The sequence below is a fragment of the Sorangium sp. So ce295 genome (assembly GCF_051527405.1).
In the GTDB taxonomy this organism is placed as follows: Bacteria; Myxococcota_A; Polyangia; order Polyangiales; family Polyangiaceae; genus Sorangium; species Sorangium cellulosum_B.
The window spans coordinates 2,990,862-3,047,749 of sequence record NZ_CP150324.1 but is presented as its reverse complement, the minus strand read 5'-3'; the positions used below and the strand labels follow the sequence as shown (position 1 = coordinate 3,047,749).

General features: G+C 74.2%; 48 protein-coding genes and 2 tRNA genes (1 of these 50 only partly in view). 29 read left to right on the top strand and 21 right to left on the bottom strand.

The features are described from left to right. Window positions 1–632: 632 nt before the first annotated feature. The 3 genes from WMF11_RS11790 to WMF11_RS11780 form a co-directional block, all read right to left on the bottom strand. Window positions 633–705, bottom strand: a tRNA-Arg gene (locus tag WMF11_RS11790). A 125-nt stretch (window positions 706–830) separates the two neighbouring features. Continuing rightward, on the bottom strand, window positions 831–1,844 hold the full coding sequence (locus tag WMF11_RS11785; RefSeq protein WP_437977521.1) for a hypothetical protein: 1,014 nt from the start codon (window positions 1,842–1,844) through the stop codon (window positions 831–833). 157 nt (window positions 1,845–2,001) lie between these two features. Then, the gene (locus WMF11_RS11780; protein ID WP_437908501.1) at window positions 2,002–2,409 is read right to left on the bottom strand and encodes a VOC family protein; all 408 of its coding nucleotides are present in this window, start codon (window positions 2,407–2,409) and stop codon (window positions 2,002–2,004) included. A gap of 215 nt (window positions 2,410–2,624) precedes the next feature. Between WMF11_RS11780 and WMF11_RS11775 the strand changes: the two genes are divergently transcribed. Next, window positions 2,625–2,698: transfer RNA gene (locus WMF11_RS11775), tRNA-Pro, on the top strand. 166 nt (window positions 2,699–2,864) lie between these two features. Then, the gene (locus WMF11_RS11770) at window positions 2,865–3,455 is read left to right on the top strand and encodes a serine protease (protein WP_437908500.1); all 591 of its coding nucleotides are present in this window, start codon (window positions 2,865–2,867) and stop codon (window positions 3,453–3,455) included. Window positions 3,456–3,497: 42 nt separating this feature from the next. Here the strand turns inward: WMF11_RS11770 and WMF11_RS11765 are convergent, their stop codons facing one another. The 3 genes from WMF11_RS11765 to WMF11_RS11755 are packed head-to-tail and all read right to left on the bottom strand — an operon-like array spanning window position 3,498 to window position 5,788. Next, entirely contained in the window at window positions 3,498–4,292 is a 795-nt protein-coding gene (locus WMF11_RS11765) for an MXAN_2562 family outer membrane beta-barrel protein (protein WP_437977520.1), read from the bottom strand. Then, on the bottom strand, window positions 4,289–5,506 hold the full coding sequence (locus WMF11_RS11760; protein WP_437977519.1) for a hypothetical protein: 1,218 nt from the start codon (window positions 5,504–5,506) through the stop codon (window positions 4,289–4,291). The genes WMF11_RS11765 and WMF11_RS11760 overlap by 4 nt, the downstream gene beginning before the upstream one ends. 12 nt (window positions 5,507–5,518) lie before the next feature. After that, window positions 5,519–5,788 carry a hypothetical protein gene (locus WMF11_RS11755; RefSeq protein ID WP_437908497.1) on the bottom strand — a complete coding sequence of 90 codons (270 nt, stop codon included), beginning with the start codon at window positions 5,786–5,788 and terminating at the stop codon, window positions 5,519–5,521. Window positions 5,789–5,856: 68 nt separating this feature from the next. On the opposite strand from WMF11_RS11755, the gene WMF11_RS11750 reads away from it, so the two are divergent. The 5 genes from WMF11_RS11750 to WMF11_RS11730 all read left to right on the top strand — a co-directional run bounded on the left by WMF11_RS11750 (window position 5,857) and on the right by WMF11_RS11730 (window position 14,135). Next, entirely contained in the window at window positions 5,857–9,387 is a 3,531-nt protein-coding gene (locus tag WMF11_RS11750) for a HEAT repeat domain-containing protein (RefSeq protein WP_437977518.1), read from the top strand. 200 nt (window positions 9,388–9,587) lie between these two features. Beyond that, window positions 9,588–11,108: a DUF6600 domain-containing protein gene (locus WMF11_RS11745; protein WP_437977517.1), complete on the top strand. Its 1,521-nt coding sequence runs from the start codon at window positions 9,588–9,590 to the stop codon at window positions 11,106–11,108. Window positions 11,109–11,174: 66 nt separating this feature from the next. Continuing rightward, a complete protein-coding gene (locus WMF11_RS11740) occupies window positions 11,175–11,789 on the top strand; it encodes a hypothetical protein (protein ID WP_437977516.1) in 615 nt (204 codons plus the stop codon). A 257-nt stretch (window positions 11,790–12,046) separates the two neighbouring features. After that, entirely contained in the window at window positions 12,047–13,465 is a 1,419-nt protein-coding gene (locus tag WMF11_RS11735) for a DUF6600 domain-containing protein (RefSeq protein ID WP_437977515.1), read from the top strand. Window positions 13,466–13,532: 67 nt separating this feature from the next. After that, window positions 13,533–14,135, top strand: coding sequence for a hypothetical protein (locus WMF11_RS11730; protein ID WP_437977514.1), 603 nt, complete (start codon window positions 13,533–13,535; stop codon window positions 14,133–14,135). A 73-nt stretch (window positions 14,136–14,208) separates the two neighbouring features. On the opposite strand, the gene WMF11_RS11725 is transcribed toward WMF11_RS11730, so the two are convergent. Together WMF11_RS11725 and WMF11_RS11720 are read right to left on the bottom strand one after the other, a co-directional pair. Further along, window positions 14,209–15,771, bottom strand: coding sequence for a M16 family metallopeptidase (locus tag WMF11_RS11725; RefSeq protein WP_437977513.1), 1,563 nt, complete (start codon window positions 15,769–15,771; stop codon window positions 14,209–14,211). Then, complete coding sequence (locus WMF11_RS11720) at window positions 15,768–17,312, bottom strand: M16 family metallopeptidase (RefSeq protein ID WP_437977512.1); 1,545 nt, start codon at window positions 17,310–17,312, stop codon at window positions 15,768–15,770. The genes WMF11_RS11725 and WMF11_RS11720 overlap by 4 nt, the downstream gene beginning before the upstream one ends. Window positions 17,313–17,509: 197 nt before the next feature. Here WMF11_RS11720 and WMF11_RS11715 point away from each other — a divergent pair, with 197 nt between their 5' ends. The 3 genes from WMF11_RS11715 to WMF11_RS11705 all read left to right on the top strand — a co-directional run bounded on the left by WMF11_RS11715 (window position 17,510) and on the right by WMF11_RS11705 (window position 20,389). Further along, window positions 17,510–17,668 carry a hypothetical protein gene (locus WMF11_RS11715; RefSeq protein ID WP_437977511.1) on the top strand — a complete coding sequence of 53 codons (159 nt, stop codon included), beginning with the start codon at window positions 17,510–17,512 and terminating at the stop codon, window positions 17,666–17,668. Between the two features lie 475 nt (window positions 17,669–18,143). Beyond that, window positions 18,144–19,355 (top strand): hypothetical protein, encoded by a 1,212-nt coding sequence (locus tag WMF11_RS11710; protein WP_437977510.1) that lies wholly within the window; start codon window positions 18,144–18,146, stop codon window positions 19,353–19,355. Next, window positions 19,352–20,389, top strand: coding sequence for a hypothetical protein (locus tag WMF11_RS11705; protein ID WP_437977509.1), 1,038 nt, complete (start codon window positions 19,352–19,354; stop codon window positions 20,387–20,389). The genes WMF11_RS11710 and WMF11_RS11705 overlap by 4 nt, the downstream gene beginning before the upstream one ends. Before the next feature lie 65 nt (window positions 20,390–20,454). On the opposite strand, the gene WMF11_RS11700 is transcribed toward WMF11_RS11705, so the two are convergent. Next, window positions 20,455–21,006 carry a GNAT family N-acetyltransferase gene (locus WMF11_RS11700; protein WP_437977508.1) on the bottom strand — a complete coding sequence of 184 codons (552 nt, stop codon included), beginning with the start codon at window positions 21,004–21,006 and terminating at the stop codon, window positions 20,455–20,457. Between the two features lie 5 nt (window positions 21,007–21,011). After that, on the bottom strand, window positions 21,012–21,494 hold the full coding sequence (locus tag WMF11_RS11695) for a hypothetical protein (RefSeq protein WP_437977507.1): 483 nt from the start codon (window positions 21,492–21,494) through the stop codon (window positions 21,012–21,014). Between the two features lie 326 nt (window positions 21,495–21,820). On the opposite strand from WMF11_RS11695, the gene WMF11_RS11690 reads away from it, so the two are divergent. The 6 genes from WMF11_RS11690 to WMF11_RS11665 all read left to right on the top strand — a co-directional run bounded on the left by WMF11_RS11690 (window position 21,821) and on the right by WMF11_RS11665 (window position 29,210). Beyond that, window positions 21,821–22,441 carry a LysE family transporter gene (locus WMF11_RS11690; protein ID WP_437977506.1) on the top strand — a complete coding sequence of 207 codons (621 nt, stop codon included), beginning with the start codon at window positions 21,821–21,823 and terminating at the stop codon, window positions 22,439–22,441. A gap of 89 nt (window positions 22,442–22,530) precedes the next feature. Next, window positions 22,531–23,712 (top strand): hypothetical protein, encoded by a 1,182-nt coding sequence (locus tag WMF11_RS11685; protein WP_437977505.1) that lies wholly within the window; start codon window positions 22,531–22,533, stop codon window positions 23,710–23,712. A gap of 76 nt (window positions 23,713–23,788) precedes the next feature. Beyond that, complete coding sequence (locus tag WMF11_RS11680) at window positions 23,789–24,817, top strand: iron-containing redox enzyme family protein (protein ID WP_437977504.1); 1,029 nt, start codon at window positions 23,789–23,791, stop codon at window positions 24,815–24,817. Between the two features lie 9 nt (window positions 24,818–24,826). Then, window positions 24,827–26,833: an asparagine synthase (glutamine-hydrolyzing) gene (asnB, locus tag WMF11_RS11675; RefSeq protein WP_437977503.1), complete on the top strand. Its 2,007-nt coding sequence runs from the start codon at window positions 24,827–24,829 to the stop codon at window positions 26,831–26,833. After that, complete coding sequence (locus tag WMF11_RS11670) at window positions 26,830–27,795, top strand: diiron oxygenase (protein ID WP_437977502.1); 966 nt, start codon at window positions 26,830–26,832, stop codon at window positions 27,793–27,795. Before asnB ends, WMF11_RS11670 begins: the two co-directional genes overlap by 4 nt. Continuing rightward, entirely contained in the window at window positions 27,792–29,210 is a 1,419-nt protein-coding gene (locus WMF11_RS11665; RefSeq protein WP_437977501.1) for a phospholipase D-like domain-containing protein, read from the top strand. Before WMF11_RS11670 ends, WMF11_RS11665 begins: the two co-directional genes overlap by 4 nt. A 5-nt stretch (window positions 29,211–29,215) precedes the next feature. On the opposite strand, the gene WMF11_RS11660 is transcribed toward WMF11_RS11665, so the two are convergent. Then, the gene (locus tag WMF11_RS11660; RefSeq protein WP_437977500.1) at window positions 29,216–29,989 is read right to left on the bottom strand and encodes a CPBP family glutamic-type intramembrane protease; all 774 of its coding nucleotides are present in this window, start codon (window positions 29,987–29,989) and stop codon (window positions 29,216–29,218) included. A 453-nt stretch (window positions 29,990–30,442) separates the two neighbouring features. On the opposite strand from WMF11_RS11660, the gene WMF11_RS11655 reads away from it, so the two are divergent. After that, on the top strand, window positions 30,443–31,306 hold the full coding sequence (locus WMF11_RS11655; RefSeq protein ID WP_437977499.1) for a hypothetical protein: 864 nt from the start codon (window positions 30,443–30,445) through the stop codon (window positions 31,304–31,306). Between the two features lie 73 nt (window positions 31,307–31,379). Here WMF11_RS11655 and WMF11_RS11650 read toward each other — a convergent pair whose 3' ends face one another. Then, on the bottom strand, window positions 31,380–32,705 hold the full coding sequence (locus tag WMF11_RS11650) for an MFS transporter (RefSeq protein ID WP_437977498.1): 1,326 nt from the start codon (window positions 32,703–32,705) through the stop codon (window positions 31,380–31,382). 364 nt (window positions 32,706–33,069) lie between these two features. On the opposite strand from WMF11_RS11650, the gene WMF11_RS11645 reads away from it, so the two are divergent. The 6 genes from WMF11_RS11645 to WMF11_RS11620 all read left to right on the top strand — a co-directional run bounded on the left by WMF11_RS11645 (window position 33,070) and on the right by WMF11_RS11620 (window position 42,210). Further along, complete coding sequence (locus WMF11_RS11645) at window positions 33,070–34,353, top strand: hypothetical protein (protein ID WP_437977497.1); 1,284 nt, start codon at window positions 33,070–33,072, stop codon at window positions 34,351–34,353. A gap of 157 nt (window positions 34,354–34,510) precedes the next feature. After that, window positions 34,511–35,731 carry a hypothetical protein gene (locus WMF11_RS11640; protein WP_437977496.1) on the top strand — a complete coding sequence of 407 codons (1,221 nt, stop codon included), beginning with the start codon at window positions 34,511–34,513 and terminating at the stop codon, window positions 35,729–35,731. Next, window positions 35,732–36,763: a diacylglycerol/lipid kinase family protein gene (locus WMF11_RS11635; RefSeq protein ID WP_437908473.1), complete on the top strand. Its 1,032-nt coding sequence runs from the start codon at window positions 35,732–35,734 to the stop codon at window positions 36,761–36,763. It begins immediately after the preceding gene. A 140-nt stretch (window positions 36,764–36,903) separates the two neighbouring features. Further along, window positions 36,904–38,574, top strand: coding sequence for a protein kinase domain-containing protein (locus tag WMF11_RS11630; RefSeq protein WP_437908472.1), 1,671 nt, complete (start codon window positions 36,904–36,906; stop codon window positions 38,572–38,574). Window positions 38,575–38,581: 7 nt separating this feature from the next. Continuing rightward, a complete protein-coding gene (locus WMF11_RS11625) occupies window positions 38,582–41,200 on the top strand; it encodes a Kelch repeat-containing protein (protein WP_437977495.1) in 2,619 nt (872 codons plus the stop codon). Beyond that, window positions 41,197–42,210: a hypothetical protein gene (locus tag WMF11_RS11620; protein WP_437908470.1), complete on the top strand. Its 1,014-nt coding sequence runs from the start codon at window positions 41,197–41,199 to the stop codon at window positions 42,208–42,210. The genes WMF11_RS11625 and WMF11_RS11620 overlap by 4 nt, the downstream gene beginning before the upstream one ends. Before the next feature lie 15 nt (window positions 42,211–42,225). Here WMF11_RS11620 and WMF11_RS11615 read toward each other — a convergent pair whose 3' ends face one another. The 8 genes from WMF11_RS11615 to WMF11_RS11580 form a co-directional block, all read right to left on the bottom strand. After that, a complete protein-coding gene (locus WMF11_RS11615; RefSeq protein WP_437977494.1) occupies window positions 42,226–42,702 on the bottom strand; it encodes a hypothetical protein in 477 nt (158 codons plus the stop codon). 369 nt (window positions 42,703–43,071) lie between these two features. Next, on the bottom strand, window positions 43,072–44,214 hold the full coding sequence (locus tag WMF11_RS11610) for a hypothetical protein (RefSeq protein WP_437977493.1): 1,143 nt from the start codon (window positions 44,212–44,214) through the stop codon (window positions 43,072–43,074). 115 nt (window positions 44,215–44,329) lie between these two features. Continuing rightward, entirely contained in the window at window positions 44,330–44,704 is a 375-nt protein-coding gene (locus WMF11_RS11605; protein ID WP_437908468.1) for a response regulator, read from the bottom strand. 55 nt (window positions 44,705–44,759) lie between these two features. Then, entirely contained in the window at window positions 44,760–46,223 is a 1,464-nt protein-coding gene (locus WMF11_RS11600; protein ID WP_437977492.1) for a HAMP domain-containing sensor histidine kinase, read from the bottom strand. Further along, entirely contained in the window at window positions 46,220–46,906 is a 687-nt protein-coding gene (locus WMF11_RS11595) for a response regulator (protein ID WP_437977491.1), read from the bottom strand. Before WMF11_RS11595 ends, WMF11_RS11600 begins: the two co-directional genes overlap by 4 nt. A 58-nt stretch (window positions 46,907–46,964) precedes the next feature. After that, the gene (locus WMF11_RS11590) at window positions 46,965–47,201 is read right to left on the bottom strand and encodes a hypothetical protein (protein ID WP_437908466.1); all 237 of its coding nucleotides are present in this window, start codon (window positions 47,199–47,201) and stop codon (window positions 46,965–46,967) included. A 16-nt stretch (window positions 47,202–47,217) separates the two neighbouring features. Beyond that, window positions 47,218–47,715 carry a Spy/CpxP family protein refolding chaperone gene (locus WMF11_RS11585; RefSeq protein WP_437977490.1) on the bottom strand — a complete coding sequence of 166 codons (498 nt, stop codon included), beginning with the start codon at window positions 47,713–47,715 and terminating at the stop codon, window positions 47,218–47,220. Between the two features lie 320 nt (window positions 47,716–48,035). Then, window positions 48,036–49,616 (bottom strand): hypothetical protein, encoded by a 1,581-nt coding sequence (locus WMF11_RS11580; RefSeq protein WP_437977489.1) that lies wholly within the window; start codon window positions 49,614–49,616, stop codon window positions 48,036–48,038. A 279-nt stretch (window positions 49,617–49,895) separates the two neighbouring features. Here WMF11_RS11580 and WMF11_RS11575 point away from each other — a divergent pair, with 279 nt between their 5' ends. Genes WMF11_RS11575 through WMF11_RS11560 form a run of 4 tightly spaced genes read left to right on the top strand, consistent with a single transcriptional unit; the run spans window position 49,896 to window position 54,263 of the window. Next, a complete protein-coding gene (locus WMF11_RS11575) occupies window positions 49,896–50,417 on the top strand; it encodes a hypothetical protein (protein WP_437977488.1) in 522 nt (173 codons plus the stop codon). After that, on the top strand, window positions 50,414–51,988 hold the full coding sequence (locus WMF11_RS11570; RefSeq protein ID WP_437977487.1) for a GMC family oxidoreductase N-terminal domain-containing protein: 1,575 nt from the start codon (window positions 50,414–50,416) through the stop codon (window positions 51,986–51,988). Before WMF11_RS11575 ends, WMF11_RS11570 begins: the two co-directional genes overlap by 4 nt. Window positions 51,989–52,047: 59 nt before the next feature. Next, window positions 52,048–53,151, top strand: a complete 1,104-nt coding sequence (ltaE, locus tag WMF11_RS11565; RefSeq protein WP_437977486.1) for a low-specificity L-threonine aldolase — start codon at window positions 52,048–52,050, stop codon at window positions 53,149–53,151. Further along, window positions 53,148–54,263 (top strand): tetratricopeptide repeat protein, encoded by a 1,116-nt coding sequence (locus WMF11_RS11560; protein ID WP_437908460.1) that lies wholly within the window; start codon window positions 53,148–53,150, stop codon window positions 54,261–54,263. The genes ltaE and WMF11_RS11560 overlap by 4 nt, the downstream gene beginning before the upstream one ends. Before the next feature lie 48 nt (window positions 54,264–54,311). Here WMF11_RS11560 and WMF11_RS11555 read toward each other — a convergent pair whose 3' ends face one another. Beyond that, a complete protein-coding gene (locus WMF11_RS11555; RefSeq protein ID WP_437551866.1) occupies window positions 54,312–54,704 on the bottom strand; it encodes a hypothetical protein in 393 nt (130 codons plus the stop codon). 269 nt (window positions 54,705–54,973) lie between these two features. Here WMF11_RS11555 and WMF11_RS11550 point away from each other — a divergent pair, with 269 nt between their 5' ends. Next, window positions 54,974–55,816, top strand: coding sequence for a hypothetical protein (locus WMF11_RS11550; protein WP_437977485.1), 843 nt, complete (start codon window positions 54,974–54,976; stop codon window positions 55,814–55,816). 74 nt (window positions 55,817–55,890) lie between these two features. After that, window positions 55,891–56,888 carry the 5' portion of an FHA domain-containing protein gene (locus WMF11_RS11545; protein ID WP_437977484.1) on the top strand. It continues 964 nt past the right edge of the window, so the window shows 998 of its 1,962 coding nt (coding positions 1–998); it begins with the start codon at window positions 55,891–55,893; its stop codon lies beyond the right edge, outside the window.

Here is a 56,888-nt window from a genome sequence, read left to right as displayed (position 1 = left end):
CATCGGAAGGAGCCCGTCTCAGATCCCGACCGCGGCGTCCCGAGCTGGCCCCATGACCCTGCGAAAAACCTCGGAAGCTGGCCCCATGACCCTGCGAAAAACTGGGTCACGCCCCCGCGCGGGTGGCCCCATCCTCCTGCGATTGGGGTGGCCCCATGACCCTGCGAAAAACGCCGTCAGGTGGCCCCATGACCCTGCGAACTGGCATCCGCTCGGACGGCGCCATCTGGGCCATCAGCTCGCGACGACGGCGGAGCGCATCGCGCTCCGCGCGGCGCCTGGTCGCGGAGTCTGCCCGCTCGATCCGCCGCGCGGTCGCCATGGTGCTTCGAACGAATCCAGCGGGCGCCAGACCCGAGCGGGCGCTCGTGAGCTCGGCCAGCCATTGGAGACGCCGCCCACCCCGAGCTCAAGCGTCCTCCCCCCGTCGCAGGCTGGCACGGACGCGGCTGGACGACGTGAAGGAGCTCCTCGGCCACGCCGACATCAGCGCCACGTGCCCCTGACAGGCTAGGCCCTGAACGCCGCGACCAAGGAGACTCAGCAAGCGTCAGGTGCATGGGCAGCTCGATCTGCCCACAGCCTGCCCATGACACCTGGGCCCGTCCTCGTAAGTGCCCGAAATCCTTCGGCACCCCCGGCAAGAATTGAACTTGCGACCTTCGGTTTAGGAAACCGCTGCTCTATCCACTGAGCTACGGGGGCAGGGGCGACAGCCGCTACGGGGGCCGGACCCTGGCACACCTCGCCTCACGCATCAAGCCAGATCCCAGCCCGCTCTTCCGCCGCGCCTCACCGCCGCGCGTTCCTCCGGCCTCCGCGCGCCTCGATCACTTCCACACCTCGCCCCAGAGCGCCGCCCCGATCGCCAGCGCGCCCGCGCCCCGCATCAGCCCTGCCCGCAGCGCCGCCACGGCGCGCTCGCGGTTCCCCCTCACGACCCGGGCGATCTGCTGCGCCCCCCGGTAGGCGTGGGTCGGCCTCACCACCTCGACCTGCACCTCGTCCCCGAGGCCGAGATCGATCCTCTCCCCCGTCCCCTTCCCCCCGGCCCACGCATCGCTCCCCGCTGCGCCGTCGTCTCCCGCCGCCATCACCCCCATCGCCCCCGCCTCGATCTCCGCTGCGATCCGCTCCGCGACCTCGTCCCCCGCCCCGCTCCGCTCCCGCGGCAGCTTCAGCACCCTCGCGATGTCCATCGCGTCCATCGCGCACATTCCCCCCACCACGCCGAACCCCATCGCCGCCACGAGGCGCCCCAGGTCGGGCGCCGCCGCCCCCGCCAGCCCCGACCCCAGCTGCAGCGCCACCGCGATCACCGCCGCCGTGGCCGCCCACACCGCCCGCCGATCCGAGAGCGCCACGATCGAGCCGGCGCGCGCCCGCCCGACGCGGTTCGCGGCGCTCAGCACCACCGCGAGCGCCGGGACGAACGGCAGCGCGATCACCGCGCCGGCCGCCGCGCCGAAGATCATCGCTGCCGGCCCCGCGACGAGCCCGATGATCAGCCCGTTCACGGCGCCGGCCGCCACGATGGCCCACAGCGCCGGCACGCCCTCCACGAACGGCCCCCGCCGGGTCCATTTCCCCGGCGCGTCGACCCACGGCAGACCGTCCGCCGGCGCATCGCCCGCGCCGAACGCCATCGATCCATCACCCCGGACGCCTCCGCTCCGCGGCGTCAGGTAGTAACCCAGCAGCGCCGCGACGATCGGGGTCACACCCGCGAGCCAGAAGCGGAGCGCGTGCTCGTCCGTCGCGAGGACGTCGGCCGCGAGCCAGCCGCCCACGAGCCCGATCGCCCCGCAGGGGAGCACGAGCGACACGGGCGCATCAGGTGACATGGAATCGGGCGTTGAACGCGGCATCTCGAAGCCCTCCGGCTCGTTCGTTCCCCTTCGACGCGCAGGCCCTCGAGCAGCTTCCAGGTCCCTGGCGCGCCGCCCGACCTTCCATCATCTCACCACGGCGCTCCATGCGCACTGCACACGGTCCGCGCCATCAGCCCGGCCCTGCCCGCGGGTGCGGGTAGTGGCTGAGCGCCACCAGGTTCCCGTCGGGATCGCGCGCGTACATCGTGTAGGCGCTCTCCCGCTCGACGATCACGCCGCCCGCGGCCAGCCGGCGGCGCCACGCCTCCCGCTCGGACGGCGTGATCCCGAGGGCGACGCAGTGCCAGCCAGGCGCCTCGTCCGCGCGCATCGGCCCGGCGGCGCCCGCCCGCTCCACGGCCAGAAAGGCGCCGCCCCCGAGCTCCAGCCATACCGATCGAGGCGCTCCGGCCTCGTCCGTCCAGCGCCGCACCACCGGCAATCCGAGGACGCCCGCGTAGAACGCCTCGGCCCGCACCAGATCGCGCACGACCACGGCCAGGTGATGAACCGACAGCGGCGCGACTGTCCCGCTCATGCTGCGCCCTCATTTCAGCGCCTTTCTCGCGGCGACGCACCTGAAAAGCCACACGGGCGCCGCGCGGCCGACGCCTCGCCGACGCCGGGCGCTCGATCGGCCGGCGCCGGGCGCTCGACGCGCTCGACGCGTTCGACGCGTTCGACCATCGGCGCGACCTGTCTTGCCCCGGCAGGGCGCCTCGTCTATGGTCCCGCTCGCGGACGCGCTCTGCCCGGGGAGTCGCACAGTCCGGTAGTGCACGAGCTTTGGGTGCTCGTTGTCGCGGGTTCAAATCCCGCCTCCCCGACCCTCTCCGACGATCCTCGCCCCTCGCGGGCCCTGCGGCCTCGAAGCCCGGTGGCCCCGGCCTTGCGGCTCAGCTGGCTCGCCGCTCGCGTCCCCGTCGCATCCGTCATCGCCCCCGCCGCGCATCGAACTTGGCCTCCTCGGGTCCGCTGCGCATAGTCCCGCCGATGTCGACGCCCGTAAGACTCCTGCTCGGCGCATGTCTCTCCCTGTCCGTCGTCGCAGGGTGCGGCGGGCCGCAGACGGCCGCACCGGCAGCGGCTCCGGCGCCGCGCGCGCAGAGCGCAACGCCGCCCAAGCAGGCGGTGCCCGCCGGGCAGCTCGCCCGCGCCGACGTCGACCGGGTGCTGCTGCAGGGGCCGCCCTGGATCCTGCGGCGCGTGCCGGTCGAGGAGGTCGTCCGGGCGGGCGCGTTCATCGGCTGGAAGATCCTCGCGCTGCCCGCGGACTGGAGCAGCATCGAGCTCAAGACCGGCGACGTCGTCACCCAGGTCAACGGCACGACCCTGGAGCGCCCGGACGACCTGTTCGCGGCCTATCGCGCCCTGGCCAGCGCCAGCGAGCTCAAGATCACGTACGAGCGCGAGGGCGCCGCGCGCGAGCTCGTCGTGCCCATCGTCGGAGCCCCGTCCAAGGAGACCGTCGAGACCTTCGCGAGCGACAGCCCCCCGCGCCGCGCGACGACCGCCCGGCCGCGGGGAACGACGGTGATCGAGGAAGACGACGGCGGCGCGCCGCTCGAAGGCAGCGCGCCGTGAAGCGCGTACCGGCGCCGCGCACCCATTGCGCGGCGCCGCGCCTCACATGTCGAAGGCGAGCCCCAGGACCCACGTCGAGGTGCCGACGTGCATCTGCGGGCGCGAGCCCAGCCCGTCGAGGTTCGCGAACATCCACTCGCCGAACAGGTACGTGTGGTTGATGCCCGTCGTCTCATCGAGCTGGGAGGCCGAGCGGCGGTCCAGCCAGTTGAGCGCGAGCATCCCGCCGAACGCGAGGTGCGTGCCCCACGTGATGCCCTCGCCCCGGACGCCATCGGGCTTCGGCGTGACAGGGCCCGACGTCGAGGTCCATAATCCCATCCCCAGGCCCACCTTCGCGTAAGGCACGATCGGAACGCCCGTCTTGCGCATCAGCTCGTCGGCGCGGAGCACGGCGGACAGGTGCATCGGCATGATGGTGAGCGAGGTCTCCTCTGCCTCGGCCCTCTCGTCGCTGCCCGCCACGAAGGCGCTCGCCGACGCCGACGTGTACCCCCAGCCGAGCCCTGGGCCGATGGCGCCGACGTACGGGATCCGGAGCGGCAGCCAGTCGACCTCGACCCCGAAATAGAACTCCTGGCCGTCGCCGAAGGTCTTCCCGTAGGGGCCCGCGCCGGAGAACTCCTCGTCGACCTGGGGAGAGTACGGGGCGAAGCGGAGCTCGAACGCGAAGCTCTGAGGAGACGCATAGCGCTCCTCTCGCTGGATCCTCGAGCGATCGTGCTGCCGCCAGTCACCCATCCCGGGGCTCGTTTGGGCGCCGGCGACGGAGGCGGCGAGGAGCGCCGCGCTGCCGGCGAGGCAGGCGGCCGCCCGATGACGGAGATGACAGCTCATTCGCTCTCCTGCGTGAAGGAACGCGCGTGCGTGTGCGCGTGGCGTCGACGACGGCTCCTGCGCAGCAACCCGAGCGCCGCGCCGGCCGCGACGGCGGCGAGCGGCGCAGCGGCCCACCGGCCCGCCCCCACCGGCCCTTCGATGCTGCAGAAGCCCCCACCGGCTTGCCCGCCGGCGTCCCGGTACTGCTCGAAGAACCCGTCGACGTCGGTCGCGGTCGCACAGGAGATCGCCGACAGCGGCCCGGCATTGCCCACCTGGTCATAGGCCGCGACGCCGACGACATACGACCTGCCGTTGACGATGTTCTTCGTGGCCTCGCCACGGCTGCCCCTCCCCACGCTGCCGCACTGCTGCGCGGAGTCCGGGATCTCCCCCGGCACCAGGAGCGACGAATGGCAGCCGGAGCTGCCGCCGCTCGTCGTTCCCCCGCCGGTTCCCGCCGCGCCGTCGCCTCCGCCGGCTGCCCCGCCGCCGGCTCCCGCCGCGCCGTCGCCTCCGCCGGCTGCCCCTGCCCCGCTCGAGGCAGGCGAGGACTGCCCGCCGTCGTCGCAGTAGAGATAGTAGCCGAGCACTTCATCGGCCTCGTTCTGCGTGTAATCGACGAGGATACGCCCATCGCCGGAGTGCGCTTGCACGTCCGTCGGCGGCTTCGGGCCCTGGAGGTCCACCTTGGTCTGCTCCCATTTCGCGAACTCCGGCTCGCTGTCGTCCGCGCTGGAGAGCCGCAGGAAGTAAACGACCATCTTGACCGCCTCGGTGCTCCCCCGCGACGTGTCCTCGCAGTCGTCGGCGCCGAGCAGCTGCTTCGCGATCTCCTTGGCCGGCAGCGTGACGACCACCGTCTCATCCACGCCGGGCGTCACCGGGAGCCGCTTGCAGTAATCGCCGGGCTGGCGATTCTCGGCCTGGGTGCAATCCGTCGACTCGGTGACCCACACCTCGAGGCTATCGCTGCTCGTCGGGTTGGTCAGCGTGAGCGTGAGCTCCAGATCGTTGCCGGTGACGCAGTCCTCATGGCTGATCCAGAGGGGGTTCTGCGCGTCCGGGCGAGTGACCTTGGTGCGCACCACCTGGCTGCTGATGTTCACCGTCGCGCCGGCCTGTCGCGCGCCTCCGGCGAGCGCCGCCGCCGCGAGGGCCACCGCGCACAGCCGGGGGAGATGCCGCCGCCCTCGCGGCCGGAGCCGGACGGGATACCTTGTCGTGTCCATGGGCGCGTCCTTTCAGCACAGCTCGTACCACGCCGCAAATGCCCCGCACAGCCCTTCGAACGGCGCGGAAATCGTTCGTGCGCCCGCGCCGGATGCCGCGTCGAACGCGCCCTCGGAGGCCCCTGCGGTCCCGTCGGAGGCGTCCTTGGAGGCGTCCTCGACGCCCCACCTCGGAGGCTCGGAGGCGCGCCGCATGACGAGCTGGCCATGGTCACCGTCCATTCCTGACAAGTTGGCATCGGTGCCGCGGAGCAGGGTGAGCGGACCGCCGCGCAGCGCCATGGGCCGACGGACGGGCTGCGTGGCCCGAAACACGCGCTCTTCGAGAGAGCTCGGCTAGCTTGAGGCAGGTGGATTCGACCGACGCCGCTCCCCCGCAGCCGGGCTCGAAGGCAGGGCCGAGCGCGAAGGAGCGCGCCGCGGCGCCGGAGACGGTGCGCCCGACCTCGAGCCGGCCCAGCCGGCTGGCGCCGAGTGGCGCCGCCCCTGACGCCCACACGGCCGTCCTCGGCGTCCCCCTCGACCGCGTCGAGCTGCACCGGACCGCGCTGCTCTTCTGCCTGCTCTTCCTCGCCGCCCTCCTCTTCGTCGTCGGCCGCTCCGCGCGCGACGCGCTCTTCCTCACCAGGTTCCCCGTCACCTGGATCGCGCCGATGTGGATCGTCTACGGCGTCGCCTCCGCCGTCGCCGCGCTCGCGTACGACCGCGTCGCCCGCCGCCTGCCGCGCGCCCAGCTCTGCGTCGCCTTCGCCCTCTTCGGCGCAGCCACGTTCGCGCTGCTGCGCGTCCTCATCGGCCAGGAGGTGCGCGCCGCGTACCTGGTCTTCTACATCTGGTCCGAGATCATCGCGAACTTCACCGCCGTCCTCGTCTGGGCCGTCGCCCAGGACCTGCACGACCCGCGCAGCGCCAAGCGCCTCTTCGGCCTGATCGGCAGCGGGCGCGTCGTCGGCACCGTCGCCTGCGGCTTCGCGACGGGCGCCGTCGTCCGGTGGATCGGCACCGAGAACCTCCTGTTCGTGCTCATCGCGGCGCTCCTCGCCATGGCCGCGCTCACGAGCGCGCTCGCGCGGCGCTACCCGCTCGGGCGCCCCCCGTCCGGCGACGAAGAGCTCCTCCAGGCCCGCCTTCCGCGCATGGACGTGTGGCGATCGCGCTACGCCCTCACCGTCGCGCTGCTGACCTTCCTCCTCTTCACGGTCCTCACGATCGGCGACTACCAGTTCAAGGCGATCGCCCTCACGGCCTACCCCCACGTCGACGACCTCACCCGGTTCATGGGGTTCCTCTACGGCGCCGTCGGCGTGGTCGGCCTCCTCGTGCAGCTCGTCGCGACCCCCCGGGTCCTCCGGCGCCACGGCGTGCTCGGCGGGCTGCTCGCCATGCCGGCCGCGTTCACCGCGAGCACCGTCGCGCTGCTCGCGGCGCCGTCGCTCGCCTGGGGCGCGATCCTCAAGCTGAGCGACAACGCGCTGCAGCTCACGATCTACGACGCGACGATGCAGCTCTTGTTCTTCCCGTTCCCGCCGGCGCTGCGGGAGCGGGTGCGGACGCTCGTCTCCACGATCGCCAAGCCCCTCGGCTACGGGCTCGGCGCGCTGATCCTGCTCGTCGTGGCGCCCACCGCCGCGACGGGCCCCGCGCTCGTCGAGGAGGCCGCGTGGATCGGCGTCTACTCCCTCCCGCTCTGCGCCGCCGCCATCGCCCTCCTCCCGCTCGTGCGGCGCGGCTACTTCGACGCCATGCGCCGGACGTTGATGCGCCGCCAGATCGAGCCGGACAGCGTCGCGTACGGCCCCCAGACGCGCGCGATCCTCAAGGAGGCGCTCTACAGCCGCGCCATGGTGCAGGTGCTCTTCGCGGTCGAACAGCTCCAGCAGCTCGACCCGACCCTCGTGCGCGAGGCCGTGCCCGCGCTCGCGCGCCACGGCTCGGCCAGGGTGCGCGCGCTCGCGGTGCGCCTCGCGGCCGAGCTCGAGCACGAGGAGGGCGCGAGCATCGCGCGCGCGGCGATCCACGACCGGAACACCGACGTCCGCGTCGCCGCCGTCGCCGCGCTCGCCGCGCTGCTGCGGGAGGACGCCCACGACGAGCTGCTCGCGCTCGCGCGGGCGGGCGCCGCGCCCCGCGCCGCCGCGGACGCGCCCGGCGGCGAGGCGCTCCGGGCCGCCGCGATCGCCGCGCTCCTGCGCTACTGCGGCCTCGACGGCATGCTCGAGGGCGCGCCGCGGCTGCGCGCGCTGCTCGACAGCCCGTCGCCCCGCGATCGCGTCGCCGCCGCCAGGATCCTCGGCCTGGTCGGCCACGCGTCGCTCCAGCGCGCGCTCGCGCGGCTCATCGGCGATCCCGACCCCGCCGTGCGGCGCGCGGCCGTGCGCTCCTCGTCGAGCGTCGCCGACCCGCGCCTGCTCCCCCTGCTCGCGGACGCGCTCGCCGAGCGCGCCCTCGCGCCGGCCGCGGCCCGGGCCATCGAGGCGCTCGGCGACGACGCCATCCCGGAGCTCGCGGCGCGCCTCGACGACGACGACACCCCGCGGGCCGTGCGGCTCGCGATCCCGCGGGTGCTCGCGCGGCTCTGCAGCCACGACGCGCTCGACGTGCTGCTCGCCCGGATCGACGACCCGAACGAGGCCCTCCGCCAGAAGGTGCTCGCGTCGGCGTCGCGCCTGCGCCTCGCGCTGCGCGCGCCGCCGGCGCCTCTCCGCGTGATCCGCGCCTGCATCGACGACGAGACGCTGGAGCACGTCCGCACGCGCGAGGCGTACATCGCGGTGCGCCCCCGCGTCGTCGGCGCGCTGCTCGATCAGCACCTGCTCCGCCGGCTGCGGAAGGGGCTCATCCGCGTGCTCCGGCTGTGCGAGCTCGCCTACCCGCGCGAGGTCGTCGCCCTCGTGCGAACCCACGTCTTCGGCCCGGATCCCGCGCTGCGGGCCAACGCGTTCGAGGTGCTCGAGTCGCTGCTCGACCGCCCGCTGCGCGAGCGCCTCGTCTCCCTCGTCGAGCGGCTGCTCGAGCTGTCCGCGGCGTTCCCCCGGAGGCCCCTGCCGCCGGAGGCCGGGGTCATCTCCTGGATCCGCCACGAGATCGTGCGCGGCGACCCCTACAGCGCCGCGCTCGCGCTCGATGCCGTCGCCCGGAGCTCCATCTCCGGCGCCGCCGGGGACGCGCTCGCCGCGACCTACGATCCGGACCCGCTGGTCCGCGAGGCGGCCGCCATCGCGGTCGCCGTCACGTCGCCGCCGGGCGCCCGCGAGCGGCTGGACGCGCTGCGGGCCGATGAGGATCCCGCGGTCGCCCGTTACGCACGATACTGGGCGGTCACCGGCGGCACCGGCATCGACCCCGAGGACGAGATGTACACGACGATCGAGAAGGTCCTGTTCCTCCAGCGTGTTCCGCTCTTCTCCCGCGTGGCCGGCGACGATCTGGTGGCGCTGGCGCGCGGCTCGCTCGTCGTGTCGCTGGCCCGGGGCGACGTCATCTTCCGCCAGGGCGAGCCTGGCGGCGCGCTCTACTCGATCATCTCGGGCGAGGTGAGCCTCACGCTGGACGGCCGCGAGATCGCGCGCCTCGGCGCGAACGACGTGTTCGGCGAGATGTCGCTCTTCGACAGCGAGCCGAGGGCCTCGACCGCGGTGGTGACCGAGGACGCGGAGCTGCTCCGGGTCTCCGCCGAGGATTTCCACGAGGCGGTGCGGGAGACGGCCGAGATCGCGGACGCCGTGATCCGGGTGCTGAACCGGCGCCTGCGCGAGGCCGACCGCAAGCTGGCCGACGCGCACGCGCGGCTGTCGCTCCTTCCGAGGCCGCCGGCGCTGCCCGGCAGAGCGCCGCCTCCGGGGGACGAGACGCCGGCGCTCGACGACAGCGATCTGGACTGAGGAGCGCCGCGCGCTCGCTCGATCGAGCGAGCGCTGCCGGTCCACGCCGCCTGGTGCGCGGCGCGGGCGATGTGGACCGCTGCTTGCAGTGCAGCTGCAATATTCGAGCGCTCAGGGACGTCCAAGGGCGGCCGAAGAGGTCTCGGGACCCCCGAGGCCAGCCTGACCTCTCCCTCGCACGTCTCTCCGGAAGGACCCGCATGGTATCGATGTATTTCCCGCTGTTCGCTTCCCTTTCGCGCCCTTCGGCCGCGGCGCCGCGCCGCTTCGGGGCGCGGCTCCGCCGGCTCGGGGGCGCGCTGCCGCTGGCCGCCGCGCTCATGGCCGCGCCCGCATGCGCCGCCGCCGAGGGGTATCCGCAGGGCGCGAGCTACGCCCCGTACGGCGCTGATGAGACCTTTCCTTCACAGCCCGCGGCATCCCGGAGGGTCCAGGTCGAGGTCCGCGTGAGCGCGCAGACGCAGCTCGAGGCGGACGAGTACGAGGACACGGATCCGAGCGCCCTGATCGAGTTCTACCGGCCGCTCGCCCCTTACGGCACCTGGGTCGACGACCCGAGCTACGGCAGGGTCTGGGTGCCTTCCTGGTCCGAGGTTGGCCTCAATTTCGCGCCCTACCAGACCGACGGGCGCTGGGCGCTGACCGACGAAGGCGAGTGGCTCTGGGTCAGCGACTACGCGTGGGGTCACATCCCCTTCCACTATGGCCGCTGGATCCGGACGACCGGCCACGGCTGGGCGTGGATCCCGGGGCGCGCGTACGCGCCGGCGTGGGTCGTCTGGCGCGTCGGCGATGACGGCTATGTCGGCTGGAGCGCGATGCCGCCCACCTACTCCTGGCGCGACGGCGTCGCGGTCCCGCTGGGGACCGTTCCCCCTGAGGCGTATGTCTTCTGCCCGACGACGCACGTGTTCCACGATCACGTCGACATGCATGTCGTCCGCGATCGCGATGAGATCCGGCGCATCACCAGGCGCTCGCGCACCTACAGGCCGGCGCTGCCGACCGCGGGCAGGCCCCAGCGCAGCTGGGCCCGCCCGGATGGCGCGGAGCGATCGAGCCCGTCCGGCCGGAGCCGTGCTGGCGGCTATCGCCCGGCGTCGCCCTCGCTCGTGGAGGTCGGCATTCCGTCGTCGGACGCGCCGAGGTTCCGCGGCAGGCCGGACCCGCGCGCTCTTGCTTATTCGCGCAAAGCGGCGACGCCGAGCGCGCACGTCGCGCCGGCGCCGGTGCCGCGTCTCTCGGCGCCCCCTGCTCCCTCGGGCGGCGACCGGCCCCAGGCGCGCGTGCTGCACGCCCCGAGGACACCCGCTTACCCTGCCCCGACCCCGGAGCAGCGCGTCAGCGCCACGCCGCACGTCGTCGCCCCGCCGCCTGCTACCACCGCGCCGCGCGTCGGCGCCACGCCGCGGGTCGGTGCCACGCCGCCTGCTGCCGCCGCGCCGCGGGTCGGCGCCACGCCGCGCGTCGGTGCCACGCCGCGCGTCGGCGCCCCGCCGACCACGTCACACGCGGTCCCGCACCACGCGCCGTCGGTCTCGGCGCCTCGACCGATGCGACCGGCGACACCGGCACCGTACGCGGGCGCGACGGTCGCGAGGCCGCCTGCGAGCCCGAGCGCGCCGCCGTCCCCGGCGCGCCCGAGGATTCGCATCCCGTCAAGCCCGGCTGCGGAGGAGGCGGCGCCGGCGCCTGCATCCGGTCGCCCGCAGTCGAGGTGACGCATGGTCCACGTATTGCGACATCCGCGCGCAGGAGAAGAACCGATGACTGCTCCCGCCGACTTTATGAAGCGTCGTTCCGTGGGGATATGGTCGTTCCTGCTCGTCGCTGCGCCCCTCGGCTTGGGCGGCTGCGTTCTCGCCGACGACGAGGATGCCCGCCGCGATGAACCCCCGGTGCACAACGGCGACGAGGACGCGGGGGACAGCCGCGTCCCTCCGCCACGTGCCCCCGCGGGCGACCCCCGGCTCGTCGCCATCGATACGGGCGCGGTCCTGAGCAGCCCGCCGGGCGAGGGCATCGGCATCTTCATCGAGTACGCCCCCGGCGGGACGTGGAAGCTCTGGACGACCTGCGACAGCAACACCTCCAAGGTCATCTGCAGCTTCGATCTCTATGTCTCGGTGGACACGTCGTCCCAGCTGTTCGACGTCGTGGGGATCGAGCTCGAGACGAAGGACTCGACGCGCCTCGTGAGCGATGGCGTCGCGCATCTCCACGCAGAGACCGGCTCGGACATCGACGCGATGGAGTTCACCACGACCCAGGGCGCCATCATCCGGCTGGAGGCCTACGTCGACGGGGTCCTGCAGCCTCGCTTCGTCTACTGGTTCGGCGACGGCGTCCTGCACCAGGGCGCGCCCAGCAACCCCCTCGACTTCAAGCCGACCGCGCCCTGAGGGCGATCCCGCCGCTCCTCCCGCTGCCAGCGCTGCGGGAGGAGCCCCGGCGAGGGCGCGCGCCGCTGCCTCAACCTCGGTCGGGCGCCGACACCTCAACCTCGGTCGGGTGCCTCGGCGCATGGCACGTAAGCGCGGCGCTCCGGATGGTGGCCTGCAATGTGCAACGTCGGGCGCGCAGGGACGTCTGAAGAGATCTGAGGGCGCCCGAGGCCAGCCCGACCTCTCCCTGGCACCCCCCTCCAGAAGGACCCATCATGCTGCCGATGCCTTTCCCGCTGTCCGCTTCCCCCTTGCGCCCTGCACCCGCGGCGCCGGGCATCCCCGGGGCCCGGCTCCGCGGGCTCGGCGGCGCCCTGCCGCTGCTCGCCGCGCTGATCGCCGCGCCCGCGAGCGCCTCCGCCCAGCCCGCCGAGCCCCCGTCGGTTCAGGTCGACGTCCGCGTGAACGCCGAGATCGAGGCGGACGCGTACGAAGACACCGACCCGAGCGCCCTGGTCGAGTTCCAGCAGCCGCTCGCCGCGTACGGCACCTGGATCGACACCCCGGGCTACGGCACGGTCTGGGTGCCCTCCGCGGTCGTGGTCGGCCCGGATTTCGCGCCCTACCAGACAGCGGGCCACTGGGCGCTGACCGACGACGGCGACTGGCTCTGGGTCAGCGACTACGCGTGGGGCCACATCCCCTTCCACTATGGCCGCTGGGTCTGGATCTCCTCCCACGGCTGGGCCTGGATCCCGGGGCGCACGTACGCCCCGGCGTGGGTCGTCTGGCGCGTCGGTGACGCCGGCTACGTCGGCTGGGCCCCGATGCCGCCCACCTACTACTGGAGCAGCGGCGTCGCGGTCTCGCTGTGGACCGTTCCCCCGGCGGCGTACGTCTTCTGCCCGACGACGCACGTGTTCCATCGCCACGTCCACACGCACGTCGTCCGCGATCGCGCGGTCGTCCGGCGCATCGCCGCGCACTCGCACACCTACAGGCCGGCGCGGCCGACCGCTGGCAGGCCCGGGCACGCCGACGTCCGCCCGCGCGGCGATGGTGGCGCGGGCCGCCCGAGCCCGCCCCACGGCATCCGCCCTGGCGGCTACCGCCCGGCGTCGCCGTCGCTCGCGGAGGCCGGCGTTCCCTCCTCGGCCGCCCCGAGGCACCGCGACAGGCCGGATCCTCGCGCCCTCGCTTACGCGCGCAGGAGCACGACGCCGAGCGCACGCCTCGCGCCCCCTCCGGCGCGCCGTCCGGCGTCGCCTGCAGGCGACGACCGTCGCGCGGCGCCCGCGCTGCGCACGCCGCTGCACCCGCGGGGGACGCCCGGCGGCGACGCTCCGGCCCCGATCGCCAGGCCCGGCCTCCCCGCGCGGGGCGTCTCCGACGCGGGCGCGCTGCCCCGCACCGGCGCGAGCCCATCGCACCGGCCGTCGCGGCCCACGGTCACGCCGCCGTCGCCCGTACCCGCCCCGGAGCCGCCGGCCGCCACGCGTGCCCTCCCGCACCGATCGCCGTCGGCCACGGCGCCGCGGCCGCTGCCGCAAGCGACGCCGGCGCCGCAGCCGAGCGCGAAGCCGCGCGCGCTCCCGAGCGCGCCGTCGTCCCCGCCGCGCCCCAGGATCCACCTTCCGTCAGGCCCGGCTCCGGGGAAGACGGCGCCGGCGTCCGGTCGCCCACGGTCGAGGTAGCGCTTTGGTCCACGTCTTGCGACGTCCACGAGCAGGAGCAGATCCGATGACTCTTTTCGCTGACTTTGTGAAGCGTCGTTCACTGGGGCTGTGGTCGTTCCTTCTCGTCGCTGCGCCCCTCGCCTCGGCCGGCTGCATCATCGTCGACGAGGACCGCGACCACGATGGCCATCACGTCCACGACGACTGGGACGACGGCGACGACACCGTTCCCCCGCCGCCCGCGGACGACGTGCGGCGCGTCGCCATCGACACGGACGCCACCCTGAGCACCGAGCCGGGCGAGGGCGTCGGCGTCTTCGTCGAGTACACGGAGGGCGGGACGTGGACGCTCTGGACGACCTGCGACACCAACATCTCGAAGGTCGTCTGCAGCTTCGATCTCTATGCCTCGGTCGACACGGCGTCCGAGCTCATCGACCTGGCGGGGATCGAGATCGAGAAGACGGACGAGACGCGCCTCGTCGACATCGGCGTCGCGTATTTCCACGCCGAGACCGGCTCGGACATCGACGCGATGACGTTCGCCACCACCCCGGGCGCCATCGTCCGGCTGGAGGCCCACCTCGACGGGGCGGAGGAGCCCCGCTTCGTCTACTGGTTCGGCGACGGCGTCCTGCACGAGGGCGCGCCCAGCAGCCCGATCGACTTCGAGCCGACCGCGCCCTGAGGGCCCGCTCGTGCCGCCCGCTCCTCCCGCTGCCCGCGCGGCGGGAGGAGCCCCCGCCCAGGACGCACGCCGCTCAGGGCTCTTTCTTCGGCTGGATCGGCTGCCCCTCGACGTCCCACGCCTCCGGCTCGCCGAGGCCGATCCCCTGGAGCTGCGGCAGGATCTCCTGCCGCGGTCCCACCACCACGACGGTCGCCGTCTTCGGATCCACGGCCCTCGCGAGCTCCGCGAGGCTCGCCAGCGTCGCGCTCTGCCGCGCCTTGCTCGCGTCGCCGTCGAACGTCTCCGGCAGCTTCAGCCGCGCCAGCGTACCGAGACGCTGGGCGGTGCGGTTCACGGTCTCGTAGGCGGAGACGAGATCCGCGCGATCCTGCGCCTGCACCTTCGCCAGCTCGTCCCGGGTCAGCCCGGAGTCGGCCATCCTGGCGAGCTCGGCGAGCATCTCCTTCAGGGCGGGTCCGGTCGCCTCGGTGACGACGGAGGCCCGCGCAACGAACGCGCCTGGCAGCCTCGTCTCGGTGAACGTCGAGCCGGCGCCGTAGGACCAGCCGTGATCCTCGCGCAGGTTCTGGTTCAGGCGCGACGTGAACGAGCCGCCGAGCGCGGAGTTGATCAGCTGGAGCAGCGGCCGCCGAGGATCGCTCGCCGCAACCCCCTCCCGCACGGCCGCGATCACCGACTGCGGCGCCCCCGGGCGGTCGACGAGCACGAGCCGCGGCGGCTTCCACGCCGGCGCGGCGGCCGCCGCGCCCTGCGCTGCGCTCGCCGCCGCGCCCTTCGCGGCCGGCGCGGCGCTCGCCGTGGCGCCCTTCGCCGACCACGTCCCGAGATCGCGCGAGAGCGCCTGCTGCAGCTCGTCCCGGGTGATGTCGCCGACCACGGTGATCACCGCGTGGTCCGGGCGCCACGCCGCCTTGTAGAACGCCTTCACGGCCGGCAGCCCGATCGACCTGGCGTCCGAGACCAGGCCGTCGACGGGGTGCCCGTACGGCGTGCCCGGCCCGTAGAGCGCGGCCATCGAGACCAGCCCCGAGACCCGCGTCGCGTCGTCTCCGCGCTTCCTGAGGTCGTTCTGCCAGAGCTCGCTGACGCGCTTCCACTCCTTCGCCTCGAACCGCGGGCGCGCGACGACGTCGGCGAGCAGCGAGAACGCCTTGTCGAAGTTCTTCTTCAGCACGGAGAGCGTCGCGACGCTGCCGTCGGCGCGCGCCCCGACCGAGAGCGTGGCGCCGAGGTCGTTGATCGCGCTGGACAGCTCCACCGCGCTCCGCGTCCCCGCGCCCTCGTCGAGCATGTCCGCGGTGATGTGCGCGAGCCCCGCCGCGCCCTTCGGATCGTCCGCCGCTCCCGACGCGACGCCGATGGCCACGGACACGATAGGCAGCGTGTGGCGCTCGAGCAGCCACACCTTCGCGCCGTTCGGCCCGTCGAGCACCACCGGCGCCGGCGGCGTGAACGGCTGCGGCTTCGGCAGCTCCGGCCTGGGCCCGAGCGGGTCCGCGGGCTTCGCGGCCGCCGGCGGGGCGCTCGGACGCGGCGCCTCCGCCCGGGCAGCGGACTGCGCCGGCGTCCTCGGCTCGCAGCCGAGGGCCGCGGCGACCAGCGCGATCATCGCGCCTGCGTGTCTCGCTCTCATTTCGTCACCGCCTTCTTCGCCTCTTCGCTGCCCTTCGGCACGACCCGCAGGATCACCCGGGCGTTCGGGTCCAGGGTGCTCTTCGCGTACGCCTGCAGCGACTCCGCGGTCGCGTCGCGGTAGCGCCTCAGATCCTGCTCCACGAACCCGGGCTGGCCCTTCGCCGTCTCGTACTGGTTGAGCATCGAGGCCCGGCCGGCGACCGACTCGAGCGCCGTCACGAAGGCGGTCTCGTACTGGTTCTTGGCCCGATCGAGCTCCTCGCGGCTCAGCTTCGCGTCCCGCACCTTGGCGAGCTCGGCGTCGATGGCGGCCTCGACCTTCTCGAGCGGCACGCCCGGCCGCGCGATCGCCTCGACGGTGAACGTCGAGCCGAGATCGCCGGAGCGCTGCACGGCGCTCACCTCCTGGGCGAGCTGCTTGTCGTAGACGAGGGCCTTGTAGAGGCGGCTCGCCTTCCCCTGCTCGAGCGCCGTGGCGAGGAGGTCGAGCTCGGCGTCGCCCGGCGCGAAGTGCGCGGGGCTGTGCCAGGCCATGATCACCTTGGGGAGGTTCACGTTGTCCTCGATCGTCTTCCGCACGACGCCGCTCAGCTTCACCGGCGCGGGCGTGGTCGCCGCGGGGACGGGCCGCTCCGGGATGCCGCCGAAGAACCGCTCGATGAGATCGCGCGTCTTCTGCGCATCGAAGTCGCCGGCCACGACGAGGGAGACGTTGTTCGGCACGTACCACCGCCGGAAGAACGTCGTGACGTCGTCGACGGTCGCGGCCTGGAGGTCCTCGTGCGAGCCGATCACGGGGTGGTGGTAGGGGTGCCCCTGCGGGTACATGAGCGAGGGCATGAGGAGGTCGACCTTGCCGTAGGGCTCGTTCTCGCTCGTCTGGCGGCGCTCGTTCCGCACGACGTCGCGCTGCGCGTTGAGCTTCGGGAGGTCCATGCTGTCCGCGAGCGACGAGAACCGATCGGCCTCGAGCCAGAGCAGGAGCGGCAGCGCGTGGGCCGGCGCCACCTCGTGGTAGGCGGTCCGGTCCTCGCTGGTCCACGCGTTGTTCCAGCCGCCCTCGGCCTCCATCCAGGCGTCGAACTGCTTCGTGGGGACGCGGCGCGTGCCCATGAACATGAGGTGCTCGAACAGGTGCGCGAAGCCGGTGCGCCCCGGCTCCTCGAACCGCGAGCCGACCTTGACCATGAGGTTCAGGGCGACCATCGGCAGCGCGCGGTCCTCGTGGAGGATCACGGTGAGGCCGTTCTTGAGGGTGTACTTGGTGAACGGGATGTCGAGCTTCGGCGCCTGGGAGGCCGCGGCCTGAGCCACCGCGGCGGGCGCGGATGCCGGGGCCGCGGCCGGCGCGGCCGCCGGGGCTGAAGCTGGCGCAGCCTTCGGAGCCGCGGCCGGCGCGGACTTCGGTGGCGAGGACGTGGCCTCGGGCGGAGCTGCCGGGGCAAGCTTCGGCCCGGACAGAGAGAGGGCCGCGGCCACGGCGACCAGGATCGGCCCGGTGGAGCGCGGGAGCGGCGGGTGACGCGCGCGGGTCTGCATGAGCCCGAGGGTTGCGCCGGTCGCGGGCGGGGCGCAAGCGGGCGGGAGCACGGATTGCGGAGACGCGCCCGGCCAACGGGTGCGGTTGTCAAGTTGTCACGGAGGAGGGACGCACGGCAGAACGGAAGGAGCGCGCGGCGCGGGCGGGACGGCGGAGCTTGCGAGGGCTGAGCGCCGGCCGAGGTCGCGAGCCCCGCGTGATCGCGGAGCCCCTGGGAGAGGGCGCTGGAGCGCTGGCCGTCCTGCGCGCGGAACTCCTTGATGCGCGCGAGCTGCGCATCGGCGGGCTCGTCGACGTCATCGTCGAGCAGGAACTCGAGGGCCGACTCGAGCTCATCGACATGAGTTCGCTCTGACGGAGTGGAGTAACAACCTCGTCTACAACCGGGCGTTCCACTGCGGATACTCCCCGGAGAATCAGAGGTTCCACTCGAACCTGCGCGGCCAGTACGACGTCGCCGGTCCCTCGACGCCGGTGGCTCGACCCGAACGACGCGAGCCGCGACCGCCGTTGGCGAGGCGCCGACAACCTGCTGTGAAGAACCCTGCGCACCTGGGTAATGCATTGCTCCTCATTCAGGGGTCGCCGCGCTGACCACTTCGCACCTCGCCCCCGCGAAGCAGTCGGTACATTCTGAATTCTCGGAATTTTTGGCATGCGCGACGCGCGCTCCGACACCGTGTCGCAGGGCACGATGCGTGCTTTATCGCCTCGAGCGCCCGCGAAGCGCCTGTTGAATCGCTCGCGTACAGCGCGGGCGGCTTTGCCGCCGTGGAGCTCCTTTGCCTCGTGAGGGTGCTTTGAGACGACGACTGCCTTGGATTCACGCGTTGCTCGTCCCCCTGTCGGCGGCGATGCTCTGGTCCGCGCCTGCTCGCCCCGGCGAGCCGCCGCAGCTCTCCTGGGACAAGCCGGTTCGCTGCATCCGGTCGCCGAACGGCGGCGCGGTGCGCGTTCAATGCGAGCCAGCGCCAGAGGGCGAGCGCTGCCTCGTCGCGCCCGATCACCTGGCCCACGACGGCGGCGCGCTCGACAAGGTGCAGCCGTGCAACGTGGTTGAAGACACCGAGGCTTACCGGGCCCTGACCGCGCGCGGCGCCCGCATCGTCGCCGCGATCCCCGAGGCGCCGCCGGGCTACGCGCGCTCGGCCGAGGGCAAGGCCTTTCAGGTCAAGTTCGATCTCCTGAACCGGCTTTACCTGGGCGCGTCCTGGCTGCCCACGTTCCATGGAGAGAACGGGCTCCCCGTGCCCGCGAGCTTCCCACTGGGCCGCGGGAGGGCCGAGGCCGGTATCCACGTGAGCGTGCTCTCGACGCGCTCCCGCGCCCGCCATGACATGCGCATCCTCGAGGGGGCGGCCACGTTCGACGATCTCGAGCTCTCCGGGGTGCTCTTCAGCTACGATTACCAGCACCTGCACCGGCGGCCGGCCCACTGGATCAGCACCTTCGTTGGCAAGCCGCGGCTTCACGCGATCTCGCCGCGGATGGGCTGGGGCTTCCGGGTTGTGTCGGTGAACGACCGCCCTCCAGCGCGCCGCGACACGCTCGACGTGGAGTTCGGCGAGGTCCACCTCGCGTGGAGTCCGTGGCAGTCGAACGACATGTACAGCCACATCCGGCTCGAGGCGGGCGCCGATCTGGGGGAGTACTGGGAGCGCCGATCGGAGATCGACGACGGCCTGGACACAGGCGCTCTGTACGTCGGCCCGACGAGCGCCCTCAAAACGCGCTTCAGCCTCGGCGAGGGCGGCCTCCACGCGCTCTCGACCGCGTTCACCTACCGGCGCCCGAGCATCGCGGCCGGGAGCGGGAGGGGAGAGGCGATGAACCGACTCGAGGCCACCATCGCCTACGAGGGGATCCTCCTCGCGATCAACGATCAGCCCATCTCGCTGCGGCTCGCCGCGATGGGGGTGAGCCGCAACGACCTCGACAGCGACATTCGCGACGTGGAGGTCAAGGCCGCCGCGGGCCTGCGGGTGTCGTTCTGGGCTCCCCCACGGGTGTTCGAGCCGATGCCCGCCTTCGAGGACCCGTGACGGCTCGGCGCCTCGCCGCGCTGCTCGTCATGGCGGCGGCCGCGGCGCTCTCCCCGCGCGCCGGCCGCGCCGAGCCGGCACGCGAGGAGAGCGAGGAGAGCGAGCGCGCGGGCGGCGGCGATACCGCCGTTTCCGAGGAGGGCCGGCGCTTCCGCGTGCGCTTCGACCCGGCGAGCCGGGTGTGGCTCGGCGTCGCGTCCGCGCTGCACCGGGGCGCGGGCGGGGCGATCGAGATCGAGCCCGAGATCGACGCGGGCCTGTCCTACCGCGCGCGCAGCGTGACGGGCTCCGGGCCTGGCCGCGTGGTCTGGCAGGCGGATCACCGCGTCCTCGCCGGCCGGGTGTCTCCGGCGGGGCAGGCGCTCGACGGCGTGCCCGCGCTCGACGCGGCGCTGTACGGCGCGTCGTTCTTGCGGCACGACGAATCGCCGCGGGTGGTCTTGCCGATGTCGCCGCCGATCGCGGTCCCCTTCCCCTTCGACATCGGCGTGGAAGCCGAGGTGGGCCGGGTGAGCATCCCCTCGATCCCGCGGCGCCAGGGCGACGGATCGCCGGCGCCGCTGATCCGGCTCGGCGTGGCGCGCGCCACGGCGATCCTCGATCCGTGGCGCACGGGCGAGGCGGGCCGCAGCTTCGAGATCGGGCTCGGGGTCCGTTACGACATCGACGCTTACGCGGAGTCCCCCTCTCCCCGGGCCGCGCCCGCGCGCCGCACGCTCGGTGAGCCCAGGGTCGTTCACCGGATCGCACCCATGACCGCGGGCTCGCTGCGGCTGCGGCTCCAGAGCGGCGACGGGCTGACGGTCTTCGATGGTCGAGGCGACGTCGTCCCGCACTGGACGAGCGAAGAGCGCTGGCGAGTCCTCGTGCGCTCGGCCGCGCACGTCGAGAGGATCCTGGCCGCGATCGACGATCAACCCATCGCCGCGGTGATCGAGGGCGAGTACCGGCTGCTGCCGCCCGCCCTCGATGTGCAGGCGGTCCATGATCTGCGCGTGAGCCTCGGGCTCGCGTTCACGCTGGCGCTACGCTAAGGCGACGACGGGGTTGAAACTGCCAGATAGAGAGTGTGCTGCCTCGTGCAGCGTGCGATCGGAGCTCAGCGGAAGGCGTAGCGTGTCAGCGTCCCGATCACGCGCGGCCGGGGCGCGTGGGGGTTCGGCGCCCGCTCGACGGTCATGCCGAGCTTGCGCATCACGGCCTGCGACGCGAGGTTGTCGGGCTCGGTCGTGGCGATGACTTGGTCGAGGCGCTCCTCGTCGAACAGGTGGCGCACTACCGCTCGGGCGGCCTCGGCGGCCAGGCCCCGGCCACGCAGCTCGGCCGCGATGAACCAGTACAGCGCGACGTCCGCGCTGGCGACGCCGCCCGGACCGCCGCGCAGCGAGTCGACGAAGGGCACGACGCCGACCACGCCCACCAGCGTCCCGTCCCTGAGCGTCACGGCTCGCTCTCCGTACGGCGGCTGGTACAGCTCGGCCAGAAACCTGGTGTTCAATACGCACCACTCGAGCCACTCTCGGCGCTGCTCCAGGCTCATTCCCCGCTCGTCGCCGCCATCCAGGATTCGATGGCAGGCATCCAGATCCCCGCGGGTGAAGGGGCGGATCCGGAGGCGCTCCGTCTCGAGCTCGGGCATCACGCGGGGCATGGAGTCTACCCCCGCCGCCGATTCTGCTGTGCGCCGGCCCAGGCGCCGAACAGGGTGCCACCGATCGTGAGGACAGTCGTGACGAGCGCCAGCGTCACGGAAGTCCCGTCTCCCACGAGCACCCATCCCAGCACGAGCGAGAGCGCGATGAGCACCCACGCCAGCCGGTACTCCATGTGCCGCGCGGTGCGGGCGCAGGTGTAGCCGCCGATCGCGGAACCGAAGGTGCCGATCACCGTGAGGGTGATCGTGAAGCCCTCCGAGGGCGACGTGAGTGCCTTCGCGAGACCGTCGTCGGTCGCGCCCATGGAGGCAAGGAACACCGCATAGGCGAACAAGAACGCAATCCCGAGCACCATCGTGAACCCGAGGTCTGCGAGCAAGCCGAAGAGCAGCGCCTTGCCGGCGGATCCGTGCGCCCGCGCCGGCCCAAGGCTGAGGCTCGCCTGCGGGGGCTGGAAAGGATTGGGGGCCGGCCTCTCGCTCATGGCGGGGGCAGTCTCGCCGCTTGCGCTCCCCGCGGTCAACGGGCCGGGCCGCCCGCCTTCGCTCCCTCGCAGGCCGCCGGCATCCCCGGGCCCGCGACGCGTCGCGAGAGCCGCCGTATTCGCGTACCAGTATTCGGTCGCCGCGCTGCAATTACCGACATTCAACTGGTCTCCTTGTTGTGTGAATGAACCTCGACCCAGCGCCGCCGGCCATACCCCTCCTGGCTGCGCCAGCGGAGGCCAAATCGTCTCAAGAGGCATGGATCCGCGCTCAAGTGAAAGCACGAAGTGCACGCTGATGAAGTGCACGCTGATAAGGATGAACCATGGCGCTCGCGCTCGTCGTGGGGTTCCTGCTCGGTTATCTCGGCTCGATCCCGGCGGCGGGGCCGCTGGCCGTGCTGCTCGTGGCCGCCGCGCTCGCGGGGCAGCCCCGGCGCGTCTTGATGCTCGCCGTCGGAGGAGCCCTCGCGGAGGGGCTCTGGGCGCTCGCCGCGGCGCGCGGGCTCGGGTGGGTCCTCGAGGCGCACCCCGCGATCGATCGCGCCCTGCGGACGGGCGGCGCCGCGCTCGTCGTGGCGATGGGCCTCGCCCTGGCGCTCGCGCCTCGGCGCGCCTCGGAGGCGCCCTCCTCCGGGCGCGCGACATCGGCGCTCCTGACCGGGTTCGTCCTCGTCGCGCTCAACCCGTCGTTCCTGGCGTCGTGGATCGCCTCGTGCGCCGTGCTCCGCGCGTACCCTGCCCTCGCGCCCGCCGTCGCGCCGGCCCACGCGGCCGCGCTCGCAGTGGGCGCGGCCGCGGGTGTGGTGAGCTGGTTCACGACGCTCGGGCGCTTGCTGGCGCGCTACCGCGAGCGGCTCGGCGCATGGCACGGGCGGCTGGTGCGCGGCCTCGGCTGGGCGCTGGTGGCGCTGGGGCTCGCGGGGCTCCTGCAGCGGCTCACGTGAGATCCGTGCCCTGTGTGGACGCCGATCGCGCGCCCGCATAACGTCGTTCGGATGCGGGTAGGCGCCGGCAGCCTGCGTCGTCCGGTCGTATGAACGCCCTTCATACCCCGGCATCAGACCGCGCGGCGAGCCCTGGATCGCGCGCTCCGGACGCATGGCCGCGCGCGATCTACCGCAGGCTGCGGGCCGGCGAGCCTGCCCCGGAGGATCTCGCGGACGAGCCCGCGCCGGAAGCCGCGGCCCCCGACGGCATCGAGGCGTTCTTTGCGGCCCTGACCGCGCTCCGCGACGAGGACGAGCGATGCGGCGCGCCCGGCGACGAGGGCGTCGACCCGGCGCGGGTCCTGCTCGGCTACGCGCCGACCGCGCTGCTCGACGGGTGCTGGCTCGCCGCGGCGGTGCGCGTGCGCCACGCGGACGGCGCGCTCGGCGCGGCCTGCCTCGACGCGTTCTATCTGGAGTGCGGCGAGGGCGACCCCGCGCGGCACCACGGCGCCCTGTACGGCGCCGCGCTGGCCGCCGCGGGGCTCGCGCTGCCCGATCTCGGGAGCCCCACCTTCGAGCGCTCCGTCTGCCTCGCCGACGCGGACTTCGCGCTCGCGATCCCGGGACTCCGCGCCGCGCAGCTCGGGCCCGCGAGGCTGCCCGAGGCGCTGGGCCACCACGCGGCGGCCACGGTGCTGGGCCCGCCCGCAGCGGTGCGCCGGGCTGCGTCGCGCGCGCGCTGCGACGGCCTGTATTTCACCGAGCACGCGGAGGGCGCGGAGACGGACCGCCGGGCCCGCGATCTCGCGCGACGGTGCCTCGATGCGTATGCCGCGGGCGGGGCGCCGGACTGGTCGCGCGTGTGGCGCGGCGCCTGGTCGCTCTGGGCCGCGCGGCGCGCGTGGCTGGCGTCGCTCCGGCGCGCCGCCCCGCCGTCCGCGTGGGAGGCGATGCTGGCGCTCGTCGAGGCGAAGGCGCGCCACGCGTTCGGATTTCACGGCCGCGTCCGGATCGACGGACAGGCGCTCGACGACGCGTTCGATCCGGCGCGGCTCGACGCGCGCCGCGTCCTCCTGCGCCTCGCGCGCTCGCCCTGGATCGTGCCGGGGAGGCCCGACGAGAGCCCGCTGGTCACGCGCTCCGTGCAGTTCGGCGGGCCGATGTTCGGCGTGTTCACCGACGCCGAGGTCGACGTGATGCGCGCCTGGATCCGCGCGCTGATCGAGGCGCCGGAACCTCCGGCCGCCCTCCGCGCGGCGCGCGTCGCGCGTCGCGGAGGAGCGTGAGGGCTCGCCGCGCGTCGATCACGAGGGACCCTCGATCGACGTGAATCGCCGAGGCGGATCCACGCCTCGCGCGCAGGTGCGCGCAGGGCTCCCCCTGCCGGAGCTGTACTACCGGCTGCTCTGCGCCCGCGGGCCCGGGGACGTGGACCGCGAGGCGGGCGCGCTCGCGCGGGCACACGTCGAAGCGATGCTCCGTGAGGTGCACACCGAGGTGTCCCCCGCCCGGCTCGCCGCGGATGGGCGCTGGCCCTGGTCCGCCGCGGGGCTCTCGCGCTGGGTCGACGCGCGGCTGCGCGAGCAGATCTTCGAGGAAGGGCACCCCCACGCGCGGTCCACGGTGGGACCGCATGCGGCCCCACACCCCGCGCGCGACCCCATGCAGCCCCCGGACGACGCGGGCATCGCGCGCGAGATCACGCGTGACGAGGCCGTCTGGCTGCTCACCCAGCTCGCGCCGGCGGCCGTGATCGACGGCGCCTGGCTCCAGGGCATGACGGCCCCCAGCGCGCTCCACACGCCGGTCGCGCCGCTCCTGCTCCGGATCTACCGCGACGAGCTCGGTGCGGGCGTGCCCGCCCAGCACCACGGCAACGTGCTGCGCAGGGCGCTCGCGGAGCAGGGCGTGACGCTGCCGCCGTGCGACGCGCGCGCGTTCATCGAACGGCCCGACTTCCTCCCACAGGCGTTCTCGATGCCCGTGCTCTGGCTCGCGTTCGCGCAAGGGTCCACCGACCTCTTGCCCGAGCTGCTCGGCCTCAACCTGGCGATCGAGATGGCCGGCATCGGGCGCGGGTACGCGATGGCCGCCGCGATCCTGCGGCGCCACCGGATCGACCCGTACTTCTTCGACCTGCACAACACGATCGACAACGCCGCGTCGGGCCACACCGCGTGGTCGATCGAGGCCATCCGCCGGCTCATGGACGCCTGCGCGGCGCCCGGCGACGCGCTCGCGATCGAGCGCGCAACGCTGCGGATCTGGCGCGGATACGCCGCGTACGCGCGCGCGAGCCGGCCGCTCGTGCGCGCCGTCGCGGTGCGCCTCGGTCCCCGCCTCGGCTGGCGCTGGCTCCGGCGGCATCTGCTCGGGGACACGGGGAGGTAACGCTCGATCATGTGCGGCATCGTCGGAGCGCTGGACCTCGCCGGGCGACGCACGTTCGATCCGGCGCGCCTCGACCGCATGGCGGCGAGCGTGCGGCACCGCGGCCCGGACGACGGCGCCTCCTTTTCAGCGCCAGGGATCGCCATGGCCACGCGGCGCCTCGCCATCGTCGACGTCGCAGGCGGCCGCCAGCCGATGGCCGACGCGGGCGGCCGCGTGTGGGCCTCGTACAACGGCGAGCTGTTCAACCACGCCGAGCTGCGCCGCGAGCTCGCTACACGTGGGCACACGCTGCGCACGCGGTGCGACACCGAGCTGTGGCCCGGGCTCTACCTCGACGCGGGCGAGGGCGCGTTCTCCCGCGCGCGCGGGCAGTTCGCCGTGGCGCTCTGGGATCGCGAGGCGCGCACGCTGCTGCTCGGCCGCGACCGGATCGGGATCTGCCCGCTCCACTACGCGGAGGCGGACGGCTGGCTCCTCTGGGCCTCGGAGATCAAGGCGATCCTGGCGAGCGGGCTCGTACGCCCCGAGGCCGATCCGGCGGGCATCGACCACGTCTTCTCGCTGTTCGCCGCGGGCACGCAGCGGACGTGCTTCCGCGGCGTGCGCTCGATCTGGCCCGGGCACTACCTCCGCGCGCAGGGCGGCGCGGTGGAGCAGCGGCGCTACTGGGACCTGGATTTCCCGGCCCAGGGCGAGGAGCGGCGCGTGGCCTCGCTCGACGCGCTGATCGAGGAGACGCGCGCCTGCCTGCGCGACGCCGTGCAGCGCCGCCTCGTCTCCGACGGCCCGGTGGCGACGTACCTGAGCGGCGGGCTCGACTCGACGCTGGTGCTCGGCCTCGCCCGGGAGGCCCGCGGCGACGCGCCCATCGCGTCGTTCACCGTCGGCTTCGACGGCGCCGGGCCCGACGAGCGCCGCCGCGCGACCCGCAGCGCGGCGCGTCTGGGCGCGCGGCTCGAGACCCTGGTGCCCTCGCCGACGGAGATCCTCGAGGCCCTCCCGCGCGTGGTGGAGGCCGCCGAGGGCCCCGTGATGGACACGGCCGACGGGTGCGTGCTCCTGCTGGCCGAGCGCGCCGCGCGCCGGGGGTTCAAGGTCGTGCTCACGGGCGAGGGCGCGGACGAGGCGATGGGCGGCTACGTCTGGCACAAGACCCACCGCGCCATGGAGTGCCTCGCCCGCGTCCACCCCGCCCTGCCACGCGCGATCCGCACCACGCTGGCCGAGCTCGCGGCGCCTGGCACACCCGCGCCCACGTTCCAGGCCCACTTCGGCGACGTTCGCCCGAGCCTCCTCGACCTGTACGAGCCGCTCTCCCGCGCGCGCTGGCTGTTCTATTCGGATACGATGGCCGAGCGCGTCGCGGGCCACGACCCGTTCTCCGAGCTCGACATCGCGCCAGCGCGGATGCGCCGCTGGGATCCGCTGAATCGGTCGCTCTACGTGGAGTACAAGCTGATGCTGGCCGGACACCTCCTGGTGGGCAAGGGCGACCGCGCGGCGATGCGCTCGGGCGTGGAGCACCGCTACCCCTTCCTCGACGAGGCCTTCATCGACCTCTCCAGCGGCCTCTCGCCGGCGTACAAGCTCCGCGGGCTGCAGGAAAAGTGGCTCCTGCGCGAGGTGGCGCGGCGGGTGCTCCCGCGCGACGTCGCCGACCCGCCCAAGGGCATGTTCAAGGCCCATGCGCTCTGCGCGCTCGGGCCCCAGCCCCGCTGGATCGCGCAGCTCATGAGCCCCGAGTCGCTGCGAAAGACGGGCTACTTCTCGCCCGCGAAGGTCGCCCGCGAGCAGCGCTTCCAGCGGATCCTGCCCGCGCTCGCCCCGCGGCGGATCGTCGCCGACGGGAGCTACACCGCCGTGGTCACCACGCAGCTGTGGCACCACCTCTTCCTCGGCGGCGGGCTGTGCGAGCTGCCCACGTGGTCGCCGCCAGCGCCCGCGGCCGGCCCAGCGCCCGCGGACGCAGACGAGCGCGCGGTCGCATCGTTCGAGAGGACGGTCCCATCGTGAGCCTCCAGATCTCCGCCGATCCCACGCTCTCCGGCCACGAAGGCAGCCCTCGGACGCCGCCCCACGACGGAGAGGCCGCCGCGAGGGAGGACAGGGTCCACGCGGCGGTGCGCCGGCGCTGGGACCGCATCGACTGGACGCGCCCGATCCCGCCCGAGGCGCTGGTGATCCCCGAGGCGCACTACATGGACGTCGCGGGCCTCGGGCTCACCGAGCGCCAGCGCGTCGCGATCAACCGGCTGTTCGCGTGCTTCACGTGCGAGCTGTTCATCCACTTCGAGGGCTACGTGATCCGGTACCTCGATCGGTCGGCCCACCGCGCGCCGTACCTGTCCGCGCCCGTCGTCGCCCGCTTCGTCGCCGAGGAGCGCACGCACGCGGAGATGTTTCGCCGGCTCCTGCACAGGCTCCGGCCGGATCTCTACCCGACCGACGCGGCCCCGCCGCGCTTCCTGCGCTGGAGCCGCGGTGACGACGCGGCGCTGCGCCTCGCCCCGGCGGGCACGTTCTTCCTGCTCGCGTGGTACTTCGAGGAGATCACGCTCTTCGTGCCGCGGGCGATCGAGGCCCGGCCTGACCAGAGCGCGGCGCTCGTCGCCGAGATCATGGCCCTGCACGCGCGCGAGGAGGCGCCGCACGTCGCCATCGACGAGCGCGTGCTCCTGCACCTGAACGAGCGCTGTCCGCGCTGGCTCGCCGCGATCCAGACGGCCCTCGCGCTGCCCTTCCTCGTGTACGTCGACGGCGTGGTCGGCGACGCCTGGCGCCGCCTGGTGGCCTCGGCCGGCAGCGAGCTGGGCCTCGACGCCGCGCAGCGGCGGCGGCTCGGCGCGCGCGCCCCGACGCAGTCCGATCGCTGGGGCACCGAGAGCTTCACGCGCAAGCTGGAGGGCCGCGGGCTCGCGGGAGCGCGGCCCCTCTGCTGGGCGCTGCGGCGCGCGCTGCGCACGGATCCCGCGTGAGCTCCGGGCTCGCGTACATCGGCGACAGCCACGGCATCCTCTCCGCGTGCCGCGACCTCATCGAGGCCGCCGAGCGGAGCGTCGTCCTGCAGATGTACCTCTTCGCGGCGAACGGCGACCAGACCACGCTGCTGCCGCGCCCGGGCGCGTTCCCCTACGCCGACACGGTCGCCGACTGGCTCATCGCCAAGAAGCGCGCGCGGCCCGACGTGACCATCGTCGTGATCCTGGACAGCAACACGCCCGCGAACCCCGCCCTGACGCGCCGCCGCGGCGCGCCGGTGCGGAGGCGCCTCGCGGACGCGGGCGTCCTCGTGCTGAACGCCTGCCTGTTCGGCGCGCGGTTCGAGCGGCGCCGCCGGCTCCTGCCCCGGATGAACTTCCACCTCGACCACGCGCGCGTGCCGATCGAGGACTGGGTCGAGCACCAGAACCGCTGGCAGGTGCTGCACAACGTCGAGGATCACCGGAAGAACCTGGTGATCGACGGCGGGCGCGCCGGCGCGATCACGTCGCACAACTTCATCGACGCGGCGTTCGACTGGCACGAGAACCTGTTCTGGCTGACGGGCGCCGTGGCCCGCCGGCTCTGGCGCGTCGCGATGGCGGCGATCGGCGAGGCGCTCACCATTCCGCAGGCGATCGGCGCCGAGGGCCGCGCCGCGCTCCACGCGCTCGTCGCAGACGCCGCGCGCGCCGCGGCCGGGCCCGACGATCTCCGGACCGAGCGCGCCTCCCCGGCGCCCACGCTCGCGCCGGTGCCGGGGTACGCCGGCGGCCTGCGCGTCCCTCTCCCGCCGCCCGGCGCGCTCACCGCAACGGGCGACGAGACGTGCGCGCTCGTCGAGCACGAGGCGATCCGCGAGCGCCTCACGGACCTGTTCGACGGCGCGGAGGCGGGCGACGAGCTCCTCGTCGCGACCACGTACCTCTCGGACCTGCCGATGCTCGAGGCGCTCGAGCGCGCGGCGGCGCGCGGCGCCCGGGTGCGTGTGCTCATCGACTCCATCGACGCGCTGCCGCTGCCGCCCGCGGCGGCGTGGCTCATCCGCAACCTGGTCAATCACCACGGGATCACCCGCGCGCTCGAGGCCGAAGCGCGGTGGCCCGACCGCTTCGCGCTGCGCGTGCACGACTCGCGCGGCGGTGCGATGATGCACCTCAAGACCGCGGCGCGGCTGGGGGCTCGGCCGATGCTCGTGGGCGGCCAGGCCAACTTCACGCCCAACTCGTTCTCGCGCGCGTGGCTCGAGACCGACCTCGAGACCCGCGATCCGGCCTTCGTCGCCGCGTTCGCGGCGCACTTCGAGCGGCTCTGGGATCTGCCCGCCTCGCGGCGCGCGCCCCGCGGCCGGGGGTCCTGGACGCGCTCGGCGCTGCTGGGCGCGTTCGATCTGCTCGGGCTCCGGCCCTGACGCGCTCAGCGGAGCATGCCGATCACCAGGGCGGCGATCGTCGCGTCCGCGACGATGTGCGCGAGCACGGGCGCAAGGAGCCCGCGGGAGCGCTGCCGCAACAGGCCCAGCATCACGGCCCAGCTGCCCGCCAGGAAGACGCCCAGCAGCCCCCGCGGGAACCCGTGCGCGTGCTGCGCGCCGAACGAGGCGGCCTGCAGGACCACCGCGACGCGCGCGCCCCACGCCGCCGCGAGGCTGGGTTGGAGCACGCCGCGCCAGATCACCTCCTCCAGCGTGGCGTTCAGCACGGCGAAGACCGCGCCTCCCGCGATGAGCAACGGCGTCGACACCTGGAGCAGCTCCGAGCCGGTGATGTCGCGGAGGTCGGGCCGGGCGAGCGCGAGCCACCCGACGAGCGCGACCGGCGTGACGCCGCCGACGAGCGCCGTCCAGCGCTTCGGGAGCCCGCCGGCCGCGCGCCAGCCCTCGGGCGGACGCAGCGCGGGCGCGAGCCGCGCGAGGCCGCCGTAGGCCGCGAGCGCCAGGATCATGGCGAGCTGCCAGACGACGCCGAGGCGCATCGCCACCACGATGCACGCCACGAGCGCCGCGACGGCGCGCGACGGCCCCTGCGCCACGCGGACCGCGAGCAGCGCCACCAGGGCCGCGACCACGGCGACGGCGAGCGTCGCGCGCGGGAACGCGGGTGCGTCGAGCGCGGCCTGGAGCGCCAGGAGGCCGAGGGAGACCAGGCTCAGCGCGCGATCGGCGCGCGCCTTCGGCTCGGAGAGGGCCATCGAGGACTCTTGCATCTGGACCGCGATGATGCCTCTTTCCCAGGCTCAGGAGCGCGCGATGGTGGGGCGGTTCTTTGGAAAGGGTCAGTCCAAAGCGTTCGAAGCGCTGCGATCCTGGCACGAGGCGCGCCGCCCGGCGGCGTGCATCGTCCATGGGCCGCCCGGCGCGGGAAAGAGCACGGTCATCGAGCGCTTCTTCGGCTCGATCGCGAGCCCTGGGACGCTGAAGCTCGTCGTCCACGCTGGGCGCGTCCATGGCGCAGCCTTCGAGGAAGAGGCGCTCGCGCAGCTCTCGGCGGGCCCGTGGCCCCAGGGCACGCCGTATGACCCGCATCACTTCGGCGTCCGCACGAGCGCGCGCTCTCGAGCGCGAGGCCGGGGGGCGCGCTCGCCCAGCTCGCCACGGCAGAACGGGTCGGGCCGGACCAGGCGCTCGCCCTCTTTCGCGCCGCGATGTCCCTCCCACCGACGTCGCGCGCGAACGCGCTGGCGCCGCTCCTGCCACAGCTGGCCAGCGAGGAGCGCGCCCGCGCTGTCTCCGCGTCGTTCGGTGCGTTCCTCGTCGACCACGACGAGGGCGCCGAGTTGCACGACATCGACGCGTGCACCGCGGCGCTGCTCTCCTTTCTCGGGGTGGCCGAGCTCCGCAGGTTGCTGGACGAGGCCCTCCCGACCGCCGGCGCCGTGGCCGTGCGCTTCGCCGAGCTCGGCGCGCCCGGGTGCGCGCTCGACGTCATCAGGGAGCGCTGCGGGGGTGGAATCTTCGCCGCTCACCCCTTGCTGCGCGCCGCGGCGACGGAGGGCGGCCGCTCCCTCGTACAAGCAGCGCGCGAGGCGGTGGCCGCGATCGATCCGGCCTGGGTTGCCGCGGGGCTCGTGCGCGATCACGCGGCCGAGGCGATCCAGGTGCTCGGGCTCGACGCAGCGGTGGACGTCGCGGAGCGCGGCGGAGGCGGCTCGGAGTACACGCGGATCACGGCGCTCGTGGCCCTGTGTCACGCCGCCCCCTGGCCGTCGCGCCCCGAGATCGCGGCGCGCGCCGTCGCTGCCTACCACGATGACCAGGACACCGACGGTCTGGCGAGCGTGGTGAGCTGCGCGCCCTGGATGTCGGTCCAGGACGCAGCGAGGCTGTTCGCCATGAGCCTCGGCGAGGAGACCGATCGGGCCCAGCTCGTCTCCACCCTGAGCCGCTGGGGCGGAGTGGAGCAGCTCGCGCCGCTCATCGAGCGCATCGGCGGCGACGATGCGCTCGCCGCCGTCGCCGACGTCCTCTCCGACGCGCTCCGGTGGAGCTCGCGGGCGCGCGCCGGATAGGGCGGTCCCCTCCGGCCCCGGCCGCCCTGGTTCCGCGGGTCAGCCATCCCGGCGGGATTTATGACACGCGGACCTAGTCGCGCGGCACCAGGCGCGACAGGACGACCCCGGGGATCGACGCCGCGAACGCGATCGCGAAGAAGGCCGTGAACCCCGCGCTGGCGGCCAGGTAGCCGCTCGCGCTGCCGGCGAACGTCGCGGAGACCGACATGAGCGCCGACCCGATCGCGAAGTGCGACGACTTGTACCCGTCCACGCAGCGCCGCATCAGGAACACCGCGAGCACCGCCGTCCCGACGCCGGCGGCGAGCTGCTCGAGCGTGACGAGCGCGACGACCCACGGGAGCGCCGGCCGCGCCCACGCGAGCGCCACGTACAGCAGGATCGCCAGGCTCTGCACGAGCGCGATCGGGAAGATGGTCCGCGCGAGCCCCCACCGCTTGATGATCACCCCGCCGAGGATCGAGCCGGCGATCGAGGCGACCGTCCCGACCCCGCCCACGTTGCCTCGCGCCGCCGTGTCGAGGCCGAGGCTCTTCAGCAGCGGCGACGACATCGCGAACATGAGCGCGTCCCCTGCCCGGTAGCAGAGGATGAACGCCAGGCTCGATGCGATCTGCGGCTGCCGCAGGTACACACGGAACGGCTCGATGTAGCGCCGCAGCCCGGTCGCTCCGGGCGCGGCGCCGGCCCCGGGCGTCGCGGCCGGGCGCGGCAGCCCAGCGGCGTGCGCGATCGCGAGCAGCGCGAGCCCGCCTGCCGCGACCGCGAACGCCGCGCCAAAGGACGCCCAGCCCGCGAACGCGACAAGCAGCGCGCCCGCGAGCAGCGCGAGCCGGTACGCGCCGACCCGCAGCCCGGAGAACGCCGCCTGCGCGTCCTTGTTGAGCGCCTGCAGGTAGAAGCCGTCGACCGCGATGTCGTGCGTTGCCGCGGCGACCGCGACCGCCCCGAACAGCGCGGCCACGAGCCATATCGCGCCGCTGTCCGCCGCCGCAGCGAGCCCGAGGACGATCGCGACAAGCGCGATCTCGACCGCCACGAGCCAGCGCCGCGGGCTGCCGTGGAGGTCGACCAGCGGGCTCCAGAGGAACTTGAGGTTCCACGGGAGCCCGTAGAGCGACGTCAGCCCGATGATCTCCAGGCTCGCCCCCGCCGCCGTGAAGAACTCCCCCGCCACCTTGTGCGCGATCGCGTAGGGCAGGCCCTCGGCAAAGTAGGTCGACGAGATCCACAGGCCCCGGGGCGCCCCTCCCGCGACCGCGCCGGGCGACGCCGCCTCACCGGGCGCCTCCGAGGAGGCGTCACGCCTCGGCGCCTCCGCTCCCGGCTCGGGCAGCGCGGTGCGCGCCGGGGCCGCGGGCTCAACGGGCTTGTGGGATGTAACGGCAGCCTCCACGCCTTCTCCGCACCCTTACACGATGCGTCCCGGGACGGAGCAAGTTCCAGGACGCCCGACCGCCGCGCCCGACCATGGAAGCAAACACGACGCCGTGAGGCCGCGGCGCCGTGAGGCCGTGAGGCGGCGAGGACGCAGCGGACGCCATCGCGAGCGACGCTGTGGTATCGGTCCGGCATCTGGTTTAAACGGTGAACTGCATGCGACGGGCTCACGCTCCCTCGGTGTCCCCCTGCCGTCACGGCGGCGACGCCGATCGTGGCGCTTCGTGCCGCTCCGGCCGTGCGGCTGCGCTCACGCGCGCCGACCTCGCGCCGACGCGGCCGGCGCCTTGCTCATCTCCGGTCTTTCCGAGGGAGCCAGCGTGAACGAGTACACCCGGCGCGAGGAGGTCCGCGCCACCTTCATCGCCTCGGCCATCCTCGTGCTGTGCATCGCCGTGGCGGTCCTCCGGCTCGTCACCGTGGAGGGCAGGCTCGTCCCCGACCCGGGCGCGCGGCGCCAGGCCGAGGAGTCCGAGGCCCGCGTCGCGCCCGCGCGGGCGTGCGCCCTCGCCGGCGAGAAGCTGATCGTCGAGATCGACCTGTTCAAGGCGGCCGCGAAATCGGCGCGTATGCCCGACCCGGGCGAGGCGCCCCCCGCGCCGCCGCCGCCGCCGGCGACCAGCACGAAGGGGCGCGCGCCCCGCAACGCGCCGCCGCCGCCGAAGCCCAAGGAGCCCGACAAGCAGGGCGCGTGGGCCTCCGCCCAGCCGCTCTACAAGCAGATCAAGACCCTGTCGGGCTGCCGCGAGGCGACCGAGGCGCTCCTCGGGGCTCGGGTGAACGCCATCCCCGCCTGGGAGGCCATCGCCAAGGCGGCCGCGATCACGCCGCCGGGCGCCGCGGAGGCCGAGCAGTTCGAGGCGGCGAAGCAGCTGCTCTCGCTCATCGCCGACATCCCGGCCGACAAGGTCGCGCAGGCCACGAAGGACGCCGAGGCGGCGTTCAAGGCGAACGCGGAGCGCGACCGGGATCGCGCGCTCACCGCGATGGTCCGCGAGCCGCTGCCGCAGGGCGTCTTCTCGCGGCGCGTGGCCGTGAGCGTCGGCGTCGGGCTGACGGTCTGCGCTCTCTTCATCAGCTATCTGGGCGTGCGGGCCGCCTCGATGCGCCGCCTCGCGACGCTGCTCCCGCTGCGCGACGCGGTCCGCAGCGGGCGCCCGGGCATGCAGGCCGCGGAGATCCTGAAGACCGCCGCGACGCACAACAGCGGCGAGCCCGGCCTCGTGATCGGCGCCGCCATCGGCGGGTTCTCCGCGGCCCTCCTCGCCCCGAGGGACGCCGACCTGTTCGTCGCGGGCGTCATGGCGGGCCTCCTCATCGGCCTCGGCGCGCAGTGGGCCTTCCGCCTCGCCCTCGGCGCGGGCCGCTGGCGCGCCCGCACCACGGAGCTCGCCGAGGTCGAGAAGCCGGCCATCCCCATCGTGCTCGTCCTGAGCGGCGTGAAGCCCGGCCTCGAGCTCGAGTTCATCCAGTTCCTCCGCTCGCTGCCCCCCGCCGACGCCGCCGCGGCGGTCGAGAAGCTCGCCTCCCAAGCCGAGGAGCGCATCCTCGCCGCCGCCGACGCGGGCGCCGCCCTCACCCACGGGAAGCCGCCGCCAGGGTGACGCCGGCAGCGTGACGCCGGCCGGCGCAAGGGGTCGCGCCTACCCTCCGCACGACCACAGAACTCCCGCGGGGTGTCCCCGCGAACACAGCGCGGCGGCGGCCCTGCACCGAGCGCTCGATCCGCACGCCGTTCCATGGAATGGAGGCGCTCCCGACATGAGACACCCCCTGCAGGCCCGCCGGCCGTCCGGGCGATGGGCGCTCCTCTCGCTGCTCGCCGCCACCTGGTGGCTCGCCGCGCCCCCTGCAGCGGCGCAGGACACGGCCACTCCGAAGGCCGCCGCGCCGCAGGCCGACGACGCTCCGCCCGCGACGCACGCCGCCTCGCTGCAGGCCGACGGCCCTCCGGCCGCAGCGCAGGCCGCCGCGCCGCAGGCCGACAGCCCTCCGGCGGAGGGCGGCGCGCCCTCGACGGACGGAGCCGCCGGGGCCGGCGCGCCGTCGGGCGGCGCCGGCGGCGCGGCCTCGGACGCGCGCGATCCGGCCGAACGCAGCGCGGCGCGGCGCGACAGGCCCGGGGCGACGAGCAGCCGCGCCACCCCCTCGAAGAAGCGCCGTGGGGACATCAACCCCTGCATGACGCCCGATCCGGGCTGGGGCGTCTACGACCGGTGGTCCCGCGCGCCCTCGATCGGGCAGATGATCATGCCCCACCGGGGCGGGGTCACGAAGCGCGGCGGCTTCGACGTCATCATCCACTTCCACGGCCACGAGGCGCTCCGCAAGGAGTTCGTGAAGACCGCCGAGGGCGCCGTCCTCGTCGGCATCGATCTGGGCATCGGCTCGGGCGCGTACTCGAGCGCGTTCTCGGCGCCGTACGTCTTCGAGAACCTGCTCGACAGCATCGAGCGCGCCGTCGCGAAGAAGACCGGCAAGAAGAAGGCCTACATCCGCAAGCTGGGCCTCTCGTCGTGGAGCGCGGGCTACGGCGCCGTCGAGCAGATCCTGCGGCAGCCGGCCGGCAAGCGGGTCGACGCCCTCGTGCTGCTCGACTCGCTCCACGCCGGGTACGCCGACGAGCAGCAGCACAAGCTCAAGGTCGCGCAGATCGAGCCGTTCATCGCGTTCGCGAGGCGCGCCGCGGCGGGCGAGGCGTTCATGTTCATGAGCCACTCCTCCATCCTGCCGCCCGGCTACGCGTCGACGGCGGAGACGGCGGACTTCATCGTGCGGCAGCTGCGGGGCAAGCCGAGGGGCTCCTCCCGCGCCGACGTGCTCGGCCTCGACATGATCCAGCGCTTCGACCGCGGCGACTTCCACGTCCGCGGGTACACCGGCGACGACAAGCCCGATCACTGCGCCCACCTCGGCCTGATGGCGGACGTCGTGCGGGTCCACCTCAACCCGCGGTGGAAGTCGCCGCGAGGCCGGCGCTAGATGGGCGGCATCGGCGTCATCATCAACCCCCGCTCGCGCCAGAACCTGAGCGATCCCCGCGCCGCGGTCCGGCTCGCGCGCGCGCTCGGCGACCACGGCGTCGTCCGCGCCGCGCGCTCCCGCGAGGATCTCGCCCGGATCGCGGAGGACTTCAGGAAGCTCTCCATCGACGTGCTCGGCATCTCCGGGGGCGACGGCACGAACCACGTGACCATCACCGGCTTCCTCGACGTCTACGAGAACGAGCCGCTGCCGCCGATCGCCTTCCTGCGCGGCGGGACGATGAACACGGTGGCCAACGCCGTGGGCGTCCCCCGCGGGCGCCCCGACGGCCTGCTCGCGGGGCTCATCGCCCGCTACACCGACCGCGGCCGGCACCCGCTGCGCTGGATCGAGCGCCACGTGATGCAGATCGGCGCCCACTACGGCTTCATCTTCGGCACCGGCTGCGTCCACGGCTTCATCGCCGAGTACAACCGCAGCGAGGAGCGGAGCGCGCTCTGGGCCGCCAAGGTCCTCGCCCGCGCGAGCGCCGCCGTGCTCCTCAATACGGGCACCCAGGTCGCCGCGCGCTGGCAGGGCCGCGTCCACTTCGAGGACGGCTCCGCGTTCCCGGACCGCGACTACCTCGCCGTCGCCGCCGGCACGGTGGACCAGATCGGCCTCGGGTTCCGCCCGTTCCACCGCCACGACGAGCGCCCGGAGAGCTTCCACATGCTGGGCATCCACACCTCCGCGCTCGGCTTCGTCAGGAAGCTGCCCGATATCTGGCGGGCGCGGCCGATGGGCGAGGCGCACACGTTCGAGAAGATCGCCCGGCGCGCGGTGCTCGAGGCCAGGTCGGGCGTGGTCCACTACGTCTGCGACGGCGACGTGCACGAGCACGCGGGCCCGCTCACCGTGCGCATCGGCCCGCGGGTGAAGATCCTCGTGGAGCACAAGTCCGGCCATCGCCCCGCCGGCGCACGGCGCACGTCGCACGATGTGTGCGCACGCGCCGAGCGCTCGCATCCCTGCGGAATCGTACGCTGATCATGCATGGATCACGCGCTGACCATGCGCCGACGGCGCGCCGGCGCGCGGGCAGGCAGCGGCGCGCGGGCAGGCAGCGACGTACAGGTGCGCGAGACCATGGCTGTGCGAGGCCAGCAAAGTTAGACTGCGTTCGCTCCATGCCGCCGCGCTCCTCCTCCGCGCCCGCCTCGTCGACGGACTCGACCCCGCGGCCCGAGAGCGCGAACCGCTCGTTCGCCTCGTCTGCGGCGTTCCCGCGCGCCAGCGCTCCGGACTCGCTCGACCCGGAGCTCATCGATCCGTCCCTCGTGACACCGCCTCCGGAGGCCGGCACGCCGTCGCCCGCTCCGGGGAAGGCGGCGCGGCGCATCTACCGCGAGGGCGACGTGATCGGCGGCAAGTACCGCCTGCGCTACGTCCTCGGCGAGGGCGGCATGGGGATGGTGTGGCTGGCCCACAACGACGTCCTCAACATCGACGTCGCCATCAAGTTCATCCGGCGCGAGGTCAACTCGACCGAGGCGACGGTGCGCCTCCACCAGGAGGCGCGCGCCGCCGCGCGGATCGATCACCCCTCGATCGTCCGCGTGATCGACTTCGGGGAGTCCGAGCACCGCGACCCGTACATCGTGATGGAGGTGCTCCGGGGAGAGCAGCTGGTCGAGGCGATCGAGCGCAGGAAGCGCTTCTCGCCCACGGCGGCGCTCCGCATCCTCCTGCCCATCGCGAGCGCCGTCGCCGCTGCGCACGACCGGAGGATCGTCCACCGCGATCTCAAGCCCGAGAACATCTTCCTCGTGAAGAACGATCGCGGCGACATCACCCCGAAGATCGTGGACTTCGGCATCGCCAAGGTGTGGAGCGAGACGGCGAGCGGCGAGATGACCAAGGCGGGCACGGTGCTCGGCAGCCCCGATTACATGTCGCCCGAGCAGGCGCGCGGCATCACCGACGTCGACGGGCAGACCGACGTCTGGGCGTTCGCCGTGGTGCTCTACGAGACGATCACCGGCCAGAAGCCGTTCCAGGGCGGCAACTACCACGACCTCGTGGCGGCGATCCTCGTCAAGGATCCGACGCCGATCACCGCGCTCGGCGTGGGCGACGAGGCGCTGTGGGCCATCATCGCGCGCGGCCTCGGGAAGGAGCGCTTCAACAGGTGGCGCACCATGCGCGAGATGGGCGTCGCGCTCGCGCGCTGGGCGACCGAGAACGGCGTCGTGGAGGACGTGACCGGGACCTCGCTCGCCGTGCACTGGCTGAGCGACGGCGAGCAGCGGCCCCTCTCCGAGCGGCCGGCGCTGCGGGCGCAGCAGCGGCGCATCTCCGAGCGGCCGGCGGTGCGGGCGCAGAGGAGCAGCGAGGACCACCAGGAGGTCGCTGTACACCCTGTCCACCAGGAGGCCGCTCGCCCGACCGGGGACCGGCGGCGCGTCGCCGTCGTCGCGGCGGCGGGGCTGGCGACGCTCGTGATCCTCGGCGCCGCGCTGTTCTCCCTGCGCGCCATGACCGCGCGGGACGGCAGCGCCGAGCCCGCGCCTGCGGCGCCGCCCGCTGCGTCGCAGGTCCAGCCGCAGGCCGCCGCCGCACCATCGACCGCACAGGGCCCCGCGCCCGAGAGCCGCCCCGAGCCAGCCCGCACGGCCGAGCCGCAGCCCTCGGCCGGCGCGGCCCGCCTCGGACCGGCCGAGAGCCCCACCGCGAGCGCCCACGCGCGGGAGCCCGCGCCGGCGCCCCGGAGCGCCGGCTCGCGACGGACCGCGCCCTCACGGGCGGGCGCGAAGACCTCTGGCGCTGCCTTGCCGGTCCCGGCCCGGCCGAACTTCTAGCGTCGCGATGTCTTCCCAGGAAAGCCCCGCGCGCGAGACGCGACATCGAAGGCCGACGACCGGCGCGCGCTGGCCGCTGCTGCTCGCGCTGGCCGTGCTCACCGGCGCCTGCTCGCTGCTCGCGGAGAGCGCCCTCTCCGACAAACCTTCCGAGGGCGGCCAGGGCGCGACCTCGACGGGCGGCGGCTGCGCGCCGGACTGCCCGGACGGCGCCTGCTGCGGCGGTACGTGCGTCGCGCTGGGCGAGGACCGGGAGCACTGCGGCGCCTGCGGCAACGCGTGCGGCGACGGGGAGTCGTGCTGCGGCGGGTCGTGCACCAACGTGCTGAACGACCCGTCGCACTGCGGCGCGTGCGGCGTGCCGTGCCCGCACACCCTCTGCGTGGGCGGCCACTGCTCGTCCGAGTGCGTCTTCGGCTTCGACAACTGCGACGGGAACGTCGTCACCAACGGCTGCGAGGTCGATCTCAAGAGCGATCCCGAGCGCTGCGGCGGTTGCTCGCTCCGTTGCCCCTCGGGCGCGATCTGCGACGCGGGGCAGTGCGCGTGCGCGCCGCCGCTCCTCGACTGCGACAACCTCCACGACACCGGGTGCGAGATCGACGGCTCCTCGGATCGCGCGAACTGCGGCGCCTGCGGCGTCACCTGCGGGCCGAACATGGAGTGCCGGGCCGGCGTGTGCGGGTGCGCTCCGGGGTACGCCGACTGCAACGGCTCGCCCGACGACGGCTGCGAGGCCACGCTCGGGACAGAGGCGGACTGCCGGGCCTGCGGGGATGCCTGCGCGAGCGGCATGATCTGCGATGGAAGCAGCGGCTGCGCCTGCGCGAGCGGGCGCCTCGACTGCGACGGCGCGCCCGGCTGCGAGGCGATCGCCATCGACCCGACGACCTGCGGCGCGTGCGACGTGCGGTGCGCGCCGGAGGCGGCCTACTGCGACGGCGTGGCGTGCGCCGCCGGCTGCGCCGCCGGCCTCGCCGTGTGCGACTCCTCGTGCGTCGACACGCAGCTCAGCCCGTTCCACTGCGGCGCGTGCGGCGTCGCCGCGGGGCCGCACCAGCGCTGCGACCGAGGCGAGCTGGTGTGCGACGAGGGCTTCGCGGACTGCGACCCGATCGCCCCGGGCTGCGAGTCCGATCTCACCAGGGATCCGCGGCACTGCGGCGCGTGCAGCACCGCATGCAAGCCGGGCGCCGTGTGCGTGTCCGGCGCGTGCGCGTGCGGGGCGCTCACGCCGCACGACTGCGGCACGGCCTGCCGCGCCTGCTGCTCGGACGAGGACTGCTCGGACGGCGACGGCTGCACCGCCGACGTGTGCGAAGACGGCGGCGCGAGGTGCAAGAGCACGGGCTGCGCCGACGGAGAGCAGTGCTGCAGCCTCGTCGCGTGCCGCCAGTGCTGCACCAGCGCGGACTGCAGCGGGGGCGAGATCTGCTCCGGCGGCGCCTGCATCCCGCCCTGCGGAGGCGGCCTCGTGGCCTGCGACGGCAAGTGCGTCAGCCTGGGCTCGGCCGAGCACTGCGGCGCGTGCGGGAACGCCTGCCTGAGCGGGCGCGAGTGCCGCACCGGCCAGTGCACCCCCGCGTGGGCCCCGATGACGAGGGCCGGCGCGCCCGCGCCGCGGCAGATGGCCGCGGCGACCTGGATCGGGAACGCGCTCTTCCTGTGGGGCGGCCGCACGTCGGTCGGGGACGTGGGCGACGGGGCGCTCTACGATCCCGCGCGCGACACCTGGTCGACGCTGGGCAACGAGGGCGCCCCCTCGCCGCGCGTGCTCGCGGCCGCGGCGTGGACGGGCTCCCGGGTGCTCGTCTGGGGGGGCGGCTCGTTCGCGAGCCCCTTCGGCCTGTCCACCGGCGGCGTGTACGACCCGGCGACGCGGACCTGGCGCGCGATGAGCACCACCAACGCCCCCGCGGCGCGGCGGATGCCGATCGGCGTGTGGACCGGCACGCGCCTCCTGATCTGGGGCGGCAACGAGGGCGGCGCCCCGGTCGCCGGCGGCGGGCTCTACAACCCGGTCGCCGACGCATGGACGCCGGCCTCCAGCGCCGGCGCGGCACCCGCGCGCGAAGGCGTCGCGTGGGCCTGGTCGGGCACGGAGCTCTACCTGTTCGGCGGGGAGGCCGGCGAGGCGACAACGAACGAGGGGTACGCCTACAACCCCACCACCGACGTGTGGCGGTCGCTGCCCAGCGCCGACGCGCCGAGCCCGAGGACCGAAGCGTTCGCGGTCTGGATGGGCGATCGGCTCCTCGTCTGGGGCGGGCAGGACCAGGAGGGCGGCGCCCGCAGGGGCGGCGCTATCTACGATCCGGTGGCCGACGCGTGGCGCGGGATCGACGACAAGGGGGCTCCCTCGGAGCGCAGCCGCGTCGAGCGGCGCACCGGCTGGACCGGGTGGACCGGCGCGCACGCGCTCGTCGCCGGCGGGCGGAGCGGCCTGACGCTCAGGCGAGACGGGAAGCTGTACGATCCGATGACGATGGCGTGGGGAGCGAACATGTCGGCCGCGGGCAAACAGCACACCTACGGCGTGGGCGTGTGGACGGGGACCGAGCTCATCTTGTGGTCCGGGCTCGAGGGGTTCTCGCTGGTGCCCGACGGGGAGCGGTTCAGGCCGTGACGCCGCGGCGGACGCGCCCGCTCTCGGGCGCCCTGGCGCTCCTCGTCGCGGCGGCGATGCTCGCCGCCCCCGCGCCCGCCGCGGCCCAGAGCGCGGCCGACGTCGCCGTCGCGCGCGAGATCTTCATCGAGGCCTCCGAGCTCGCGAGGCAGGGGCGCTGGGAGCAGGCGCGGGAGCGGTACGAGCGCTCGCTCGCGATCAAGCGCGCGCCGATCACGCTCTACAGCCTCGGGGTGGCCCAGCAGCAGACGGGGCAGCTCGTCGAGGCGCTGGAGAACTTCCGCGCGTTCCTTGTCGAGCCGTCCGCCCCTGCGACAAAAGGGTACGAGAAGCTCGCGCGGCAGGCGATCCAGGAGCTCGAGCACAAGGTCTCGGCGCTCGAGCTGCGGCTCTCCCCGGGCGACGCCGTCGGCCTCGAGGTGAAGATCGACGGCGTCGTTGTGCCCGCGGCGGCGCTCGATCGCCCGCGCCCGGTCAACCCGGGGGATCACACGGTGACCGCGAGCGCGCCGGGCTACCGCGAGGCCGAGCGGAGCGTCGCAGCGGCGCCGGGGAGCCGCGCCGTCGTCGTGCTGAGCCTCGAGCGCGAGGTCGTCGCGCCGGCAGCGCCCGCCGGGCCGAGGGTGTCCTCGACGAGCGCTCCAGCGAGCGTCGCTCCGGCCAGACCGGTCCTGCGCGGCGCCGCGCCGAGCTCCGCGCCCGACGCTGCGCCGAGCCGCGTGGTGCCGATCGTGCTGGTCGCCGGCGGTCTGACCACCGTGGCGGCCGGCGCGGCCATCGGGCTGCTCGGGGTCGCGAGCGCGTCGGACGCACCGACGCGGGACGGGGATGCGGCCGACGCCGCGCGCGCCCAGGCGCTCGCGGGCGACATCGTCGCCGGCGCCGGCCTCCTCGCGGCGGGCGTCGGCGTGCTCGTGATGGTCTTCGACCGCGATCCCGCCGGCGCCCCGCGCAAGCAGCCCCCGCCGCGCGCCGCCCTCGACCCGTTCCGCCTCACCGTGCGCTTCTGACCTCCGACGCAGGAGCTAGGCCTTCGGCATCTCCCTGCGGTCGAGGTTCACCACCACGAACGCGCCGTAATTCAGGACCGTGAGCGAGTCCTCGTCCACGATGAGCACGCGGACGCACTGGGGCGGAGACGGCGCGAGCAGGTCGACGTACGGATCGAACGGCGCCTCGTCCACGGGCGGCAGCACGGCGTGCAGGAACTCGTGGAGCCGCGCGCGGTGGTCGACGATGACGCCCGCGCCCGGCGCCTCCGCGCTGCCCCGCGCGTCGATCCGGAAAAACGCTCGGCGCGCCGCCGGGGACACGACGAGGATGGCCGCGTCCGTCACCTCGATCTCGCTGGACGTGCACAGCCGCTCCACGCGACGGCTCACGGCCTCCTCCACCGTCTGGAACAGCCGCAGCCGCCGGCGCTGCCCTTCCGTGAGGCCCGGCTCCTCGATGTACGCCTCGAGGCTGCACCCGCGCATGTTCCGCTCGCACCCGTACGCCATGCGTCTGCACCGTGGCTCGGTCTGCTCACCCGCCTCTGGCAGCCGGGTCGGACAGCCGTCACGCCTCCCCGCACGGGCGCTCATGCACGGGATTAGCCAACACCCCCGGCACCTCGGCGGCGCTCCAGGGTTGGTCGCGGCTGCCATGGTTTCCATGGCTCGCGGGCAGCGACCGGGACGCACGCCTGCGTCCTGGAAGGCAGCACGGCCGCGGGGCGGGAGATGCAGGCGCGAACGCCCGCACGGAAGTGCACAGCCGCCAGGGCGATGCGCTCACACCGCCCGATGCGCGAGAGCCGCTCCGTGTGCCCCGGGCGGCAGGGCGTGGCCCCGGCGAGAGCTGCCGCGCCCCCGCCCGGCGGACCGGCGCTACTGCGCTGCCGGCGCCGCGAACTTCGCGGTGAGCTCCACCTGGGCGACGCTGCGCTGAGCGGCGGCCTGCTGGGCGGTGGCGCCGGGCGGCACAAGCAACGCCTGGAGCCGCTGCGAGGCGTCGGCCACGCCGGGCACGAAGCTCGACGGCGACCAGGTGAGCGTGCCCTTGCCCGAGGAGTCGAGCCGGTCGATGGTCATCGTGACCTCCCCGTTCGGGCTCGGCAGCTTGAGGTCGGCCCCTTCCGCGTACTGCCGCGTGTCCACGCTGAGCGAGACGACACCTCCCTCCACCTTCTCGATCTTGAAGACCCGGTACCGCAGCACCAGCAGCTGCGCGCCCGACGCCACCACGCGATCGGTGACCATCCAGTAGGCGCCTGCGCCGACGGGCTTGTCCGGGAGCGGCGGCGTGAGGAGCGTGATGGCCTCCCCGAGCGCGCCGATCAGCGGCTGGAGACCTGGATCGGCGTCCTTGGAGAGCTCGAACTGGAGGTTGCTGACCGCGTTCGCCGGCGAGAGCTCGTACCGCAGCGCGCTCCCCTTCAGCTTCGCGAGCGCGTCGGCGAGCTGCTTCGGCGGGCCGCCGATCGACATCGAGGCGAGCATCGCCGACGTGATCTTCGCGATCACCCTCGTCGGAGCCGCGCTCGCCGTCGACGCCACGCGCGCGGCCGCGCCCTCCTTGGGCGCGTCCGCCGGCTTCTCCGCCTTGAAGCTCACGCCGAGCTCCAGGTTCGGCAGCCCCTGCGGCCCGCCCATGCGCAGCCCGAGCGTGATGTCGAGCTTCTGCTCGGATTTCGGGTCGATCTTCGGGGCGAGCCTGGCCCGCGGCTCGCTGCCGTCGCCGATGACCTCGATCTTGTAAGGCACGTCCTTCGGCAGCGCGGCGGCCGCTTCGGACGCCGAGAACACGCCGCTCTCCGGCGGCCCACCCGCCGTGCCGCCCGCCGCGGGCCCCTTCTTCTCGGTGCTGCCCGACGCCGCCTCCGCGAGCTCCGCGCCCAGCTTGCCGCCGACGACGGGCAGCGCCGGCCCGGCGTCGAGCGCGCCGGCGTCGGCGGCGACCTGCGCCTTGCTCTTTTCCCCCTCGCAGCCCGCGAGCCCCGAGAGGGCGACCGCCGCGAGCGTCGAAGCCATGACCCAGCGCCACCGAGTGTGCATGACGGCCGGGTGTAGCCAAATCGGGCGCCATGTTCCAGCGCTCCGTTGCGTTGCGCCGGACGGACGGCTCCCGCCGGGGCGGGGCCCCGCTTCAGGCCCGCCGCGTGGCCTTGAGCCCGCCGATGTGCTCCAGGAGCTCTAGGGGCCGGAACGGCTTGGCGTAGTAGGCGGTCGCGCCGAGCTTCAAGGCGCGGGCGCGCGCCTCGTGATCGTCGAGGGCGCTGATCACGAGGATCGGCAGGCTGGAGGTGCCCGGGTGCGCGCGGAGGCGCTCGCAGACCTCGAAGCCATCCATGCTCCCGGGCAGCATCAGGTCGAGCAGCAGCACGTCGAAGGGCTCGGTCAGGGCGCGCTCCACCGCCTCGCGGCCGGTGCCCACGCCGATCACCTCGTGACCACTCGCTCCGACCAGCGCCTCGATCATGCGCCGGATCGCGTCCTGATCTTCGCAGAGGAGGATTCGCATGGTCGCGAGCACCGGGAGCGTCGCACCCGCCCCATCGCCCGGTCAAGCGGGAACGCTACGCGCGGCGAGGGCGGGCCGCTCTGTCTGCTCTGTCTGCTCTGTCTGCTCTGTTTGCTCTGTTTGCTCTGTCTGCTCTGTTTGCTCTGTCTGCTTCCCTGTCGCGTCCCTGTGGACGCGCGGCGCTGGTTGGCGGACGCAGCGCGAGCTCGATGCCGACGCGCGCCCCGCCGCCCTCGCGGCGCTCGGCGAACGCTCGGCCCCCGTGCGCCTCGGCGATGCGCTTGCACAGCGCCAGGCCGAGGCCGAGCGAGCCGCGCTCGGCGCCGCTCTCGCCGCCCTGCCCCCGCTCGCGCCGGAAGAACGCCTCGAAGATGCGCGTCTCCTCCCCGTCCGCGAACCCGGGCCCGCGATCCTCGACCTCGAAGACGACGCCGCGCTGGCCGCCCGGACGGACCCGCAGCCGCTCGGCCCCGCCAGCGTGCGCGCGCGCGTTCTCCAGCAGGTTGGCGAGGGCGCGCGCCAGCAGCGTCGCGTCCGCCTGGAGCGACGGCGTCCCCTCGACGACCTCCAGCAGCGTCGGATCCAGCCCTGCGCGCTCCAGGGCGCGGATCCCGGCCTCGGCCGGGTCGAGGCTGGCCACGGTGAGGGCCGCGAAGTCGAGGCGCGAGCTGGCCAGGAGGTCGCCGACGAGCGCGTCGATCTCCATGACCTCGCGGTCGAGGTCGTCGAGCACGCAGGCGCTCGGCCCGCCGCCCTCGCGGGCCATCTCCGTCAGCAGGCGGATGCGGGCGAGCGGCGTGCGGAGCTCGTGCGACACGGCGGCGAGGAGCTCTCTCTGGTCGGCGATCTGGCGCTCGATGCGCGCGGCCATGTCGTTGACCGCCTCGGCGACGATGCCGACCTCGCCCTGCTGTCCGTGGCAGTCGAGCCGGACGCGGCTCGACAGCTTGCCGGCCCCGATCTCGTGCGCGACGTGGGCGAGATCGACGAGCGGGCGGGCGAGGCGGCGCGCGATGAGGCCCGAGGCCCCCCACATGACGATGGCCACCGCGAGCAGCGGCAGGGCGAACCGGAGCGATCCGCCGGAGCGGCCGCGGGCGGGGCAGAGGAGCACCGTGCCGAGCGGCCCCCCTTCGTCGCGGACCGGGGCGACCAGGGTCTGCGCCCGGCAGGGCTGGCCGTACCTCGCGAGCCGCCGCCCGGCCACGTCGACGAGCTCCAGATCAATCTCGAGATCCTCGGCGAACGCGCGGGCGAGGGCGTCGCGGGCCGCGGGATCGCCCCATACGCGCTCGAACTCGTGGGCCACGAACGACTGGGCGCGGGCGTGCTCGCGCCGCCAGCCGGAGTTGCCGACGCGATCGATGGCCCCGATCGTGGCGACGGCGGCGAGCGCGGTGATCAGGATGGTCGCGCCGAACCACATGAAGATCCGGCGGTGCAGCCGCGCGCTCAGGAAGCGGCCGATCGAGACCTTGCGCCCGTTCTCGTAGAGCCAGGACCGGTACCGCCTCCTCACACGCGGTCCTTGGCGAGCACGTAGCCGACGCCGCGCACCGTCTTGATGAGCCTCGGCGACCTCGGGTCGTCGGACAGCTTCTGCCGCAGGTGCGAGATGTGCACGTCGACCGTCCGCCCGCCGACGTTGACGTCGCCGCGGCCGGCCTCCTCGAGGAGCGCGTCCCGGGCGACGACGCGGCCGGCGCGCCGCGCGAGGGCGACGAGGATGTCGAACTCGATGCCGGTGAGATCGGCGGGCTTGCCCGACACGGTGACGACGCGGCCGGGCACGTCGATGGCGATGTCGCCGGCCACGATCCGCTCGCCGGCGGCGTCGGGCGTGGCCCGCCGCAGCACCGCGCGGAGGCGCGCGAGCAGCTCGCGCGGGCTGAAGGGCTTCGCGATGTAGTCGTCGGCGCCGATCTCGAGGCCGACCACGCGATCGGCCTCGTCGCCGCGGGCGGTGAGCATGAGGATCGGCATCGAGCTCTTCTGCCGGATGCGGCGGACGACCTCGATGCCGTCCATGCCCGGCATCATCACGTCGAGCAGGACGGCGTCGAAGGTGCCCGCGGCGAGCGCCAAGAGGCCGCGCGCGCCGTCGCACGCCACGGTCACCGCGAACCCGTTCTGCTCGAGGTAGCTCGCGAGCAAGGCGTGGAGCCGTGTGTCGTCGTCGATGAGCAGGAGCCGCAGCGCCATGGAAGGACCCGGGGGGCAGGTGCGGCGGCGACCGGCCGCCGCTCACCCCTTGTATAGCTCAGGGGCCCGCGCCGGTGTCGGCGTCGGCCGCCGCGGGCGCGTGGACCGCGCGCGGGGCGCCCCGCGGCCAGGAGCGATCGGCCTCCCGCGCGGCGTCCACGCAGATGGAGGCGACGTGGCGCTGGAAGGCGTCGCGGCGGGCCTCCGCCCGGCAGCGCAGCGAGGAGAAGCCGGAGGCGAAGCCGGCGACGGCGCCGAGCGCGAGCAGCGCGATGGTGATCTGGCGTCGCATCATGGTCTCATCCCCTCCTTCACGCCCACCGGCCGTGGGTCCTGTAGGGATCGTCGCCGCGCCACCCGGCCCTGCCGGACCACATGTCGCGGAACGCGGCCGGCCCGATCTCGATGAGATCGGCGAGCTGCTCGCGCTGGCGGTCCTCGAGCACGGCGTGGACCTTCCCGAGCGCGCCGACCGCGGCCCTGCGCAGCGACTCGATGGCCGTGTCGTGGCGCGCGAAGAGCTCGCCGAGGCGCGTCTCGTCGAAGCTCGGGCTCCGCATCGCCGCCGCGACGTCCGCGCGCGTGCTGCGGATCTCGCTCCGCTGCGCCTCAGCGGCGGAGCGGAGCTCGTCGATGGCCGCGACGATGACCTTCTCCTGCGTCGGCGTGGTGCCGAGCCGATCGAAGAGGAAGGACAGGAAGAAGCGACGGCGGAAGCCGTGCCCCCCGAAGCCACGCCGCCCGAAGAAGCTCGGCCCAGCGCCCCAGGGCGCACCGCAGTCGTACCTGCAGCCGCGCTTCAACGTCATGACGAGGCCTATCAGACAGGCCGTTCCAACCACGAATCCCAGCATGATGCGTACCCTCCGTGAGCGTCTCCGCCGTCGATCCGTGCACGGGGCGTGTGCGCGCGGCTTCGGTTCGTCCGAATGCGGGCGCCGCCCCGGGCAGCAACGACCGGAGCCGCAGACGCGCGGCTCCGGGACACCTCGAAGCTGCGCAGCGCGTGTGAAGGATGTTCAGGAGCGCGTGTGAAGAAACATGAAGATCGCCGCGGGCAGCGCGGCGCGGCGCCATGACGGAGGGGCGCGCCATCCGCTCGCGGACGGCGCTCCGCGCCCCGGCGGCGCTACTTCACCGACTCGACATCGCCGATGTCGTCGAGGTCGTCCTTGGGTTTCCCGTCGCCCGAGGTCGCCCACGGATTCGTGCGCTCGCTCTCGGGCGCGCCGCGGTCGCCGTCTTCGTCGTCGTCCTCCTCTTCTTCGAGGTCGTCGAGCGACTCGACCTTGGCCCCGTCCGGCGAGGCGCTCGGCACAGGCGGCGTCGACGCGCGCGACGCCGGGGGCGCGGGCGGCGTCGATGCGCGCGGCGCAGGAGGCGTCGACGGGCGCACCGCCGGAGGGGGCGGCGTCGATGCGCGCGCCGACGAGGTGCCAGGGTCGCTCGGGAGCCTGTTGCGCGACGGCTCACCCCCCTGCGGTGAGACCGCCGCCGCGGCGCCCGCCGCTGCGAGCGGCCTCGCGGCGATCGCGCTCGGCGGCGTGATGCCGCCGGCGGCCTTCGGCCCCGCGGGGGAGCCGGCCGGCGGGCTGCTCACCGACGCCGCGAGGCCCCCCGGCGGCGAGCCGGCCGCCCCGAAGAGCGCGGCGCTCACGCCGGCCTTGCCGGCCTGGCCCGCGTCGGGCGCGCCGCCGGACGAGCCGGAGGCCGGCGCCGACACGGGCCCGCCGCCGGACGACACAGGCGCTGACGCCGCCGGGCCCGACACGGGCCCGCCGGACGCCGACGCCGCCGGCTTCGACACGGGGGCGGAGGCCCCCGGCGCCGATGCAGGCGCTGCTGCTCCGGCCGGCGGAGCGGCAGCGGGCGCGCCGCCGCGGCCGGACGACAGCTCCACCGGCGCCGCCGCCTTCGGCGTGGCGGCCCGCGGCCCGTCGAAGCGCATCGCCTTCTGCGCGAGCTGCACCACGGGGAGGATGTCGCGCGGCGGGATGTTCGCGGCGATGACGTCCGGCCCGGCGATCGCGAGTTCGCCGTCGGCGTGGAACGGCACGCCCGGGCGCTCGCGCTCCTGCTTGAGCCGCGCGTTGTCGATGGCGACGCGGATCTCGAGCGGGATGCGGGTCTGCCACAGCCGGCCGTCGATCGCCGTGCGCACGTCCCACGGCGTCAGGATCGGCGTCCTGCCGATGCCCTCGAACGGGCTGCGATCCGCGAGCAGCGCCTTGAGCAGCCAGGCGACGATCTCCTGGAGCTGCGGCGTGTCCTGATCCCACGGCATCGAGTCCCGGAAGAACTGCCAGTAGCCGCCGGCGGGGCCGTACACGGCGAGATCGCGCGGGTCGAACGCGTCCTCGAACGCGCGCGGGGTGATGTCGCCCTCGTCGATGACGGAGTCGATGAGCGCGCCCTGGAAGTCGGGCGTCTTGCGGCGGGCGGCCTTGGGCGAGAGGCCGGTGAGGGACGTCGTGATCTGCTGGCGCACGTCGCTCCGCTCGCGGAACCAGCCCATCCGCTCGACCGCGCCGAACTGATCGCGCAGCTTGACCGGCGTCCACCACGGCAGATCGAGCTCGCGCAGCCGCGCGATCAGCTCGGCCACGAGCTGCAGCGCCGGCTCGCTCGCGAGGTGCACGCGCGCCTCTCTCCTCAGCGTCTCGTCGTCCTTGCTATCGGGATCCCGGTGCTGCAGCGATCGCTCCGCCATCGTTCCTCCGTGCTCCCCCGGCCGCACTGCTCAATACCAGAACCGGATCCGCGGCGGACAGCCAGCCCGCGCGCGGCCGCGAAGAGCGATCCGCGCGCCGCGGCGCAGCGCTCGACGCGGCACGGCGCGCGCCTTCAGCGGACCGTCAGGATGTCGTTCTGCAATGGCACGCGAACAGGCCGTCCGCGTGGCCGAGCCAAGCGCCCGGGATCACCCGACCCCGTCGCGCGCCGCCTTCGACCTCGGCGCTGCGTCGATCCGGGCTAGGCTCTCGCGGCCATGCAACTGGATGGGGGAGGAAGCGCGCCCGGGCGCGCCGCGCGAGGGATCGAGCGGTGGGAACGCGCCGGGCGCGGGCTCTCGCCGTGGGCGCGGCGCGTCGCGTGGGCCGCCGCCGAGGCGATGCTCTGCGACGAGGACGAGCGCGGGGAGCTCGCCCCGCCGGGCGCCGAGGTGTGCGAGCGCGCGGTCGCGGCGCTGGATCTCGCGCTCCGGCAGGGCAGCCCCGAGACCCGGCGCAGCTTCGCGCTGCTGGCCGCCTGCCTCGAGCTGCTGCCGCCCTTCGTGATCGGCGCCTTCGGCCGGATGAGCCGGCTCTCTCTCGGCCGGCGGCTCGCGTACCTGGAGGCGCTCGAGTCGAGCCGCTCCGGGCTCCTCGCCATGCTGCTCCTCGCCTTCAAGGTGCCGATGTGCATCGCCGCCTTCGAGCAGGGCGCGGAGCTCGCGCTGACGGGCTTCGACCGCGAGAGCACCGCGGCGCGGCGCAGGCTGCCCGGGCTCGGCGCCGGGGGCGGCGCGTGAACGGCGGCATCGCGTCGAGCGAGCCGATCGTCCGCGGGCGCGACCTGCCCGCGGGGTTCGACGAGGCGTGCGACGTCGTCGTGGTCGGCTCCGGCGCCGGCGGCGCGGTCGTCGCCGCGCTGCTCGCCGAGGCGGGGCGGCGCGTGATCGTGCTGGAGGAGGGCCCCTACGTTCGCCCTGACGACTACCAGCGCTGGAAGCCCAGCGAGTCGGTGCGGCGGCTGTTCCGCGAGGCCGGCCTGTTCACGGCGTTCGGCGTGGGCCAGACGCCGATGATCTCGCTCACCCTGGGGCGCGCCGTCGGCGGATCGTCGGTCGTGACCGGCGGGGTGTGCTTCCGCATCCCGGGCAGCGTCCACGCGCGGTGGACCCGCGACCTCGGCCTCGACGAGCTGTCGGAGCGCGCCCTCGAGGCGGCGTACGACAGCGTCGAGCATCGGCTACAGGTCCGCGAGGTCCCCGAGGCGCTGCGCTCCGCCTCGACGGCGCGGCTCGTCGAGGGGGCGAGCCGGCTCGGCATCCCGATGCGCCCGCTCCGCCGCAACACCGGCGACGCGTGCGAGGGCAACGGCCGGTGCAACTTCACCTGCCCCGCCGGGGCGAAGCGCTCGGTCGACGTCGCCTACCTGCCGTCGGCCACCGCGCATGGCGCGCGCGTGGTGGCCGACGCGCTGGTCGAGCGGATCGCCGTGAAGCGCGGGCGCGCCGTCGGCGTCGAGGGGAGGCTGCTCGGCGGCGAGCCCGGGGCCTCGCCGCGCCGGTTCCGGGTGCGCGCGAAGGCCGTCGTCGCCGCGTGCGGCACGCTGCACACGCCGCTGCTCCTCCGCGCGACGGGCGCGTTCGGGGCGAGCTCCGGGCTCGGCGACGGCGTGACGCTGCACCCCGCGGTGCGCGTTGTCGCCCGGTTCGACGACGCGCTCAACGGCTGGGACGGCGCGCTCCAGAGCGTCTACTCCGACCACTTCGACGCCGAGGGGATCAAGCTCGTGGGCGTCTACTCGGCGGTGAACGTGCTCGCGGCGGGCCTGCCCGGCGTCGGGCCCGCGCTGCGGCGTCGCGCCGCCACGCTGTCGCGCTGCGCCGTCTTCGGCGCCATGATCCACGACGAGGGCGGCGGCCGCGTCCGCCCCGGCCCCGGCCGGGAGCCGCTCGTCTCGTACGCGATGGCGCCGCGCGACCTCGCGCGGCTCCGCCGGTCCATCACGATCCTCAGCGAGATGGCGCTCGCCGCCGGCGCGCGCGAGGTCTACACCGCGCTGCTCGGCGCGCCGCCGGTCACGTCGATGGACGCCGCACGCGCGGCCGAGCGCGCGGCCATCGACGCGCGCCGCATCGAGTGCATGGCGTTCCACCCGCTCGGGAGCGCGCGGGTGGCGAACGATCCGCGGCGCGGGATCGTCGATCAGAGCGGCGAGTGCTTCGCGCTGCCGGGGCTCTTCGTCGCCGACGGCTCGATCCTCCCCACGAGCATCGGCGTGAACTCTCAGGTGCCGATCATGGCGATGGCGACGCGCATCGCATGGCGGATGGCCGAGCGATTCCCGCGGCTCGCGGCGGCGAGCCCCGCGTAGCGGGCGCGGCGCCACGCGGTGCTACAACGTCGGCCGACGCCGACAGCCGAGGTTCCAGGATGCAAGCGACGATCGATCTCCGCTCCGACACCGTCACCCGACCGACCGCGGCCATGCGCGCCGCCATGGCCGCGGCCGAGGTCGGCGACGACGTGTACCGGGAGGACCCCACCGTGCGGGCGCTCGAGGAGCGCGTCGCGGAGCTCACGGGCAAGGAGGCGGCGCTCTTCGTGCCGAGCGGCACGATGGGCAACCAGATCGCGCTCCTCTGCCACACGCAGCGCGGCGACGAGGTGATCGCGGGCGAGGGCGCGCACTGCGCGTTCTACGAGAGCGGCGCCGCGCCCGCCTGGAGCGGCGTGCAGTTCGTCTTCGCCGGGCGCGGCGGCCTGTTCAAGGCGGCCGACGTCGAGGACGCGATCAAGCCGCCGCAGTACTACCTCCCGCGCACGCGCCTCGTCGCGATAGAGAACACCCACAACCGCGCGGGCGGCCGCGTCTTCCCGCAGGAGGACGTGCTCGCCATCGCGTCGGTCGCGCGCGCGCACGGGCTCGCGCTGCACCTCGACGGGGCGCGCCTCTGGAACGCGGCGGTCGCCACCGGTCGAACGCCCGCCGAGCTGGCCGCGCCGTTCGACACGGTGAGCGTCTGCTTCTCGAAGGGCCTGGGCGCGCCCGTCGGCTCTGCGCTGTGCGGCAGCGCCGACGTGGTCCGCGCCGCGCTGCGCTTCCGGAAGATGCTCGGCGGCGGCATGCGGCAGGCCGGCGTGCTCGCGGCCGCCGCCCTGTACGCGCTCGCGCACCACCAGGGCCGCATCGCCGAGGACCACGAGGCCGCGCGCGCCATCGCGCGGGCGATGCGCGCGGCGGCCTTTCGCGCGGTGGGGCGGTCCGCGACGGGCGCGCCGCCCGCGACGATCGAGGAGCCCGAGACGAACATCCTCTACATCGAGACGCCCGGCATCCCGGCCGAGCGGCTCGTCGAGGCCGCCCGGCGGCGCGGCGTGCTCGTGGGGGCGACGGGCCGGAGCGCCGTCCGCGCCGTAACCCACCTCGATCTCGCGCCGGAGCAGGTCGCGCCCGCGGCGAGCGCCCTCGCCGAGGCGCTCGCCGAGGTGCTGGCGCTGCCGCGCGATCGCGGCGCCGAGGGCGCGCGCGCATGAGCCGCCGCCCCAGGAACGCCCCCGCGCCGGCGCTCGCCCTCGCGATCGCGATCGCCGCGCTGCTCGGCCCCGCGTGCGCGCCGGTGCGCGGCGACGCCTACCTCACCGCGATGACCGCCGGCGAGCGCGCCTACCACGCGGGGCGCTACCGCGAGGCGGCCCGCTCGTTCGACGACGCCGCGTCGCAGGCGCTGCGCGTGAAGGACCGCGACGAGGCGCGCCTCATGCAAGCGCGCTCGTTCGAGCGCGCGGAGTCCTGGGGCGAGGCGCGCGCGTCGTACGAGCGGCTGCTCGCCGACTCGCCGCGCGGGCCGCGCTCGGAGCGCGCGGAGTTCGAGCTCGCCGATCTCGCGATCGAGCACGGCGACGCGGACGCGGGCTACGCGATGCTGCTGGCGGCGACGCTGCGCCGCCCGTCGCACGGGCTCGCGCGCAACGCGCTGAAGCGGCTCATCCAGCGCGAAGAAGACCGCGCCGGCGCGGCGGGCGCGCTCGCGTGGCTGCGGCAGCACGGCCCCGCGCTCCGCGGGACGGAGCTCGATCAGGACGTCGCCTACCACACAGCGCTCGTCCTTGAGCGGAGCGGCGATCGAGAGGCCGCGCTGCGCGCGCTCGTCGCCGCCGCGCGCGCGCACCCGTATCCGGTCGGCAGCTTGACGGACGACGCCCTGTTCCACGCGGCGGAGCTCGCCGCGTCCCTCGGGCGCCCCGAGGAGGCCATCGGCTACCTGAGGGAGATGCTCTCGGCGCGCGAGCCGGCCGTCACCGGCAGCTACGACCGCGAGAAGTTCGACGACGCGCAGCTCGAGATCGCGCGCCTCTACCGCGACGCGCTCGGCGATCGCGCGGCCGCGCGCCGCGAGCTGCGCAAGCTCTACACGGACCACCCCGCGTCCATCCTGCGCGACGACGCGCTCTGGGCCGAGGCGAAGCTGTGGCGCGAGGAGGGTCGGAACGACGAGGCGTGCGCCACCGCGGCCCGGATTGCCCGGGAGCTCCCCGACTCGCGCTACGCGCGCTGCGCGCACGCGATATGTCCGTCGCTCCCTGCGGCGCCTCGCCCGTGCGCGGACTACATCCTCCGCGAGCTCGACGGCGGCAAGGACCCCTGACGCGGGGACGCCGCGCGGCGCGCCGCCGCGGCGGCGGGCCGACCGCGCTCAGTCGTCCTCGTCGTCCTCGGGCTCCAGCTCAGCGTCGTCGTCGCCGTCCTCGTCCTCGTCGTCGTCGGCAAGGTCATCGTCGTCGGCCTCGTCGAGGTCGTCGTCGTCCTCGCGCGGCTCGTACTTCAGATCGATGCCGATGTCGCCGAGCTGGGTCTCGAGGAGCTCGAAGAGCTCGTCCACGTCGTCGCCCCCCCACTCGTCGAGCACGTCGGTCAAGAACTCAAAAAAATCACCGCTGTCCAGACGACGCTCGATCTCTTCGACCTGCTCCTCCGAGAACGCCTCGAGGACGTCCTCGCGCAGCGCTTCGGTGTCGCCTTCCTCAACGGCATCCGCCGCAGAGAGGCGGATCTGCTTTACGGCACGCTTGTCGAGGTGAATCTCCATGAAGGTGGCTTCGTTTAGGCGACCCTCGCAGCTGCCGTCAAGCGGCGTATGGTGTCGAGCTTCAAGAGACCGCTCGCCTCCCCCTTCCGTCGCGTCTTTTCCTGGGGGGCGCGCGAGACGCGAAGGAGGCGCGGCGGGCACGTAGAGGCGCGGAGGTGCCCCAGGCGGCCGCGCGCGCCCACGTCGGAGGTCGGCGCGGGCGCGCTCCCGCGCCCGCGCGACGGAGGAGCGTTGCCGGCGGCAGATCTCTCGCGTATCTCAAACGACTCGTGCGTTTGCGATCTCCGCCCGGCGCGCTCTCGGCCGCGATCATCGCGGCCGGCGCCCTGCTGTCCTTGACAGCGCGGGCCGCGCCTCCGCACCCCCGGGCCGAGGGCGCCCTCCACGACGCCGCGCCAGGCGCTCCCCCCGGCGGCCGGACGGGAGGAGGCCCCGGCGAAGGGGCCGAGGACGGCCGCGCCACGCCCGACGGGAGCGCTCGGCTCGACGCGGCACGGGGCGAGGCCGCCGCCGAGCACGAGCCAGCGCCTGCCGTCAAGCCGCGCGTCGAGCTCGCCTCCCGACCGCCGCCGCTGCACGTCGAGTACGTGCAGTACGGCGTCGCCCTCGTGGCCGAGATGAGCCTCGATCCTGGCGCTGCCTGCCCGCGCTCCGGGCCCCTCTACGCGTGCATCCTGGGCAGCGGAGGCGGGCTCGCGATCCGCGGCGGATACCGCTCGCCGGGCCCCTGGTACTTCGGCGGCGCGTACCAGTTCACCAAGATGGACTCGAGCAACCTCTACCGGCTTGGAATCTTCCAGCAGCTCCGGGCCGAGATGAGGTACCTGCCAGACATCGGCTACCGGGCGGCTCCCTACTTTTCCGCCGGCGTCGGCGGCGTCGCCTACGGGAACGAGTGGGGCGTCGAGACGGGCGGCGCGCTCATCTTCGGCGGCGTCGGGGTCGAGCTGGAGGTCTCGCGCCGCGCGGTGCTCGGCGTCAGCTGCGTGTACCGGCCGGTGCTCCTCGCTGGCTGGAGGGACACGGCCAACTACGAGCGGGCCACCGCCATCGCGCAATTCGTCGGCTTCGAGCTCCTTCTCGAGGTGCGGACCGAGGTCGGCCGGCGCTGAGCGGTTCCCCTGTCCGCTCGAGAGAACGCACCGGCTACTTGACTCGACCGTCGCTCCGCGGTCCCCTCGGCAGCGTGATCTGCGATGTGTGCGGCCGCGACAACGCTGGCGATCTGACGTTCTGTCAGGATTGCGGCCGACGGCTGAAGGCTCGAGAGGCGCGGGTCGTCCCGCCGACGCCGCCGAGCGGCTTGCCGCAGGTGTCGCTCCCGGCCCTGCCCGCGCCCGCGCAGGCCGAGGCGCCGCCGGCGAACGACGCCCGCGCGGCCGCCAGGGCGCCGGGGCCTCGCGGCGCGCCGGGGCGCCTTCGCCCGGAGGCGCCCGTGTTCTCCTTCAGCCCGCTCAGCGCGGCGAGGACGGAGCCAGCGATGCCGGCGGTGCACGGCCGCGCCGAGGGCGCCACGCGCCCGGCGCGCGAGGGCGCCGCGACGCCGGCTGCTGGCGCGCTGGACAGCGCGATCCAGATGGTGCCAGCCCTGCAAGGGCCGAGGGTCACCGAGCGGGGTGACGCGCCAGCGCCGCCCGCGACGCCCTCGATCACCGACGCGATCCTGGGGCTCTCCTGCGCGAACTGTAACGGGGAGAACCCTCCGGGCTACCGCTTCTGCGTTACGTGCGGCGCGGCGCTGAACAGGAGAGAAGGCGGAGCGCCGGCGGGCGCCCCGCAGCCGGCGAGCCAGGTGTCGAAGCGCGCCAGGGGAGAGCGCGGCGAGCCAGGCACCGCGCTCTCCCCTGGCGCGCCGTACATGGCGCCCCCGCCCCACGAGGAGATCGGGACGACCGCGCGAGGTCTCCACGACGTCACGCCCGCCGCGCCCCGGCACGCGCCGCCTGCGGAGGCCGCGCCGCCGCCCGCGGCGCGCGACGAGCGCCCCGGCGCCGTAGACGCGCATCAACGGGCCGGCGCGCCGGCCAGGCCGGCTCCGCCCCCGCTGCCCCCGGTCGCCCTGCCCCCAGCGCGCGTGCCCCCGCCCGCGGCCAGCGGGAGCAACGCGGACAAGATCGTCGGCTCGCCGGTTGTCGACATCGCGTCGTCGCAGCGGGCTCCCGTCCCGCCGGTCGAGTGCGCGCG

What these genes read in the sequence shown, in the direction of transcription:
- WMF11_RS11785 (WP_437977521.1), bottom strand. Translation starts at nt 1,844, where the DNA reads ATGTCACCTGATGCGCCCGTGTCGCTCGTGCTCCCCTGCGGGGCGATC.
- WMF11_RS11780 (WP_437908501.1), bottom strand. Translation starts at nt 2,409, where the DNA reads ATGAGCGGGACAGTCGCGCCGCTGTCGGTTCATCACCTGGCCGTGGTC.
- WMF11_RS11770 (WP_437908500.1), top strand. Translation starts at nt 2,865, where the DNA reads ATGTCGACGCCCGTAAGACTCCTGCTCGGCGCATGTCTCTCCCTGTCC.
- WMF11_RS11765 (WP_437977520.1), bottom strand. Translation starts at nt 4,292, where the DNA reads ATGAGCTGTCATCTCCGTCATCGGGCGGCCGCCTGCCTCGCCGGCAGC.
- WMF11_RS11760 (WP_437977519.1), bottom strand. Translation starts at nt 5,506, where the DNA reads ATGGACACGACAAGGTATCCCGTCCGGCTCCGGCCGCGAGGGCGGCGG.
- WMF11_RS11755 (WP_437908497.1), bottom strand. Translation starts at nt 5,788, where the DNA reads ATGGCGCTGCGCGGCGGTCCGCTCACCCTGCTCCGCGGCACCGATGCC.
- WMF11_RS11745 (WP_437977517.1), top strand. Translation starts at nt 9,588, where the DNA reads ATGGTATCGATGTATTTCCCGCTGTTCGCTTCCCTTTCGCGCCCTTCG.
- WMF11_RS11740 (WP_437977516.1), top strand. Translation starts at nt 11,175, where the DNA reads ATGAAGCGTCGTTCCGTGGGGATATGGTCGTTCCTGCTCGTCGCTGCG.
- WMF11_RS11735 (WP_437977515.1), top strand. Translation starts at nt 12,047, where the DNA reads ATGCTGCCGATGCCTTTCCCGCTGTCCGCTTCCCCCTTGCGCCCTGCA.
- WMF11_RS11725 (WP_437977513.1), bottom strand. Translation starts at nt 15,771, where the DNA reads ATGAGAGCGAGACACGCAGGCGCGATGATCGCGCTGGTCGCCGCGGCC.
- WMF11_RS11720 (WP_437977512.1), bottom strand. Translation starts at nt 17,312, where the DNA reads ATGCAGACCCGCGCGCGTCACCCGCCGCTCCCGCGCTCCACCGGGCCG.
- WMF11_RS11700 (WP_437977508.1), bottom strand. Translation starts at nt 21,006, where the DNA reads ATGCCCCGCGTGATGCCCGAGCTCGAGACGGAGCGCCTCCGGATCCGC.
- WMF11_RS11695 (WP_437977507.1), bottom strand. Translation starts at nt 21,494, where the DNA reads ATGAGCGAGAGGCCGGCCCCCAATCCTTTCCAGCCCCCGCAGGCGAGC.
- WMF11_RS11690 (WP_437977506.1), top strand. Translation starts at nt 21,821, where the DNA reads ATGGCGCTCGCGCTCGTCGTGGGGTTCCTGCTCGGTTATCTCGGCTCG.
- WMF11_RS11685 (WP_437977505.1), top strand. Translation starts at nt 22,531, where the DNA reads ATGAACGCCCTTCATACCCCGGCATCAGACCGCGCGGCGAGCCCTGGA.
- asnB (WP_437977503.1), top strand. Translation starts at nt 24,827, where the DNA reads ATGTGCGGCATCGTCGGAGCGCTGGACCTCGCCGGGCGACGCACGTTC.
- WMF11_RS11660 (WP_437977500.1), bottom strand. Translation starts at nt 29,989, where the DNA reads ATGGCCCTCTCCGAGCCGAAGGCGCGCGCCGATCGCGCGCTGAGCCTG.
- WMF11_RS11655 (WP_437977499.1), top strand. Translation starts at nt 30,443, where the DNA reads ATGTCCCTCCCACCGACGTCGCGCGCGAACGCGCTGGCGCCGCTCCTG.
- WMF11_RS11640 (WP_437977496.1), top strand. Translation starts at nt 34,511, where the DNA reads ATGAGACACCCCCTGCAGGCCCGCCGGCCGTCCGGGCGATGGGCGCTC.
- WMF11_RS11635 (WP_437908473.1), top strand. Translation starts at nt 35,732, where the DNA reads ATGGGCGGCATCGGCGTCATCATCAACCCCCGCTCGCGCCAGAACCTG.
- WMF11_RS11630 (WP_437908472.1), top strand. Translation starts at nt 36,904, where the DNA reads ATGCCGCCGCGCTCCTCCTCCGCGCCCGCCTCGTCGACGGACTCGACC.
- WMF11_RS11625 (WP_437977495.1), top strand. Translation starts at nt 38,582, where the DNA reads ATGTCTTCCCAGGAAAGCCCCGCGCGCGAGACGCGACATCGAAGGCCG.
- WMF11_RS11615 (WP_437977494.1), bottom strand. Translation starts at nt 42,702, where the DNA reads ATGGCGTACGGGTGCGAGCGGAACATGCGCGGGTGCAGCCTCGAGGCG.
- WMF11_RS11610 (WP_437977493.1), bottom strand. Translation starts at nt 44,214, where the DNA reads ATGGCTTCGACGCTCGCGGCGGTCGCCCTCTCGGGGCTCGCGGGCTGC.
- WMF11_RS11605 (WP_437908468.1), bottom strand. Translation starts at nt 44,704, where the DNA reads ATGCGAATCCTCCTCTGCGAAGATCAGGACGCGATCCGGCGCATGATC.
- WMF11_RS11595 (WP_437977491.1), bottom strand. Translation starts at nt 46,906, where the DNA reads ATGGCGCTGCGGCTCCTGCTCATCGACGACGACACACGGCTCCACGCC.
- WMF11_RS11590 (WP_437908466.1), bottom strand. Translation starts at nt 47,201, where the DNA reads ATGATGCGACGCCAGATCACCATCGCGCTGCTCGCGCTCGGCGCCGTC.
- WMF11_RS11585 (WP_437977490.1), bottom strand. Translation starts at nt 47,715, where the DNA reads ATGACGTTGAAGCGCGGCTGCAGGTACGACTGCGGTGCGCCCTGGGGC.
- WMF11_RS11580 (WP_437977489.1), bottom strand. Translation starts at nt 49,616, where the DNA reads ATGGCGGAGCGATCGCTGCAGCACCGGGATCCCGATAGCAAGGACGAC.
- WMF11_RS11575 (WP_437977488.1), top strand. Translation starts at nt 49,896, where the DNA reads ATGCAACTGGATGGGGGAGGAAGCGCGCCCGGGCGCGCCGCGCGAGGG.
- ltaE (WP_437977486.1), top strand. Translation starts at nt 52,048, where the DNA reads ATGCAAGCGACGATCGATCTCCGCTCCGACACCGTCACCCGACCGACC.
- WMF11_RS11560 (WP_437908460.1), top strand. Translation starts at nt 53,148, where the DNA reads ATGAGCCGCCGCCCCAGGAACGCCCCCGCGCCGGCGCTCGCCCTCGCG.
- WMF11_RS11555 (WP_437551866.1), bottom strand. Translation starts at nt 54,704, where the DNA reads ATGGAGATTCACCTCGACAAGCGTGCCGTAAAGCAGATCCGCCTCTCT.